The organism is Sphingomonas sp. ASV193 (genome assembly GCF_040203355.1).
GTDB lineage: Bacteria > Pseudomonadota > Alphaproteobacteria > Sphingomonadales > Sphingomonadaceae > Sphingomicrobium.
Genome location: NZ_JBEHBW010000001.1, coordinates 52,589 through 107,901, shown reverse-complemented (window position 1 = coordinate 107,901; position 55,313 = coordinate 52,589). Strand labels below are relative to the sequence as shown.

Here is a 55,313-nt window from a genome sequence, read left to right as displayed (position 1 = left end):
GGTCGCGGTGCTGGCACGGGCGAAGTCGGCCGAGACGGCGGACGGCACCGGGCTCGTCACGCTCCGGCTGCAGAAGAACCAGGCGCCCTACCCGGGCTGGGGCGAGCAGCCGATCCACCCGGCGCCGGGGTGGAAGCTGTTCCAGTGGCAGACCACCGCGCAGTTCGACCTGCCCGCGGGCGAGGGCGAGGTGGCGCTGCACAGCGGGACCGCGAAGCAGGCGATCGAGTTCGGCCCGGTCTACGTGATCCGGTTGAAATAGCCGCTTAGCCCTTTTTGGCGGGAGCCTTTTTCGTCGCCGCTTTTTTCGCGGGCGCCTTTTTGGCCGCCGCGGGCTTGCGCTTGCCCTTTTTCGCCGGCGGGCCCTTGGCGGCGCGCGCGTCGATCAGGGCGACCGCCTCGTCGAGCGTCACCGCCTTTGGGTCGGCCGACTTGGGCAGGGTCGCGTGGGTCGTGCCGTCGGTGACATAGGGGCCGTAGCGCCCGTCCATCACCTTGACCTCGACCCCGCTGGCCGGATGCGCGCCGAGCGTGGCGAGCGGCTCGCGTGCGCCGCCCCGCGCCCGGCCCGCGCCCGAGGCGGCCTCGGCCAGCCGGGCGACCGCGGCGTTCATCCCCGTTTCGAGCACCTCGGCGGTCGATTTCAGCCGGGCATATTTGCCGTCGTGCGCGAGATAGGGACCGTAGCGCCCGATCGAGGCGGTGATTGGCTTGCCCGTCTCGGGATGGTCGCCGATCGTCCGCGGCAGCGCGAGCAGCTGCTCGGCGAGCTCGGTGGTCAGCCCGTCCTGCGGCACGTCCTTGGGGATCGAGGCACGCTTGCCGTCGCGTTCGAGATAAGGGCCGAAGCGCCCGGTCTTGAGCTCGATGCCGTTGCCAAGTTCGGCCGGGGCCGGCGCCTCGCCCTCGCCGCCCTGTCCGAACGGGCGGGTATATTTGCAGTCGGGATAGTTGGAGCAGGCGATGAACGCGCCGAACTTGCCGCCGCGAAGCGACAGATGCCCGGTGCCGCACAGCGGGCAGAGGCGCGGGTCGCTGCCGTCGCCCTTGTCGGGGAACAGCCACGGCGAGAGGAACTCGTCGAGCGCGGCGGTGATGTCGGAGGGCTTCTGCTCCATCACCTCGCCCGCCTTGGGCTTGAAGTCGCGCCAGAAGGCCTCGAGCAGCTTCTGCCAGTCGAGGCGGCCGCCGCTGACGTCGTCGAGCTCTTCCTCGAGCTCGGCGGTATAATCGTAGCTGACGTAGCGCTCGAAGAAGCGCTCGAGGAAGGCCGTCACCAGCCGCCCGCTCTCCTCGGGAATGAAGCGGTTCTTGTCGACGCGGACATATTCGCGGTCCTTGAGCGTCTGTAGCGTCGAGGCGTAGGTCGAGGGGCGGCCGATGCCGAGCTCTTCGAGCCGCTTGACCAGCGAGGCTTCCGAAAAGCGCGGCGGCGGCTGAGTGAAATGCTGGGTCGCCTCGACCGCGGTCTTGGCCGGCGCGTCGCCCGACCGGAGCAGCGGCATCCGCCCGCCGTCTTCGTCCGCGCTGTCGTCGCGGCCTTCGTCGTAGAGCGCCATGAAGCCGGGGAACAGCACCACCTGCCCGGTCGCCCGGAGCGTCGCCCGCCCCGCCCCGTCGGTCAGCTCGACGGTGGTCCGCTCCAGCCGCGCCGACGCCATCTGGCTCGCCAGCGCGCGGTTGTAGATAAGCGAATAGAGCCGCGCATGGTCGCCGGAGCCGCCGAGGTCCTTCGAAAAGTCGGTCGGACGGATCGCCTCGTGCGCTTCCTGCGCGTTCTTGGCCTTGGTCGAATAATGGCGCGGCTTGTCGGGAAGATAGCCGGCATCGTAGCGGTCGGCGACGGCGCGGCGCGCGGCCGAGATCGCCTCGCCCGCCATCTGCACCCCGTCGGTCCGCATGTAGGTGATCAGGCCATCCTCGTAGAGCGACTGGGCGAGGCGCATCGTGTGGCTGGCGGAGAAACCGAGCTTGCGGGCCGCTTCCTGCTGGAGCGTCGAGGTGGTGAACGGCGGCGGCGGGTTCTTCGACAGCGGCTTGGTCTCGACCGAGCCGACGGTGAAGCGGCCCTCCTCGACGACTTTTTTCGCCGCCTCGGCGCTGCCCGCGTCACCGATGGTGAGCCGCTCGATCTTCTTGCCGTCGAGCCCGACCAGTCGCGCGGTGAACGAGGTGCCGTCGCTTTCAAAGGTCGCGGCGACCTGCCAATATTCCTGCGCGCGGAACGCCTCGATCTCGCGCTCGCGGTCGACGATCAGCCGCAGCGCGACCGACTGGACGCGGCCCGCCGACTTGGCACCGGGCAGCTTGCGCCACAGGATCGGCGAGAGGGTGAAGCCGACCAGATAGTCGAGCGCGCGGCGCGCCTTGTAAGCGTCGATCAGGTCCTCATCGAGCCCGCGCGGGTGCGCCATCGCCTCGGTCACCGCCGACTTGGTGATCGCGTTGAAGGTCACCCGCTGGGTGTCGGCGGGAAGCAGCTTCTTCTTGCGAAGCACTTCCTGGACGTGCCAGCTAATCGCCTCGCCCTCGCGGTCGGGGTCGGTGGCAAGGACGAGCGCGTCGGCCTTTTTCGCCTCGTCGGCGATGGCCTTCAACTGCTTCGCCTTGTCGGGATAGGTCTCCCAATCCATCGCGAAGCCGTCGTCGGGATCGACCGACCCGTCCTTGGCGGGCAGGTCGCGGACATGGCCGTAGCTGGCGAGCACGCGGTGCCCGGGGCCGAGGTATTTCTCGATGGTTTTCGCCTTGGCGGGCGATTCGACGATGACGAGCTTCAAGGGATTCGACCGTTCCTATACGTGTGTACGCGCGATTGTCGGGGCGGCGCGCCCTTCGTCAAGCGGTGCGGGTCACGCGGGTCTGAGCGACACCCTTCCCCCCGCGTGACGGTCGAGCCGCCCAGCAAGATCGAGTTCGAGCAGCACGAGTTGCACCGCCCCCGGCGCCGCGCCCGACAGGCGGACCAGCTCGTCGATCGGCGCGGGACTTGGTCCCAGAAGTTCGAGCACCCGGTCGCGGACTTCGCCTTCGGGTTCGACCGGCACGGCTTCGCCGCCATGGTCGAACGGATAGGTCGGACTGGCGACGCGACCGGCGTCCCCGATTCCGTCGCCAATGCCGCCCCCGATGCTGCTCAAACTCTCGACCACGTCGGCGGCGGTCTGCACCAGCGTCGCCCCGTCGCGGATCAGCAGGTTGCAGCCCTGCGCGCGCGGGTCGAGCGGCGAGCCGGGCACCGCCATCACCTCGCGCCCCGCCTCGGCCGCCAGCCGCGCGGTAATCAGCGATCCCGAGCGCGGCGCCGCCTCGACCACGATCGTTCCCGCCGCCAGCCCGGCGATGATCCGGTTGCGATAGGGGAAGTGCCGCGCCTGCGGCTCGGTGCCCGGGGGCATTTCGGCGACCAGCAGGCCGCGCGCGGCGATGTCGGCCTGCCGCGCCTCGTTCTCGCGCGGGTAGGCGATGTCGATCCCGCCGGCGATGACCGCGACCGTGCCGCCCTCCAGCGCGCCGTCGTGCGCCGCGCTGTCGATCCCGCGCGCCAGCCCCGAGACGACCACGAGCCCCTCGGCGGCAAGATCGTGCGCCAACCCGCGCGCGAAGCGGCAGGCGGCGGCGCTGGCGTTGCGCGCGCCGACCATCGCCACCAGCGGCCGGTCGAGCAGCCGCAGGTCGCCCTTGACGGTCAGCAGCGGCGGGGCGTTCTCGATCTCGGCGAGCGCGCGCGGGTAGCCCGCGGTGCCGATCGCCAGCCACGATGCGCCGAGCCTGGCGACGGCGGCGATCTCGCGCTCGGCGTCGGCGACCGGGGCGATCGCGGGCGCCCTGCCCCCGCCGCGCCGCGCGAGGTCGGGCAATGCCTCGAGCGCGCGCCCTGCGGAGCCGAAACGCAGCAGCAGCTGGCGATAGGCGATCGGGCCGATGCCGCGCGCGCGGATCAGCCGCAGCCGGTCGAGCAGGTCCTCGGGGTCGCTCACGCCTGGCGCTGCCCGACCTTCGGTTCGGTGCCGGCGAACAGCCGCCGGATATTCGCGCCGTGCCGCCAGATGACGAGCAGCGCGAGGAGCGCGAGCGGCAGCAACAGGTTGCGCTCGCCCGCGACGGCGGCGGTCAGCGGCGCGCTCGCCGCCGCGCTCATCCCCGCGACCGAGCTGATCCTAAGCACCAGCAACAGACCGATCCACACCAGCGCATAGACCAGCGCCGCGACCGGAAGCAGCGGGACGAGCACGCCGAGCAGCGTCGCGACCCCCTTCCCACCCTTGAACCGCAGCCAGACCGGGTAGAGGTGACCGATCAGCGCCCCCGCCGCCGCCGCCAGCTCGCCTTCGGGCCAGAAGCGCTGGGCGATCAGCACCGCCACCGCGCCCTTGAGCGCGTCGAGCAGGAGCGTCGCCGCCGCCAGCCCCTTCGATCCGGTGCGCAGCACGTTGGTCGCGCCGATGTTGCCCGATCCGATCGTGCGCAGGTCGCCCTTGCCGAACGAGCGGGTCAGCAGCAGACCGAACGGGATCGAGCCGAGCAGGTAGGCGACGAGGAAGGCGATCAGGACCGGCGGGTTCATGCGCGCTACGCCTAGCATAGCGTTGCCAGCGCGCAATCATCGGCTATGGCCGCGCGATGGACCGCGACGCGCCTCTGCTGTTCTTCGACTCCGGCGTCGGCGGGCTGTCGGTACTCGGCCCGACGCGGGCGCTGCTTCCAAACGCCCCGATCGTCTATGCCGCCGACAGCGCGGGCTTTCCCTACGGCACCAAGAGCGACGGCGAACTGGCCGAGCGGGTCCCCGCGATCCTCGGCCGGCTGGTCGAGCGCTATGCCCCGCGCCTCGCGGTGATCGCCTGCAACACCGCCAGCACGATCGCGCTCGACCATGCGCGCGCCGCGCTCGACCTGCCGATCGTCGGGACGGTGCCGGCGATCAAGCCCGCCGCCGAGCGTTCGCGAAGCCGGGTGATCGGGGTGCTGGGGACCGAGGCGACGGTCCGCCAGCCCTATGTCGACGACCTTGCCGCGCGCTTCGCGGCCGATTGCAGCGTCGTTCGCCACGGCAGCGCCGCGCTGGTCGAGCTGGCCGAGGCCAAGTTGGCGGGCGAGCGGGTCACGGTCGCCGACGTCCACGCCGCGATCCGCCCGATGGTCGAGGCGGGTCCGGGAATGGACGTGATGGTGCTCGCCTGCACCCACTTTCCGCTGCTCGCCGACGAGATCGCCGCCGCCGCGCCGGGGATCGCGCAGGTCGACGGCGGTTCCGGGATCGCGCGGCGGATCGCGCACCTCACCGCCGGGCAGCCCTGGCCGGAGACGCCGGCGCCGGGCCGAGCCGTCTTCACCAGCGCCCCGCCCACCCTGTTGGCGAGGGCGCTCGGAGCGTTCGGAATCGCGCACGTCGACACCATCTAGTTGCGAGTCGTTCTCAATGGCCTTCGAAGGCCCGCGGCGATATGGGCGCAGCCCATGAATTACGACGCCATTTTCAAGTCGGCGATCGACCGGCTCCACGACGAAGGCCGCTACCGGGTGTTCATCGACATCCTGCGGACCAAGGGGGCCTATCCCAACGCCCACTGCTTCCACGGCCACAACGGGCCCAAGCCGATCACCGTCTGGTGTTCGAACGATTATCTCGGCATGGGCCAGCACCCGGCGGTGATCGAGGCGATGGAAACCGCGCTGCACGAGGTCGGCGCGGGCTCGGGCGGCACCCGCAACATCGGCGGGAACACCCATTTCCATGTCAGGCTCGAGGCCGAGCTCGCCGACCTCCACGGCAAGGAAGCCGCGCTGCTGTTCACCTCGGGTTACGTCTCGAACGAGGCGACGCTCTCGACGCTCGGCAAGCTGCTGCCCGGCTGCGTGATCTTTTCCGACGAATTGAACCACGCCTCGATGATCGCCGGGATAAGAAATTCGGGCTGCGAAAAGCGGGTATTCAATCACAATGACCTCGAGCATCTCGAGCAGCTGCTGATGGAAGAAGCGCCCGGAACGCCGAAGCTGATCGCGTTCGAGAGCGTCTATTCGATGGACGGCGACGTCGCCCCGATCCACGCGCTGTGCGACCTCGCCGACAAATATGGCGCGCTGACCTATCTCGACGAGGTCCACGCGGTCGGCATGTACGGCGCGCGCGGGGGCGGCATTTCGGAACGCGACGACGCGGCCTCGCGGGTGACGATCATCGAGGGGACGCTGGGCAAGGCGTTCGGAGTGATGGGCGGCTATATCGCGGCCGATCGCAACATCGTCGATTGCATCAGGAGCTACGCGCCCGGCTTCATCTTCACCACCTCTCTGTCGCCGGTGCTTGCCGCCGGGGCGCTGGCGGCGGTCCGTCACCTCAAGGCCTCGTCCGAGGAACGCGAGGGGCAGCAGGCGGGGGCGGCGATGCTCAAGGCTAAGCTGCGCGATGCCGGGCTGCCGGTGATGGACAGCGTCACTCACATCGTTCCGCTGCTGGTCGGCTGCCCGGTCAAGGCCAAGCGGATCAGCGACATCCTGCTGGCCGAATACGGACTCTACGTCCAGCCGATCAACTTCCCCACCGTCCCGCGCGGGACCGAGCGGCTGCGCTTCACCCCCGGCCCGGTCCACAGCGAGGCGATGATGGACGAGCTGGTCGGCGCGCTGGTCGAGATCTGGGGCCGGCTCGAAATGGAGCGGGTCGAGGCCGCCTGACACTGGCGAATCCCGCGGCGTTCGCCTAGAGGACCGCCATGCGCATCGCCCTTTCCGCCGACCACGCCGGCTACGACCTCAAGACGCTGCTGCTCGAATGGCTGACCGAGCAGGGGCACGAGATCGTCGATCTCGGCACCAACAGCCATGAGAGCGTCGATTATCCCAAATATGGCGCGGCGCTCGCTGCCGCTCTGGCCGACGGGCGGGCCGAGCGCGGGATCACCGTATGCGGGTCGGGAATCGGGGTCGCCATCGCCGCCAACCGCAACCCCGCCTGCCGCTGCGCGCAGGTCGCCGAGCCGGTCAGCGCGAGTTTCGCCCGGCTGCACAACGACGCCAATGCGATCGCGCTCGGCGCGCGGCTGATCGGGCCCGAGATGGCCAAGGCCTGCGTCACCGCCTTCCTCACCACCGATTTCCTCGGCGGCCGCCACGAGCGGCGCGTCGAGCAGCTTGGAGAATGCTGACCATGGCGACCCTCGCCGAACGTCCCGCCACCGCCGCCAACAGGACCCACGGCTTTTTCACCGCCCGCCTTGCCACAAGCGACCGCGACATCGCCGAGGCGATCGGGCTCGAGCTCGGGCGCCAGCGCGACAAGATCGAGCTGATCGCGTCGGAGAACATCGTGTCGCGCGCGGTGCTCGAGGCGCAGGGCTCGGTGCTGACCAACAAATATGCCGAGGGTTATCCGGGCAAACGCTATTATGGCGGCTGCGAATATGTCGACGTGGTCGAGACGCTTGCGATCGAGCGCGCCAAGCAATTGTTCGGCTGCAACTTCGCCAACGTCCAGCCGAACAGCGGCAGCCAGATGAACCAGGCGGTGTTCCTCGCGTTGCTCCAGCCCGGCGACAAGTTCATGGGGCTCGACCTCAATTCGGGCGGTCACCTGACCCACGGCTCGCCGGTCAACATGAGCGGCAAGTGGTTCCACCCCATCCCCTACGGCGTGCGCGCCGACGACCATCGCATCGACCTCGACGAGGTCGCCGCGATCGCCCGCCGCGAAAAGCCGAAGCTGATCATTGCCGGCGGCACTGCCTATTCGCGCGAATGGGACTTCGAAGGCTACCGCCGGATCGCCGACGAGGTCGGTGCCTACCTGATGGTCGACATGGCGCACTTCTCCGGGCTGGTCGCGGGCGGCGCGCATAGCTCGCCGATCCCCCACGCCCATGTCGTCACCACCACCACCCACAAGAGCCTGCGCGGCCCGCGCGGGGGCATGATCCTGTGGAACGACGACCAGTTCACCAAGCCGCTCAACATGGCGGTATTCCCGGGGCTGCAGGGCGGCCCGCTGATGCACGTCATCGCGGCCAAGGCGGTCGCGTTCAAGGAAGCGCTGACGCCCGAGTTCAAGGCCTATGCCGCGCAGATCGTCGCCAACGCCCGCGCGCTCGCCGCCTCGCTGCAGGACACCGGTCTCGACATCGTCTCGGGCGGGACCGACAACCACCTGATGCTGGTCGACCTCCGTCCCAAGGGCGCGAAGGGCAAGCATGCCGAGCATGCGCTCGACCGCGCGTCGATCACCTGCAACAAGAACGGCATCCCGTTCGACCCCGAAAAGCCGTTCGTTACTTCGGGCATCCGGCTCGGCACCCCGGCGGGGACGACCCGCGGGTTCGGCGAGGCCGAGTTCCGCGAGATCGGCGCGATGATCGCCGAAGTGGTCGACGCGCTGGGCAAGAACGGCCCCGACGGCGATGCGCAGGTCGAACAGTCGGTCGGCCGCCGCGTCGGCGAACTGTGCGCGCGCTTCCCGATCTACCCGGACCTGTAGTCGTTGCGCTGCCCGTTCTGCGCCCACGACAATAGCCAGGTAAAGGACAGCCGCCCGAGCGAGGACGGCACCTCGATCCGCCGCCGGCGCGAATGCGCGGGCTGCGGGGCGCGTTTCACCACCTTCGAGCGGGTTCAGCTGCGCGAGCTGACCGTGGTCAAGCGCGACGGCAAGCGCGAGCCGTTCGACCGCGAGAAGCTGCAGCGCGCGATCGGCCATTCGACCCGCAAGCGCGACATCAGCCCCGACCGGATCGACCAGTTCGTCAGCGGGGTGCAGCGCCAGCTCGAGACCAGCGGCGACGAGGTGACCAGCGCGCAGATCGGCGAGGCGGTGATGGCAGGGCTGAAGGCACTTGACCATGTCGCCTACATCCGCTTCGCGAGCATCTACCGCGATTTCTCCGACCCCGCCGACTTCGCCGAGTTCGCCGAGAAGGTCGAGCGCGAGAGCGTGCCGAGCGGGCAGGACAAGCTGTTGTGAGCGTGAGCGCGTCACATCCGGTCATCGTCCTCGTCCGTCCGCAGCTCGGCCAGAACATCGGCAAGGCGGCGCGGGCGATGCTCAATTTCGGACTCACCGAGATGCGCCTCGTCGCCCCGCGCGACGGCTGGCCCAATCCCGAGGCGGGGCCGGCGGCGAGCGGGGCCGACGTCGTGCTCGAGCGCGCGGCGCTGTTCGACACGGTCGAGGCGGCGATCGCAGACTGTTCGCAGGTCTATGCCTCCACCGTGCGTCGCCGCGACCTCGTCATGCCGGTCGTCGGGCCGGAGGCGATGGCGGGCGAGATCCATGGCTCGGCCGGGCGCTCGGCGATCCTGTTCGGGCCCGAGCGCTCGGGGCTTGAAAGCGAGGACGTCGCGCTGGCGAGCAAGATCGTCACCGTTCCGATAAATCCCGAATTCGGCAGCCTCAATCTCGCGCAGGCGGTGATCCTGCTCGCCTACGAATGGTCGCGCGGGCAACCGCTCGCCCAGCCGACGGTCAAGGAGATCGAGCCGCCCGCGCCGATGGCCGAGCTCGACGGGCTGATCGGCCAGTGGAACGAGCAGCTCGACGCGGCGGGCTATTTCTACCCGCCCGAGCGGACCGAGGCGACCAAGGCGACGATCCGCACCATCCTGACCAAGCCGTCATGGTCGAGCCGCGAACTGAAGGCCGTGCGCGGGATGATCCGCCAGATGGCCAACCCGCGCCCGCGCCGGGCCTAGCCGCGCGCCGAGTCGAACGCCTCATATTCGTAGGCGATCGACTGTTCCATCAGCTCTTCCCACACCGCGCGGAGGCGGTCGGCGGGAAGGCCGAGCCGCTCGGCCTCGGCGCGGACCTTGGCGTGGACGTCGTCCTTTCGGGCCTGGTCGCGAACCGTCTCGCGGCTCGGCTTGATCCGCGCGGCGGCGTCCATGTAGCCGAACCGCCGGGCGAGCAGCGCGACCAGCGCGCGGTCGACCGCGTCGACCCCGGCGCGAACGTCGGTCATCGTCTGGCAATCGGCGGGGTCGCGAACGTCGGTCATGCCACGCGCCATGCCCGAGAGCGCGGCGGCTTGCAAAACTTGACCTCCGCGGGCGCAGCGGCTAGGCGCGCGCTTCGCAATTGGCTCCGCACGTCCGGTGAAGCGGTGGCCCTGCCCGATCCCTCGATCGGCGCAGCGCGGGTCCGGGCAGCCATCGACCTTCCCCGGGAAGTGGGATCCGGTTTTCGGACAAGGAGGGTCGACCACAGAACGTAACGCAATTGGAGTGCCATCATGTCGAAGCGCAGCAGCGCCAAGTATAAACTCGATCGCCGCATGGGCGAGAACGTCTTCGGTCGTCCGAAGAGCCCGGTCAATCGCCGCGAATACGGCCCCGGCCAGCATGGCCAGCGCCGCAAGAGCAAGATGAGCGACTTCGGCATCCAGCTTCGCGCCAAGCAGAAGCTGAAGGGCTATTACGGCGACGTTACCGAGAAGCAGTTCAAGGCGACTTACGTCGAAGCCGCGCGGCTGAAGGGCGACACCGGGCAGAAGCTGATCGGCCTGCTCGAGCGCCGGCTCGACGCGGTGGTCTACCGCGCCAAGTTCGCGCCGACGATCTGGGCCGCGCGCCAGCTGGTTAGCCACGGCCACATTCGCGTCAACGGCACCAAGTGCAACATCGCCAGCCGCCGCGTCGCGGTCGGCGACGTGATCGAGCTAGGCCCCAAGGCGCAGGAAATGGCGCTGGTGCTCGAGGCGCAGAGCCTCGCCGAGCGCGACATCCCCGACTATATCGCGGTCGACGGCAACGCGAAGGTCAGCTTCCAGCGCGTCCCGACGCTCGACGAGGTGCCCTATCCGGTGAAGATGGAGCCGAACCTCGTCGTCGAATTCTACTCGCGCTGAGCCTCGCTCGGTTCGAAAATAACGGAAAGGGCGGTCCGCAAGGGCCGCCCTTTTCGATTCGGCCCTTACCTCCGGCCTCGTTTCAGTGGTTGATCGTCCTGTCGAGCAGCGCGCCGATCTTCGTCAGCATCGCCGCACGCGCGTCGCTGTCCTCGAGCTGGTGGTCGAGGTCCTTGAACTCAAGGAAGTCGACCGTCCCGCCCGCCTTTTGCAGCGCGCGATTCATTCGCTGGCTGTGCGCGACCCGCACGTTCGAATCGAGGTCGCCGTGGACCAGCAGCACCGGAGCCTTGATCGCGTCGACATGGGCGATCGGCGATCCTTCGCGGAGCCCGGGGCCGCGCCCGATCTCGGCCTTTGCCAGTTCGGCGTCGGTGAAGCCTTCGGCGTCGCGGCGGAGCGCGCCGAGGTCGGTCACCGGAGCGATCGCCACCACCGCCTTGTAACGCGGGTCGAGCGCTGCCGACTGGAGCGCGGCGTAGCCGCCGTAGGACCAGCCGACGATCGCCATCCGGTCGGGGTCGGCCAGCCCCGACTTGACCGCCCAGTCGGCCGAATCGCGGATGTCGCTCATCGCCAGCTTCCAGTTGCGGAGCGCATTGTCGCCGAGGAACTCCTCGCCATAGCCCGCGGAGCCGCGATAATTGGGCTGGATCACCGTATAGCCCCGCTCGGCGAGGAACTGCGCGAGCCAGTCGAAGCCCCATTCGTCGCGCGAGCTCGGCCCGCCGTGGGGCAGGATCACCACCGGCTGCTTCGCGCTGCCCGCCCCCTTCGATGCCGTGATGTAGGCAGGGATTTGGCGACCGTCGCGCGCCGGGAAGCTGATCGCGCGTTCGGGCGCCAGCGGCACGCCTTCGAGCTCGTCGCGCGCGACCGACAGCATCTTCATCGCGCGGGTGGTGCGGTCGAGCAGGTAATAAGCGCCCGGATCGGTCGCGCTCGACGCGAAGACCAGCAGCCGCTGCCGGTCGCGCGACGCGCCGGCGATGTCGATCAACGGCGCGTCGGGTACCGCCCTGGCCAGCGCCGAGGCCAGCTTCGCCGTATCAGGATCGGTGTAGACGGTGTGCGTCCGGTCGTCGGTATAACGATAGCCGACCACCGGATCGCACGGCCCGAGCGACACCGGGCCGTCGATGTCGACCGCGTCGTTACGCGCGACCAGTTCGCGCTTGTTCGACCCGTCGAGCGGCATCCTGAACAGCGCCGCGCGGCCATCGAGGTGATCGAGGAAATAGAGCGAGTTTGTGCTCCGGTCGATCAATTGCGGCGCGAAATCGTCGTCCTGCGCGGGCAGGTCGAGCCACTGGCGAGAGCCGACGGTGCGATAACGATAGCGGTTCTTTCCGGTAAAATTGCCCTCGCTGTCGGTCAGCCGCTGGATCGTGAAGCGAACGTTGCCGTGACCGTCGGTGAGGTAGTTGTCGATATCGCCGCTGGGCGCCTCGACCTGCCGCGCCTTGAACGGGTCGACCTCGATCCGATCGACGCCGAGCGCATTATGCTCGTCGGCGTAGTTGCGCTCCATCAGCACCGCGCCCGGCGCGTCGGGAAGCCAGTCGATCACCCGCCCGTTTAACTGGTTGAGCGACTGGCTGTCGGGATCGTCGCGGACCGTGAGCGGACGGATCTTGCCCGTCTGCGTGTCGATCAGGACGGTCCGCGACATGGTGATGATCAGCCGATCGTAGTGGATGTTGCCGTCGTACCGGCACAGGATGTGGCGGTTCGTGACGAAGTCGCAGCGGCGGATCGACTCGGGCTTGCCGCTCGACTTGACCAGCATCGTCTGCTTGCCGCTGTCGATATCGAGCAGCGTGGCGACGGTCATGCTGCCGGGGGCGGCGGACAGGAACACCATCCGCTTTCCGTCGGGCGATAGGTCGGCGCTGTAGACCCCTTCGCGCGCCGCGAAACGCGCCGCGGCGTCGGCCAGCGGCATCGGCGCGGACCGGGCCGGCACCCCCGCCAGCGCCGTGAACGCCAGCCACGTCGCGACGAGGCCGAAGGTCGATCTATTCACGCAACGCCTCCCCCGGCCCGACGCCGACCGCGCTCTTAGCGTCAGCGGCCGATTGTGCGTTCGAGCAGCTGGCCGATCTTGGTCAGCATCTCAGCGCGGACGTCGTTGTCCTCGAGCTGGTGGTTGAGCCCCTTGATCTGGAAGAAGTCCGAGGTCCCGCCCGCCGCCTTGATCGCCCGGTCCATGCGGATCGAGTGCGAGATGCGGACATTAGTGTCCATGTCGGCGTGGACCAGCAGCACCGGCGCCTTGATCAGCGAGGCGTGCTGGAGCGGCGAGCCGTCACGCATGTTCTGCCCCTTGCCGATGAAGTCCTTGACGAGGTCGCCGTTGGTGAAGTCGTCCGAATCGTCGCGCAGCCGCGACAGGTCGGTCACCGGGGCGATCGCGACCACCGCCTTGTACTTCTGCGGGGTCGTCACCGCCGACTGGAGCGCGGCATAGCCGCCGTACGACCAGCCGACGATCGCGAGCCGGTTCGGATCGGCGATGCCCTGCTTGACCAGGTAGTCGGCCGACGCGCCGATATCGGAAATGGCGAGCTTCCAGTTCTTGAACGCGTTCTCGCCGAGGAACTGGTCGCCGTAGCCCGCCGACCCGCGGTAGTTCGGCTGGATTACCGCATAGCCCTGCGAGGCGAGGAACTGGCTCAGCCAGTCGAAGCCGAGCTGGTCGCGGGCGCTGGGACCGCCGTGGGGGAGCACGATCGCCGGTCCGTTCGGCGCGCGCCCGGCCGGGAGCGTCAGATAGCCCGGGATCACGTGACCGTCGGCGGTCGGGATGTCGACCCGCTTCATGGTCGCCAGCGGAACGTTGTTCAGCGCATCGTCGTATCCGAGGACGAAGTCGAGCTTCTTGGCCTGCCGGTCGAAGATATAGTAGCCGCCGGGATCGTCGGTCGCCCCGGCATAGACGAGGAACTTGCTGCCGTCGCGCGACTTCGACGACAGGTCGATCATCGGCTCGTCGGGTAACGCGCGCCCGAGCATTGCGCGAAGGTCGGTGTAATCCTTGTCGAAATAGACCGCCTGGCCGGCGTCAGAGGTGTAGGAATAGCCGATCACCGGCTCGCCGCGCTTGAGCCGGATGACCCCGTCGATGTCGTAGTTGGGATTGCTGGCGATCGTCACCGGTTGCGACGACCCGTCCATCGTCTGCCGCAGCAGGATGTCGCGGCCGTCCTTCTTGGTCATCAGGTAGACCTGGTTGCCGTCGACCGCGACCGGATAGCTGCCGGTCTCCTGCGCCGGGTCGTAGGTCGCCAGCGGGCGCCAGTCGCTCGCGCCGCTCGGGCGATATTCGAAGGCCGTCGCGCCCATGATCTTGCCGGTGTTCGTATATTGGGTGCGGCCCCGGACGCGAGGAACGCCATCCTTATCCGTCATGACATCGTCCAGCTGCGGATCGGCAGCGACAAGGGTCGATACTTTCATCGAATCGAGCATGATGCGGTCGATACCGACCGCTACTGCCGAGGTGTTCCCTTGGACGAGCAGAGCCCGATTCTTGTCGAGCTCGTAATTGCGCGCCATCAAAACGGAGGCCGGCCCGGTCTGGCCGTAGGCGATCACCTGGCCGTCGTTGGAACGCGGCGTTGCGGCCGTATCCATGTTGTAAGGCGCGCCGAGCTGACGAACCGTCTTGCTCCGGATGTTAATCGCAACGACCCGGTGCGGGGTGAATATCGCGTTATAGAACTTCACTTCGCCATAGACGTCGCAGACGATCCAGTCCTCGCTGGCGAATTCGCAATAGCGAATCTGATCGGGGTTGGCGTTCGTCGCGATGATGTCGGTGATCTGCTTCGACTTGACGTCGAGCACCCGCACGACATTCGCGCGGCCGGTCCCGGCGGCGATGAACACGACCTTGTCCCCGTCGGGCGACAGATCGGGCGACGAAGTCGAAGGCCGCGCGCCGAACAGCTTTGCAGCAAGGGGCAGCGGGAGCGGCGCGGCGATCGCCGACATGGCGGTCGTCACCGCCAGCGCAGCGACGGTCAAACGGCACGCGCGCGCAATTCGGCCTGAACGGCCGGCCAACATCTCGGTCATCGAAAAAAATCCCCCACTCAAAGCCATCTACATTCGGCAGCGCCATGCTCGTCAAAATGCGTGAAAATGCAAGCCCTACTTGGCGCGGCAAATCGAGGCTGTTAGCGCGCCCAGGATGACGACGCCCCCGCTTCCCGAATGGTCGCCGCACGAGGCGGTGTGGATCGGCTTTCCGAGCCATGCCGAGCTGTGGGAGGACGACCTCGTCCCCGCGCAGCGCGAAGTCGCCGCGTTCGCCACCGCGGTCCATGCCGACGGGGCGGGCGAGGAGGTGCGGCTGGTCGCGGCGAGCGAGGAGGCGGCCGAGGCGGCGCGGACGCTCGCCCCCTTCGCGACGGTGATCGTCGAGCGGTTCGGCGACATCTGGTTCCGCGATACCGGGCCGATCGTGGTCGGCGGCGCGGCCGAGCGACGCGCGCAGGGGTTCGGCTTCAACGGCTGGGGCGGCAAGTACGACCTCGACGGCGACGACGGCATCGGCGCGCGGCTCGCCGCCTCGGCCGACCTGCCCTATGCCAGGGCCGACTGGATCCTCGAGGGCGGCGCGATCGACGGCGACGGCAGCGGCACCTTCGTGACGACCGAGCAATGCCTGCTCAACCCCAATCGCAACCCGGGGTTCGACAAGGAGGAGGTCGAGGAACGGCTCGCCCGCGACCTCGGCGCCGCCCGCGTCGTGTGGCTCGGCGACGGGCTCGAGAACGACCATACCGACGGCCACGTCGACAATCTCGCCCGGTTCGTCGCGCCCGGGGTCGTCGCGATCCCCGAGGCCGAGCCCGACGATCCCAACGCCGAGGTCTATGCCGACGCCGCCGAGAAGCTGCTCGACGCCGAGTTCGAAGTCGTCGCCATACCCTCCCCCGGCCGGGTCGAGCGCGACGGCGAGGTCATTCCCGCGAGCTATATGAACTTCTACATCGGCAACGCCGCGGTGGTCGTGCCGCAATATGGCGCGGCCAACGATGCCGCGGCGGTCGAGCGGCTGCAGGAGCTGTTTCCCGGCCGCCGCGTGATCGGGCTTCGCGCCGACCATGTACTGACCGGCGGCGGGAGTTTCCATTGCATCAGCCAGCAGGTACCAGCATGACCGGACAAAGCGCATGAGCAAGATCACCGTCGCCGCGCTCCAGCTCGCCTTCGGCGAGGACACCGCCGCCAACATCGCCGCCGTGTCCGACCTCGTCCGCGAGGCGGCGGGCAAGGGCGCTGAAGTCATCCTGCCGCCCGAGCTGTTCGAAGGCCCCTATTTCTGCCGGGTCGAGGACGAGGGCCTGTTCGCGACTGCCCGTCCGACCGCCGAGCATCCGAGCGTGCTGGCGATGCAGGCGCTCGCCGCCGAGCTTAAGGTCACCATCCCGACCAGCTATTTCGAGGTCGATGGCCCTCATTATTACAACAGCCTGGCGATGATCGGGCCCGACGGCCGGCTGATGGGCACGTATCGCAAGAGCCACATTCCCGACGGCCCGGGGTATGAGGAGAAATTCTATTTCCGCCCCGGCAACACCGGCTTCAAGGTGTGGCCCGGCCCCAACCGCACCACGCTCGGCGTCGGGGTGTGCTGGGACCAATGGTATCCGGAGGTCGCGCGCGCGCTGATGCTGATGGGCTCGGACATCCTGTTCTACCCGACCGCGATCGGGACCGAGCCGCACGACCCCGATCTCGACACGTCGCGGCTGTGGCGGCGGGCGATGATCGGCCACGCGGTCAGCAACGTCGTCCCGGTCGTCGCCGCCAACCGCATCGGCACCGAGGGCGGGCAGCGCTTTTACGGCCACAGTTTCATCTGCGACGAGCGCGGGGACCTGCTCGCGGAATTCGGTGCGGACGAGACCGGCGTGCTGGTGGCGACGCTCGACCTCGCCGCCTCGACCCGCCACCGCGCTGCCTTCGGCTTCTTTCGCGATCGCCGGCCCGAGCTATACGGGCGGCTGGTTCAGGACGTCTGATCGATCCAGCCCGGCACTGGCATCGCCGAGGCCTCGGCAAGGTCGATCCGGCGGCGGACCAGCGCCCATTTGTCGCCGTCGACCAGAACTTCGGGTGTCAGCGGGCGGCTGTTGTAGCCGCTCGACATCGCCGCGCCATAGGCGCCCGCGGTGCGGAAGATCATCAGCTCACCGGGTGCCATCCGGTCAGTTTCGCGCGCGGTCGCGAAGGTGTCGCCGCTCTCGCACACCGGGCCGACGAGATTGATCGTCTCGCGCGCGCCGCTCGGCCGAACCGCCTCGACATGGTGGTAGGCGTCGTAGAGCGCGGGGCGCATCAGGTCGTTCATCGCCGCGTCGACGATCACCCACGGGTGGTGCTCGCCCGGCTTGACCCGCACCACGCGCGACAGCAGCACCCCGGCGTTGCCGCTGATCAGCCGCCCCGGCTCGAACGCCAGCCGGATGTTCCAATCCCGGGTCACCCGCGCCACCATCGCGCCATAGGCCTCGGGGCTCGGCGGCTCGGGCTGTCCCGGGCCGTAGGGCACGCCGAGCCCGCCACCCAGATCGGCGAGCTTGAGGTCGAACCCGTCGCCGCGCAGCGCCGCGACCAGTTCGCCCAATCGCACGAACGCCTTTTCGAGCGGGTCGAGCCGGGTCAGCTGGCTGCCGATGTGGACCGTCACCCCGGTCATCTCGATCCCCGGCAGGTCGCGCGCGGCGCGGAACGCCTCGATCGCCTGCGCGGCGGGGATGCCGAACTTGTTGTCGGCATTGCCGGTGGTGATCTTGGCATGGGTCCCGGCATCGACGTCGGGGTTGAGCCGGAAGGCGGCGCGCGCGGTGCGCCCGGCGGCGACCGCGACCGCCGAGAGCATCCGGGCCTCCTCGACCGATTCCATGTTGAACTGGAGCACGTCGCCGGCCAGCGCCTCGGCCATCTCGTCGGCGTCCTTGCCGACGCCAGAAAAGAGGATCGACGAGGGCGGCATCCCCGCCTCGCGCGCGCGGCGATATTCGCCGATCGACACGATGTCGCCGCCAAGCCCCTCGCGCGCCAGCGTCGCCAGCACCGCCGGGTTGGGATTGGCCTTGACTGCGAAGGCGATCAGCGGGTCGTCGAGCGCCGCCAGCGCCTCCTTCATCACCCGCGCGTGGCGGCGCAGAGTCGCGGCCGAATAGACGTAGACCGGGGTGCCGACTTCCTCGGCGATCGTTTCGAGCGCCACCTGCTCGCACGCGAGCGCCCCGTCTTTCAGGTTGAAATAGTCCATCAGTCCTCGCGGGTCGCCATCGCGGCGTGAAACACGGCTTCGAACATCGCGGCGTCGAGCCGCCTGGTGTTCTGGTTGTAGCGGCTGCAGTGATAGCTATCGAACAATCGCCGACCGTCGGGCAAGCTATGCACCGCGCCATGCGCGAACTTGGCGCGCGACAGCGGCATCCCGAACGCGCGGCACAGGCTGTCGTGCGCGACCTTGCCGAGCGCGACGAAGCTGGTCAGCCGCTCCAAGCCGGCGATCGCCTCCATCAGGAAAGGGCGGCAATTGGCTTCTTCGGCGGGCAGCGTCTTGTTCTGCGGCGGCAGGCACTTGACCGCGTTGAGGATGACTGCGCCGCGAAGCCGCAGCCCGTCGCCCGGATCGGCGCCATATTCGCCCTCCGACAGCCCGAACTTGCCAAGCGTCGCATAGAGCAGGTCGCCCGCATAGTCGCCGGTGAACGGCCGCCCGGTGCGATTGGCACCATGCTTGCCCGGGGCCAGCCCGACGATCGCCAGCCACGCCTGCGGGTCGCCGAACGCGGGCACCGGCGCGTTCCACCAGTCGGGATGCTCGGCGCGGCACGCCATGCGGAAATCGACCAGCCGCGGGCAAAGCGGGCAATCGCGCGGGGCTTCCGCCGAGGGCACGGGACTGGCGGTCAGCATGCCGCTGCTCTAGTCGACGCAGCGTGAACGCCGCAATCCATGTCTACGCCGTCGCGCTCGGGTCGAACCGGCCCGATGGGCGTCACGGGTCGCCGGCGCAGGTGGTCGCCGCCGCGATCGCGCGGCTCGATGCAAAGTTCACCCTGTTCGACGCTTCCGCGATCATCGCCACCCCCGCCGAGGGCGGCGCGGGGCGCGAATTCGCCAATGCCGTCGCGCTGGTCGAAAGCGACCTTGCACCCCCGGCGATGCTCGCGGCGCTGAAGGCGATCGAGCGCGAATTCGGGCGGCGCCCCGGCAGGCGGTGGGGGCCGCGTGTGCTCGATCTCGACCTCGCGCTGTGGAGCGGCGGTCGGTTCGCCTCGCGCCGCCTGGCGATTCCGCACCCGCGGCTCGCCGAGCGCGGCTTCGTGCTGGCGCCGCTGGCGACGATCGCCCCGAACTGGAGGACCGGCGCCCACGCCGTCCGCCACCTCGCGGCGCGGCTTGGCAAGGCGCGGCCGCTTCGGTAACGGGGCGCATCCCGTGCCACGGGGGCCGTTAGCTCAGTCGGTAGAGCAACTGACTTTTAATCAGTAGGTCGCTGGTTCGAACCCAGCACGGCTCACCATCCCGCCGGTTCGCAACCGGATCGGCCCCGCCGTCAACCTTCCGGTTACATTCGCCGCCTAGATTGACGAGCGTGGACCATCCTGAACGGGAATCTGGCGTGAACGAGCAACAGGTCGAAACGACGATCTACTCCTTTTCGCAAGAGCCGCCCGCGCCCGACAACCGGCGCGAGAGCGAGCGTCACCTGACCCTGTTCCGGGTCGGGTCGATGACCGTCGGCGGGCATCGCGAGCTATGCCTGATCAAGAATATCTCGGCCGGGGGCATGAAATTGCGAGTCTACAGCCCGGTCGACCCCGGCGAGACGCTGACCATCGAGCTCAAGTGCGGCCAGCCGATCGCGGGCAAGGTGATCTGGGCCGATTCCGACAGTGTCGGCGTTGCCTTCGACGAGCCGATCGACGTCATCGAGCTGCTGTCCGCCTCGATGAACGGACCCAAGCCGCGGATGCCGCGAATCGCGACCTCGACCTTCGCCACGGTGCGCGAGGGCGCCAGCGTCTACCGCTTCAGGGCGTGCGACATCTCGCAGGGCGGGATGAAGCTCCAGTCCGAGACGGTGCTGCCGCCGAACAGCGACATCGTCGTCACCATGAGCGGGCTCGAGCCGCTTCCGGGCGTGGTTCGCTGGTGCGCCGACGGCTTCGTCGGGATTACCTTCAACCGGCTGATTCCGCTCGCCGAACTGGTCGACTGGTTGCAGGCGCAGCGCGCATCGCAGGCGGCCTGACCCTTCAGTCTTCGGGGACGATCGGCTGGTGGCGCATCACGCTGTTGGCCCACTGGCGCTCGTCGGGCGACAGCTTGGCGACGTGGAGGCCGGGCCGGCGGAAGCTCGGCTGGACCCGCGATCGTGGTGCGGGGACATGCCGGAGCAGCGTGGCGGGCGAGAGCGATCGTTCGAACGCGAGCCCCGCGCGCTTGCCCTCGGTCCACACCACCGTCCCCGGCATTTCGAGGTCGCCGCGCCGAAACACGACGGCGGCGCCTTCGACCGGCAGCTTGTCGCCCTCGACCAGCGCGCCTTCGGCCGACAGGTTGCGCAGCTTGACCGGATGCCGGACGCTCGACGCCTCGACCGTCGCCTGCATCAACACGTTCGACCGCCGATCGCGGCGATTCTGACAGGAAGGGCTTTCGTCCATCATGGGGGATGTAGACGAACCGGGTTAAGCATCGTTTAAGGGGGCGATGCGCCTGTCCGTCCTGCTCCGCCCCGCGTCGATCTTCGCGGTGCTCGTCGTGATCGTCCTCGCGGGCTTGCTCGGGGGACCGGGCACCCCGGTCGACACGGCGTTGGTGCGCGGGTTCGAACATTGGCGGCTCGCGCACCCGGGGCCGACCCAGGCGATGATCTGGCTGACCCTCGTCGGCGGCGCCCCGCTGAGTCTCTCCGCGCTGGCGATCGGGGCGATGGCGCTGTGGTTCCGGGCCAAGCCGCGCTGGGCGGGCGCGCTGGTCGCCGCCGGGCTCGGCGAGCGGGTGGCGGTCGAGATATTGAAGCGAATCGTCAACCGCCCGCGCCCGCAGTTCGACCCGCACCCGGTGGCGACCTACAGCCAGAGCTTTCCCAGCGCCCACGCCGCCAATTCGATGACTGCGCTGCTGTTGGTCGCGCTATTGGTCGTCGCACCGTCGAAGCGAGGTCCGGCGGTCGTGGCGGCGGTCGCGACATCGTTGCTGATCGGGCTCAGCCGGATCTACCTCGGCGTCCACTGGCCGAGCGACGTGCTCGCCGGCTGGGCGATCGGGATCCTCGTCGCCACGCTTGCGGTCGTCGTCGGTGCGCGCGCGTCAGCCGCGGCGGAAGAGGAGCATGAGGTTGTGGGCGGGCATCGCGCGCCGCTCGACCAGCGCTAGGCCCCGCTCGGCGGCGAGGCCGGCGAACCACTCGACCTCGCGCAGCCCCCAGCGCGAATCGCGTTCCCTGAGCGACTGGTCGAACGCGCGGTTGGACGCAGCCGGTGCGACGTCGCGTTCGAGCCACGGTCCGTAGAGGATGAGCGGCGCGCCCGCCGGCAGGGCTCGCGCCGCGCCGCCCACTAGCGCGAACGACGCCTCGACCGGGCTGATGTGGACCATGTTGACGTTGAGCACCGCGTCGGCCCGCTCGACCGGCCATGCTTCGGTCACGTCGAGCGCGAGCGGCGGGCGGAGGTTGGCCGGGCCGCCCGTCGCCCACGCCGCGATCGAGGCGAGCGCGAGCGGGTCAGGATCGCTCGGTTGCCAGTCGAGGGCCGGGAAGCGGCGCGCGAACGCCAGCGCATGCTCGCCCGTCCCGCTCGCGATTTCTAGCACCACCCCGCTTGGCGGCAGCCACTGCGCGAGGGTGTCGCCGATCGGCGCGACGTTCCGCGCCGCCGCGGGGGCCGCGCGTCGTTCGCCCGGCGCCAAGTCGCCGACGTTATAGGGTGGAAAGCTCGGTTCGCTCACCGCGCCGCCGGACCGGCGGGAAGCGTCTCGGCTTGTTCCTCGCCGGCGTCGATCCGGCGGATTCGCAGCGCCATCTCGATCCGCGTCCCCGACACCAGCCCGATCGCGAAGCAGAGCAGCGCGTCGGCGACCAGTAGTGCGTGGCCGCTGAGATGGCCCGCCGCATCGGGTGACACGCCCGAATATTGGCGCACCAGCGCGCGCACGAAGATGATTCCGAGCAACAGCAGCATCGCCGCGGGCGACATCCGCTGCATCAGTCGGCCCGTCCCCGGGGCGCGCCAGATGTGGATCATCCGTCCGCGCTGCCACCCGACCGCCCCGCCGACGAGGACCGCGAGCGCGCAGGCCAGCCCGCCGACGAGCCCCGGCGGATTGGCGACCAGGCTGGCGATGCCGACCGCGACGAGGATCGCCGGGACGACCCACAGCGCGCCCGATCGAAGGGGGCGGGCGCGGTTCATCGTCCGCAGCCGAAGCGCCATGACGAGCACGAAGATGGCGAACGGGAGGACCGTCGGGAGGATCGACTTGTCCATGCCTCAGCCCCCGCCGACGTTCGCCCCCGCCCCGCTGTCGGCCCCGTCGGGCGCGGGCGTCCGGTAGGCGAGGATCGGCTTGCGCGCCGCCAGCGTCTCGTCGAGGCGGCGGCGCGGCGCATGGACCGGAGCGGCCTTGAGCGTCTCGTCTCCCGCCCGTGCGCGCGTCGCGATCGAACGGAGCGCGGCGATGAACTGGTCGAGGTTGGCCTTCGACTCGGTCTCGGTCGGCTCGATCAGCATCGCGCCGTGGACGACCAGCGGGAAATACATGGTCATCGGGTGAAAGCCCTCGTCGATCAGCGCCTTGGCGACGTCGAGCGTGGAGAAGCCCTCGGCGAATCCCTTATCGCTGAAGATCGCCTCGTGCATGCACGGCCCGCTGAACACGAACGGCGCGTCGAGCACGCCGTCGAGGCTGCGCAGGATATAGTTGGCGTTGAGCACCGCGTCCTCGGCGACCTGCTTGAGGCCGTCGGCGCCGTGGCTGAGGATATAGGTCAGCGCGCGGGTGAACATGCCCATCTGACCGTGGAAGGCGGTCATCCGCCCGAAGCTTTGCATTTTTCCGCCGAAATGCTCGGCGGAGAAGGCGTCGGCATCCTCCTCCTCGACCAGGTGAACGACCCCGTCGGCGGTGCGCGCGGTGTAGGGCAACGGGCCGAACGGGCTCAGCGCCTCGGACAGCACCACCGGCCCCGACCCCGGCCCGCCGCCGCCGTGCGGGGTGGAAAAGGTCTTATGCAGGTTGATGTGCATCGCGTCGACGCCGAGGTCGCCGGGGCGGACCTTGCCGACGATCGCGTTGAAGTTCGCGCCGTCGCAATAGACGAAGCCGCCGGCGGCGTGGACCGCGTCGCTGATCGCCTTCATCTCGGGCTCGAACAGCCCGCAGGTGTTGGGGTTGGTGATCATTACCGCCGCGATGTCGGGGCCGAGCCGCGCCTTAAGCGCGTCGAGATCGACCCGGCCTTCCTTCGTCGCCGGGATATTCTCGACCCGGTAGCCGGCGAAGGCGGCGGTGGCGGGGTTGGTGCCGTGCGCGCTTTCGGGCACCAGCACGACCTGCCGCGCGTCGCCCCGCGCCTCGAGCGCGGCGCGGATGCAGAGGATTCCGCATAGCTCGCCATGCGCGCCCGCCTTCGGGCTCATCGCGACGCCATGCATCCCGGTCAGCGCGATCAGCCAGTGGGCGAGTTCGTTGATGACCTCGAGCGCGCCCTGGATCGTCTCGCGCGGGGCGAGCGGGTGGACGTCGGCGAAGCCCGGCATCCGCGCGACCTTCTCGTTGAGGCGCGGGTTGTGCTTCATCGTGCACGAGCCGAGCGGGAACAGCCCGAGGTCGATCGCGTAATTCTGCCGCGACAGCCGGGTGTAATGCCGCACGGTTTCGGGTTCGGTCAGCCCGGGGAGGTCGATGCCGCCACGCTCCAGCCCGCCTAGGCGGCTCGAACCGTCCTTGGGCTCGGGCAGGTCGACCCCGCTCCGCTCGCGGCTGCCGATCTCGAACAGCAGCCTCTCCTCGAGCATCAGCGCGCGATTGCCGGTGACGGTCGCCGCCCCGGCGCTCCCCTGCCCCTCGCCCATGCTGGGCTTCCAGCCCGACGCGTTGATCTCATTCATCGAACCGCCTCCGCCAGCGCGCCCTCGAGCGCGTCGATATCCTCGTCGCCGACCGTCTCGGTCACCGCGACCACCAGCCCGTTCTTGAGCGATTCGACCCCGGGGTAGAGCCGCCCGAGCGACACCCCGCCGAGCACGCCCTTCGCGACCATCGCGTGGACCGCGGGCCGCGCCTCGACCGGAAGCTCGAGCGTGAATTCGTTGAAGAAAGCGTCGTTGACCAGCCGCACGTCGGGGATCGCCGCCAGCCGCTCGGCCACCTCGACCGCGCGCGCGTGATTGAGCTTCGCCAGCCGGGTCAGCCCCGCCTCGCCGAGCAGCGTCAAGTGCACCGAGAAGGCGAGCGCGCACAGCCCGCTGTTGGTGCAGATGTTGCTGGTCGCCTTTTCGCGGCGGATATGCTGCTCGCGGGTCGACAGCGTCAGCACGAAGCCGCGCTTGCCCTCGGTATCGACCGTCTCGCCCGCAAGCCGCCCGGGCATCTGCCGGACATATTTTTCGCGGGTCGCGAACAGGCCCACGTAAGGTCCACCGAACTGCAGCCCGACGCCGATCGACTGGCCCTCGCCGACGACGATGTCGGCGCCCATCTCGCCCGGCGCCTTAATGAGCCCGAGCGCGACCGGCTCGGTCACCACCGCGACCAGCAGCGCGCCCTTGGCATGCGCCGCCTCGGCGATCGGGGCGAGGTCGCCAATCCGGCCGAGGATGTCGGGATACTGGACGACGACGCAACTCGTCTCGCCGTCGATCGCCGCGATCAGCGTCTCGGCGTCGGTCGCCGCGTCGAGCGTCGGCAGCCGCGTGTCGAGCACATCGCCGGTGAATTTCGCCATCGTCTCGCAGACGCGGACGTAGTGGGGGTGGAGTCCACCCGACAGGATCGCCTTTTTGCGCCGCGTCACGCGTCCGGCCATGCCGATCGCTTCCCAGCAGGCGGTCGAGCCGTCGTACATCGACGCGTTGGCGACGTCGCACCCCAGCAGCCGCGCGACCTGCGTCTGGAACTCGAACAGCATCTGCAGCGTGCCCTGCGCGATCTCGGGCTGGTAGGGCGTGTAGGCAGTCAGGAACTCGCCGCGCTGGATCAGGTGATCGACGCTCGCCGGGACATGGTGGCGATAGGCGCCGCAGCCGAGGAAGAAGGGCGCGTCGGCGGCGGCGAGATTCTTCTTCGACAGCCGCCGCATGTGCCGCTCGACCGCCATCTCGGTCGCGTGGAGCGGCAGCCCGCGCACCGGGCCGTCGAGCCGCGCCTCGGCGGGAACGTCGCGGAACAGCTCGTCGATCGAGCCGGCCCCGATCGTCTCGAGCATCGCCGAGCGGTCGGCATCGGACAGCGGCAGGTAACGCATCAGTCGGCTTTCCTCATCCAGAAGCGCAGGCGGACATAGTCCGCGATGGTGGTGCCGACGCGGTCGGCGACCTGTTCGGCGATGGCCTGCCGCTCGTCCGCCGGGACCCCCGCGCGGTCGAGCCAGCCGGCCCGGAACGTGGTGACCCAGGCGGCTACACCATGGTCGAGCCGGGTCGGGCGCTCGATCAGCCGCGCGTCGACATCGCGAAAGCCCGCCGCCTCGTAGGTCTCGACGAAGTCCTCGACCGACGGATACCAGTTGGCGGCATAGGTCGGCGGACCGTAGCCGCGCGCGACCAGCACGTCGTCGAGCGCCTCGCGCAACCGGGCGAGGTTGCCCTCCCCGCCCATCTCGCCCGCGAACCGCGCCCCGGGCTTGAGCGCGAACCAGATCGCGCGCGCGGCGCGGTCCTTGGCGAGGATCCAGTGAAGCGTGGCATTGCTGAACGCCGCGTCGAACGCCTCGGAAAATTTGAGCTCGGCGGCGTCCATCAGCCGCGCGTCGAGCCCCTTGGCGCGCGCGGCGCCGATCATCGACACGCTGCTGTCGATGCCGACGACCTCGGCCCCGGCCTCGCGGATCTTGAGCGTCAGCGTGCCGTCGCCGCAGCCGATGTCGAGGATATGCTCGCCCGGCCGCGGGTCGAGCAGGTCGAGCGCCGCCTGCCCGAGCGCGGGAACGAACCCGCCGACCCTGGCATAGTCGGCGGCGTCCCACGCGCTGGTCGAGGCGACCGTCTCGATCAAAGCGTCGCGATCCATTCGCGATAGGCGGGCTCGTCCATCAGCCCGTCGAGCTCGGTCGGGTCGGACAGCGTCATCTTGAAGAACCAGCCCTGCCCCTCGGGATCGGTGTTGATCAGCGACGGGTCGTCGCCGAGCGCGGCATTGCCTTCGATCACCTCGCCGCTGGCGGGCGCATAGACGTCGCTCGCCGCCTTGACCGACTCGACCACCGCCGCGTCGCCGCCCTTGGTCAGCGCGCGCCCCGCCTCGGGCACTTCGGCGAAGACGATGTCGCCGAGCGCGTGCTGGGCATGGTCGGAAATGCCGACCGTCGCCTGGTCGCCCTCGACCCTGATCCATTCATGGTCCTTGGTGAAATAGACGCTCATCGGGTCAGACTCCCTTGGGTTTGCGGTGGTAGCGGTGGGGGACGAAGGGCATCGCGGTCACCTCGGCGGTGAACAACCTGCCGCGCTGGCTGAGCTTGAGCTGGCTGCCCGGCGCGGCCATCGCGGCGGGGACATAGGCCATCGCGATCGGCCGGCCGAGCGTCGGCGAATGGCCGCCGCTGGTGACCGTGCCGACGTCGTTCGCCTCGCGGTCGAGCACCGTCGCGCCCTCGCGCACCGGCTGCTTGCCGTCGACCAGCAGACCGACGCGCTTGCTGACCGGCCCGTCCTCGAGTTCCTTCAGGATCCGCGCCGACCCGGCGAAACCGAGCTCGGCGCGCCGACGTTTGCCGATCGCGAAGCCGAGGTCGGCCATCACCGGTGTCGTGTGGGGGTCGAGGTCGTGGCCGTACAGCGGCAAGCCCGCCTCGAGCCGGAGCGAGTCGCGCGCGCCGAGCCCGATCGGCTTGACCCGCGCATCGGCGGCGATCGCGTCGGCGACCGCCGCGACCCGGCTGGCGGGGACCGAGATTTCATAGCCGTCCTCGCCGGTATAACCCGAGCGGCTGATCCACGCGGTCTGGCCGGCGAGTTCGAAGCTGCCACCCTGCATGAAGGCGAGGTCGCCGACACCCGGCGCGAGCGATTCGAGCACCGCCGCCGCCTCGGGTCCCTGAAGCGCCAGCAGCGCCTGTTCCTTCATATGGTCCATCACCACCTCGCGGGGCAGGCGGCGGGCAAACTGGTCGATGTCGGCGGTCTTGGTGGCGCCGTTGACGACGACGTAGAAATGGTCGCCGCGCCGGGTCGCCATCAGATCGTCGAGGATCCCGCCATTCTCGTCGAGCAGCATCGAATAGCGCAGCCGGCCGTCGCCGAGCGCCTTGAAGTCGCCGGGCATCAGCGCCTCGAGCGCCTCGTCGACCCGCGCGCCGTGGAAGGTCAGCTGGCCCATGTGGCTGACGTCGAATAAGCCGGCATGCTCGCGCACCCACAAATGCTCGGCCATGATGCCCTCGTACTGGACCGGCATTTCATAGCCCGCGAACGGCACCATCCGCCCGCCCCTGGCACGGTGCCAGGCGTCGAGCGGGAGCAGCTGGGTGGTCTCGTCAGTCATGGCCGCGCGTCCTCAAAGGGTCCGCCGCTAGCGGGAGCGCCGCCAGCGGATCAATCCGGACCCCCTTCTGTCACGGCGACCTGAGAGCTTTCGCGGGCGAACGACCCGCTTACCCCTTCGGTGGTCCCGGCGGTGAGGCCGGAACGCTTTCCAGAACGTCCACCGGCCCGCGCGGTCCATGTGCCTGAGAGATTCCGGGGGCGGTTGCTCCTTCGGCGCCCCATCGAAGGAGCTCTCCCGCGCGGCCGTCCGGCACCGCCTTGCGGGCGGCGTCGGAGACAGGAGCCGCTGTGGCGGCGCCCGCGATTCGAGTCAACGCGAAGTGTTGGCGGTCGGGGGCTTAACGCGTGGCGTTATATTTGAGCTGGTCCTGCGTCAGCTGGAAGCCGACCAGCTGCTCGAAGGTCGCGCGGGCGACCGCTTCGCGGGTCGTCGGGTCGGCCAGCGGGTCGACCGCGGCATCGGCATCGCCCGCCTTGCGCGGCTGGGCGAGCCGGCGCTGGATGTCGGCGGGCAGCGTCGCGGCGCTGCGCGAGACCCGGCCGGTGGTCTGGAGGTGGACCGAGGCGCGGTCGGCCCCGGCGGGGAATTCGAGCACCGCCTGGCCGACATGCTTGGCCGCGACCGACTCGCCGCCCTGCAGGATGACGTCGAAATAGGGCAGCGCCACGGTGCGCGCGGCGGCACGGTCGCGGCGGTTGGCGACCACGTCGAAGTCGACCGTCGAGACCCAGTCGTTGCCCGACGCGACGCAGCTGGCGCGCAGGTTGGTGATCGTCGCGCTCACGTCGATGGCGCTCGAATCGGTGCTTCCGGCGGGATCGAACAGCGTCACGTCGCCGGTCCCGGCGGGGATTCCGGCCTGCGGGCAGCCGGTGCGGGTGATGATCACGCCGCCGTCGACCAGTTCGCGGCGGTGCGCGCAGGCACTCGAGGCAAGGGCGAGGGCGGCGGCGAGGGCGAGACGAGCGTTCACGAAACGGCAGTTCCTTCTTGCGGGGCGCGCCGTTCATAGGAAGCGCCTTCACTCGCTGCAAGCAATCGCTTACATGGCCGCCATGCTCTCCCCCACCGCCGACGCCCGTCCCCCGCTCAAGCTGCTGATCGCCGCCCCACGCGGGTTCTGCGCCGGGGTCGACCGGGCGATCAAGATCGTCGAGCTCGCGCTCCACCGCTTCGGCCCCCCGGTCTATGTGCGGCACGAGATCGTCCACAACAAATTCGTGGTCGACCGGCTGCGCGGCATGGGCGCGGTGTTCGTCGAGGAACTCGATCAAGTCCCCGACGGGCGCCCGGTGGTGTTTTCCGCCCACGGCGTGCCCAAGGTCGTTCCCGCCGCCGCGCAGGCGCGCGGGCTCGACTATGTCGACGCCACCTGCCCGCTGGTCAGCAAAGTCCATCGCCAGGCGCAGCGGTTGATCGAGGATGGGCGGCATATCGTCTTTATCGGCCACGCCGGCCATCCCGAGGTGGTGGGGACGATGGGGCAGGTCGAGCCGGGGACGATCAGCCTGGTCGAGACGGTCGACGACGTCGCCGCGTTCGACCCGGCGGGCAAGGCGCGACTGGCCTACCTCACCCAGACGACGCTGTCGGTCGACGACACGCGCGAGGTGATCGACGCCCTGAAGGCTCGCTTTCCCGACATCCGCGGGCCCAAGGCCGAGGACATCTGCTACGCCACCTCGAACCGGCAGGCAGCGGTCAAGGCGATCGCCACCGACGCCGACAAGCTGCTGGTGATCGGCGCGCCGAACAGCTCGAACTCGCTTCGCCTTGCCGAGGTCGCCGAGCGGATGAACGTCCCCGCGCGGCTGATCCAGCGCGCCGCCGAGATCGACTGGGACTGGCTCGGCCAGCCCGCGACGCTCGGGCTGACCGCGGGCGCTTCGGCCCCCGAGCTGCTGGTGCGCGAGGTGGTCGACGCGCTGAGCGAGCGGTTCGAGGTCACCGAGGAAGAGACCGAGCACGTCACCGAGGGAATGGTGTTCAAGCTCCCGCGCGAATTGGTCGCCTGACCCCATGGACCTGCCTGAGGTCGAGATTTTCACTGACGGCGCGTGCAAGGGCAATCCCGGCCCGGGCGGCTGGGGCGCGATCCTGCGCGCCGCCGACGGGCGCGAGCGCGAATTGTCGGGGGGCGAATCGCCGACCACCAACAACCGCATGGAACTGATGGCGGCGATCGAGGCGCTCGGCGCGCTGAAGAAGCCGTGCCGCGTCCAGCTCCACACCGACAGCAATTATGTGAAGGACGGGATCACCCGCTGGATTCACGGCTGGCGCAAGAACGGCTGGCGGACCGCCGACAGAAAGCCGGTCAAGAATGCCGAGCTGTGGCAGGCGCTGCTCGCCGCAACCGAACCGCACCGGGTCGAGTGGCACTGGGTCAAGGGCCATAGCGGCCACCCCGAGAACGAGCGCGCCGACGCGCTCGCCTGCGCCGAGGCCGAGCGCCGCCGCTAGCGAAGAGAGGCGCTACGCGCGGGTCGAGCGCGGGGCGAAGTCGGCCGGGTCGATGCCGGCGAGTTCGTCGCCGAGCGGCCGGCCGAGGATTAGCCGCGCCGAGAGCAACGAGGCGGCCGGGGCGGTCTGGATGCCCATTCCCCCCTGCCCCACGCACCAGAAGAAAGCGGGATCGTCGGGGTCGAAACCGAACTTCATGCCCCTGTCGGGCGCGAAGGTCCTGAGGCCCGACCATTTGCGCTCGACCGCCTCGACCGGCCAGTCGAGCGCCTGTTCGAACCGGTCGATCGCGATCGCCACGTCGATTTCCTCGGGCGCCGAGTCGCAAGGGTCGCTGTCGGTCTCGTCGAGCGGGCAGACCCAGACCGAGCGGTCGCCTTCGCCCTTGAAATAGAAGCTCTGGTGAAGGTCGGTGACGAACGGCAGGTCCTTCAGCCCGTCGCGCCCGACGCGGAGCTGAACCACCGTTCGCCGCTTCGGCTGGAGCCCGAGCGGGGCGACCCCGGCGAGCGCGGCGACCGAATCGCCCCACGCCCCCGCGGCATCGACCAGCAGCCGTGCCTCGACCGGCCCGGCGGCAGTCTCGGCCCGCCAGCCGCCCGGGGTCCGCGCGAGCGAGAAGAGCGCGGCGTCGGTCCGCACCGTCCCGCCCTGCCGCCGGACCGCGGCGAGGCAGGCCCCGTGGAGCGCGGCGACCTCGATATCGGCGCAGCTGCGCTCGAGCCACGCGCCGGTCCATTGCGCTCGCATCCCGGGGATGAGCGAGTCGAGGCCGGCGCGGTCGAGGTGGACCGGGCGGTCGTCGCCCGCGAGGTCGCCCGCCTCTTCGAAAGATTCGCCGCTCGGCCCGGTGAGGTGGACCGCGCCGCGCGGACGGAGCAGCGGCACGTCGCTTCCCGGCCAGCGCGAATCGAAAAAGGGCTTCGACAACAGGCTCAGCCGCCGCTCCGGCGTGTCGCCGCCGAGACTCGCCTGCCAGAAGGCGACCGAGCGCCCGGTCGAATGCCGGCCGCACTGCGCCTCGGCCTCGATGATCGCGACCGACCTTTCGCCCGCGAGCCGCGCGCCGAGCGAGGCCCCGGCGATCCCGCCGCCGACAATCAGGACATCATGAAGATCCGCGCTTGCCATGGGCCCCGGTTACGGTTTGCTAAGCGCGGTCGTCTAGGGGCGGATTCATGATGAATCTCACATTATCCGATGCGTTGCTCGCAATATTGTCCGGGCTGCTGCTGTTCGCCGCCTATTGGGACGTCAAGACGCGCACCATCCCCAACTGGCTGACCGCCACCGTCGCGATCGGCGCGCCCTTGTTCTGGGTGCTCGCCGGGGTGCCCTTCTGGCCCGACGCGGCCGAGCGGTTCGCCGCCGCGCTGGTCGTCTTCGGCCTGTTCGCGGCGCTGTTCTACATGGGCGGGATGGGCGGCGGCGACGTCAAGCTGGCCGGGGCGCTGGCGCTGTGGTTCGGGGTGCAGACGACGATCAAGTTCCTCGTCCTCACCTCGCTGGCCGGCGGGGTGGTCAGCATCGCGACGATCGTCTGGCACCGCCGAACCAAGCGCGATGGCGCGCCCGAGGTGCCTTACGGGGTCGCCATCGCGTTCGGCGCCTTGTGGTTACTCGCCCAACGCTTTCTTAACCATTTTGCCTGATCAAGGTCCCATTCGAAGGGGACCCTGAAGGGGAGGCGTAATCGCCATGGACGTCAAGAAAGTCGCGCTTCTGGTTGGAGCGCTGGTCATTGCCATCGTCACGGGTGTGATGGCCAAGAACATGTTCGCGGGAGCCGGGGCCAATTCGGCCGCCGCCGCGCCGGCGGTACCGATGGGACCCAAGGTCCTCGTCGCCCGCAAGCCGCTTCCGGTCGGGACGATCATCGACGCGAGCAGCCTCGCCTTCCAGGAATGGCCCAAGGAACTCGTCCAGGGTGCCTACTACATGGAGGGCAAACCCGATTCGAAGATGGAGCTGCTGGTCGGCACCGTCGTTCGCAACGCCATCACCGCCGGCCAGCCGGTCACGCGGGGATCGCTGGTCGGGCCGAAGGATCGCGGCTTCCTCGCCGCGGCGCTGGGGCCGGGGATGCGCGCCGTCACCGTGCCGGTGACCAAGGTCAGCGGCGTCAGCGGCTTCGTCTTCCCGGGCGACCGGGTCGACCTGGTCTTGACCCAGACCGTCACCGGCAGCGACGGCGGCCAGCCACTCAAGGTGTCCGAGACGATCATCCGCAACCTTCGCGTGCTGGCGACCGACCAGCGTCTCGACGGCAAGGGCGACAGCGGCAAGATGGAAGCCAAGTACAGCGACAACATCACGGTCGAGGCGACTCCGCGGATCGCCGAGAAGATCGAGGTTGCGCAGGCGATGGGTTCGCTCTCGCTCTCGCTGCGCTCGATCGCCGACAACACCACCGACCTGCAGCGCGCCATCGCCTCGGGCGACGTCAAGCTGCCCAAGAACGCCACGCCCGAACAGGAGCGCCAGATGATGCTCCAGTACGCCACGCAGCCGCAGGACAATGGCACCAGCTTTGTCACCGGCGGGGACGTGTCGCGGTTCGGTCGTCGCAGTGCGCCGAGCAACAAGGAGGATCTGATCAAGACCGCCGCCGGTGCGCTCAACAACTTCAGTTCCGCGATCAGCGGCGGCCGCGTCGGCGGTGGCTCGAACGCGGGGGGAATGCCCTCGGGGCCGACGGTTCGCGTCGCCCGCGGCAATGACGTCACTTACGTCCCGGTGGGAGGCCGTTAAGATGAAGCGCAGTCACATGATCCGCCAGGCGACGATCGCCCTGGCGCTGGGCACCGCGAGCGTCACGCTCGTCGCCGCCCCCGCCGTCGCCGCCGGCCAGGCCGCGCGCCCGTCGGAAACGCTCAACATTTCGCAGAGCACCGGCACGATGGTCCGGCTGGCGTCCCCGATGAGCGACGTGTTCGTCGCCAACGACAAGATCGCCGATGTCCAGGTCCGCTCGTCGCGCCAGCTGTACATCTTCGGCAAGTCGTCGGGGGAGACCACGGTCTATGCGACCGACAAGGCCGGGCGGGTGGTCTACGCCGCCAACGTCCGGGTCGGGAACAACCTCGGGTCGGTCGGTGAGATGCTCCATCTCGCGATGCCGGACGCGGCGATCACCGCGACGCCGATGAACGACCTGATGTTGCTGACCGGGACGGTCGCCTCGCCCGACGACGCCGCCGAGGCGGAACGGCTGGTCAAGGCGTACGTCGGCCAGTCGACCAGCGTCGTCAGCCGGCTTCGCACCGCGACCCCGCTGCAAGTGATGCTCAAGGTTCGCGTCGCCGAGGTCAGCCGCTCGATCGGCAAGCAGATCGGCGTCAACCTGCTCAGCCGCGACACCACAGGCGGGTTCAATTTCGGGATCGGCCAGGGTAACCCGGGCACCATCTCGACGACCGGGGCCAAGACCTTCAACGTCGCGGCGGCCGGGACGACGCTGGGCGCGGCGGGCAAGCTTCTCGGGCTCGACATCCTCGGCACGCTCGACCTTGCCGAGCAGGACGGGCTGGTCAGCACGCTGGCCGAGCCGACCCTGACCGCGCTGTCGGGCGAAACCGCCAGCTTCCTCGCCGGCGGCGAATTCCCGATCCCGATCTCGCAGGGCCTCGGCGATGCGATCACCGTCGAGTATAAGCAGTACGGTGTCGGCCTCGCCTTCACCCCGATCGTGCTGGCCGACGGCCACATCTCGATGCGCATCCGCCCCGAGGTGAGCGAACTGTCGTCGTCGGGCGCGATCAAGCTCAACGGCTACGAGGTTCCCGCAATCACCACGCGGCGCACCGAGACGACCGTCGAGCTGGGTTCGGGCCAGAGCATGATGATCTCGGGCCTGCTCAAGAACAGCAACAACAACAACGTCAGCAAGGCGCCGTTCCTCGGCGACCTGCCGGTGCTTGGCGCGCTGTTCCGCTCGACCAAGTATCAGCGCGATGAGACCGAGCTGGTGGTCGTGGTAACCCCCTACCTGGTCCGCCCGGTGTCGGGTCAAATCGCGCTTCCGACCAACGGCTATCGCGCGCCGAGCGACACCCAGCTGACGCTCGAGGGCAAGACCTTCGCCACCAACCCCGGCGGCGTCGCGGCCCGGCCGGCTGCGCCGGTCCCGGTCGCCGCCCTGCCCGCCCCCGGCTTCAGCCAGTGATCCGCGGCTCGAGAAAGGATAAGCCCATGAACCGTCATCTCGTCCTGCTCGCGCTCGCCACCGGCATCGCCGGCTGCACCGCGAGCCCGCACAACCCGCAGCTCGGCGTCGAAAGCGTCAACGTCCCGGTGGTGACCCGCCAGGACTATGCACTCGATCTCGCCGCGCCCGACGGCAACCTGACCCCGACCGCCGCCGCGCAACTCGACGGCTGGTTCCGCTCGATGCAGCTCGGTTACGGCGACAGCGTGTTCGTCGACGGCACCTACGCCGACGGCGCGCGGCTCGACGTCGCGCGGATCGCGGGCAATTACGGCATCCTCGTCGCGCGCGGCGCGCCGGTCACCGCCGGCACGGTCGCGCCCGGCGCGGTCCGCGTGGTCGTCTCGCGCACCCAGGCGTCGGTGCCCGGCTGCCCCAACTGGCGCGAGGCGGCGACGCCGACGTGGCAGAACAAGCAGACCAGCAATTACGGCTGCGCGGTCAACAGCAACCTGGCGATGATGGTCGCCGATCCGAACGACCTCGTCCACGGCCGCGAAGGCAATGATCTTGGCAACAACGTCGCCGGCAACAAGGCGATCGACCTGTACCGCGCCACGCCGCCCAGCGGCACCAAGGGGCTGCAGGACATCTCCACGAAAGGGAAGTGACGATGAACGCTCCGTTTCAAGCGCGTGCTGGCCTGCGCGATCCGTTCACGGCCTTCGTGTGTGACGATGCCACCGCCGACATGCTCCGGCCGGTCGCGGTCGAGCATGGCTGGTCGCCGGAAAAGGTCAACAAGGGCGGGCTGCGCAACGCGGTCCAGTCGCTGTCGGTCTCGGCCAGCCCGAACATCCTGTTCGTCGACCTGAGCGAAAGCGCCGACCCGCTGAACGACATCAACGCGCTCGCCGAGGTGTGCGAGCCGGGGACGATCGTGATCGCCGCCGGCCAGGTCAACGACGTCCGCCTCTACCGCGACCTCGTCGCCAGCGGCATCCACGACTATCTGCTGAAGCCCTTCACGGTCGACCAGCTGCGCGACACGTTCGCGCATGCCCAGGCGATCCTGTCGGGGCCGCGCGGCGAGGCGGCGGCCGACAAGCCGCACGTGATGACCACGGTGATCGGGGTTCGCGGCGGGGTCGGCGCGTCGACCATCGCCACCAGCCTCGCCTGGCTGCTCGGCGAAAAGGCGCATCGCTCGACCGCGCTGCTCGACCTCGACGTCCACTTCGGGACCGGCGCGCTCGCGCTCGACCTCGAGCCGGGCCGCGGGCTGACCGACGCGATCGAGAACCCGAGCCGCATCGACGGGCTGTTCATCGAGCGCGCGATGGTTCGCGCCAACGAGCGCCTCAGCGTGCTGTCGGCCGAAGCGCCGATCCACCAGCCGCTGATCACCGACGGCACCGCCTTCTTCCAGCTCCAGGAAGAGATGAAGAACGCGTTCGAATCGACCGTGATCGACCTGCCGCGCCACATGCTGATCCAGTATCCGCACATGGTCCACGACGCGCATGTCGCGGTAGTGGTGAGCGAGCTGACGCTGGCCGCGACCCGCGACACGATCCGGGTGCTGGCGTGGCTCAAGTCGAACGCGCCGCAGACCAAGGTGCTGGTGCTCGCCAATCGCCTGCCCTCGGGCGGGGCGCTGGAGATCAGCCGCAAGGACTTCGAGCAGTCGATCGAGCGCGGGGTCGACATCGTCTTCCCCGACGACGGCAAGAGCGCGGCGCAGGCCGCCAAGCTCGGCAAGCCGCTGGCCGAAGTCGCCACCGGCAAGCTCGCCCAGCCGTTTACCCAGCTGACCAACATGGTGCTCAGTCATGCCAGCGAGGACGGGTCCGAGGTCGAGACCAAGGGCGCGGCGGCAAGCAAGTCGGTGATGAGCGGGCTCAAGTCGATGCTCGCCAAGAAGGCGGCGTAACCAAGCCGGAAAGGCCGGGCGCGCGAAACGCGCGTCCGCGCCCGACCCGGGATCGAGGGACGAGACGATGCTATTGATGCTGATGGTGGTCGGCGGCCTTGGAACGCTGGCGCTGCTGTTCTTCGCGATGAGCGGGCCGAGCGCGTCGAAAGCGCTCAAGCGGCGTATGGAAAGCGTCAAGGAACGCCATGCCGACGGCGTGCTCGCCGCCTCTGCCCAAGCGCAGATCCGCAAGCTGATGGCCGCGCGCAACAGCCGGGTCGAAGGCTTCGCCTCGACGATCATGCCCAACCCGGCGCTGATGCGCAAACGGCTCGAGCAGACCGGCAAGGACATCACGCTCGGCAAGTACATGGGCATCTCGCTCGGCGTCGCGGGCTTCGTCATGGCGCTGCTGATGTTCAAGGGCGCGCCGCTGTTGCTCGGGCTGTTCGCCGGCCTGTTCGCGGGGATCGGCCTGCCGCATTTCGTCGTCGGCAAGATGATCGCCAAGCGGATCAAGCTGTTCAACGCCAACTTCCCCGACGCGATCGACCTGATGGTTCGCGGGCTCCGTTCGGGCCTTCCGATCTCGGAGACGATGACCATCGTCGCGACCGAGATCCCCGACCCGGTCGGCGGTGAATTCCGCGCCGTGTCGGACAAGATGAAGATCGGCCGGACGATGGAAGCCGCGCTCCAGGAAACCTCGGACCGGCTCGGCACCGCCGAATTCCAGTTCTTCGTCATCACGCTGGCGATCCAGCGCGAAACCGGCGGCAACCTGGCCGAGACGCTGTCGAACCTGTCCGACGTGCTTCGCAAGCGCGCGCAGATGAAGCTGAAGATCCGCGCGATGAGCTCGGAAGCCAAGGCCTCGGCGATGATCGTCGGCGCTCTGCCCTTCATCGTCTTCACGCTCGTCTACCTGATGAACCCGACCTACATGGGCAAATTCTTCATCGACCAGCGGCTGATCGTCGCCGGCCTTGGCGGGCTGTGCTGGATGAGCATCGGCGTGTTCATCATGGCCAAGATGGTCAACTTCGAGATCTAGGGGCGATTGGGACCATGGAAAATCATCCGACCCTGCTCGGTTTCGACGTCATCTGGATCGCGACCATGCTGTCGGCGATGGCGACCTTCGCGGTGATGATCGCGATCTATGCCGCGACGACCGTCAAGGACCCGATGGCGCGCCGCGTGAAGGCGCTCAACGACCGGCGCGAACAGCTCAAGGCGGGGATCGTCGCCTCGACCAACAAGCGCAAGAAGCTGACCAACAAGAACGTCGCCGCCGACCGGGTGCGCGGCATCCTGTCCAGCTTCAAGATGCTTCAGGACGACCAGATCAAGAAGACGCAGATCCGCCTGATGCAGGCGGGCGTGCGGTCCAAGGACCTGGCCTTCTTCGTCATCTTCGCGCGCTTCGTCACGCCGATCGTGCTCGGTACCGCGGCGATCGTGCTGATCTACGTCGTCGACTATTTCCCGGCGTGGGGCTGGTTCAAGAAATATGCCTTCGTCGCCGGCACGCTGGTGCTGAGCTACAAGGCGCCCGACATCTGGCTGAAGAACAAGATCCAGAAGCGCAGCAACGCGCTCCGCAAGGGACTTCCCGACGCGCTCGACCTGCTCGTGATCTGCGCCGAGGCGGGGCTTACCGTCGACGCCGCCTTCGGCCGCGTGTCGAAGGAACTGGGCAAGGCCTATCCCGAACTGGGCGACGAGTTCGGCCTGACCGCGATCGAGCTCGGCTTTCTCGCCGAACGGCGACAGGCGTTCGAGAATTTGGCGACGCGCGTCGACCTCGACTCGATCCGCGGCGTGGTCACGACCATGATCCAGACCGAGAAATACGGCACGCCGCTCGCCTCGGCGCTGCGCGTGCTGTCGGCCGAGTTCCGCAACGAGCGGATGATGCGTGCCGAGGAAAAGGCGGCGCGCCTGCCGGCGATCATGACCGTCCCGCTGATCCTGTTCATCCTACCGACCCTGTTCATCGTCATCCTCGGTCCGGCGGCCTGCGCGATCAGCGACAACTTCCTCGGCAAATAGCCGAAGGAAAACCGACCCGGCGACAACCGCCGCCGTCCCCCCAACGGGAAGGCGGCGGTTTCGCGTTGGGAACGCTGCGCGCGGCTCGCGCATTGTGAGGCCGTAACGGTTTTCGAGGAGAGCAAGTCGTGCTTGGCTATGACCCCAACCAGTGGATCATCATTGGCCTGATCTTCGTCCTCGGCCTGCTGGTCGGCGGCTTCCTTTTCTCGGGCGGCGGGCGCAAGTGGAAACATCGCTACAACGCCGAGGTCGACCGGCGGCGCGAGATCGAGGCGAGCCATGCCGAGGCGCAAAAGGAATGGCGCGAAAAGGAATCGCTCCATGCCGCCGCGCTGCGCGATGCCCAGCGCAACCGCGCAGCTCCGGTCGCCGCCGGGGCCGCGACCGCGGCGGCGGTCGAGGCCGAGCGCAAGCCGGGGCTGATCGACCGGCTGACCGGGCGCGACCGCGACCATGATGGAATCCCGGACCGCGACGAGCGGCCGGTGGTTCGCGACGGCGATGATGGTCGTCCGGGCTTCATCGATCGCGTGACCGGGCGCGACCGCGACCATGACGGCATCCCCGACCGCGACGAGGGCTTCATCGACCGCGACCGCGACGGCATCGACGATCGCCGGGAACGCTAGGCACCGAGCGTAGCGACGCCGATGCAAAGCGTCGCCGGCATTGCGCGAAGAGATGCAGAGCGTCGGCCAGCCTGCCGCGCAGCGGTCAGGACTGACGGAGCGACTTTATTTCCCGCCGGCGTTCAAGCGCTTATCCCTCGATCTTCGAGAAATCTGCGACCTGGTGAACCGCGTCGCGGAAGCGGGCGAGAAGCGACAGGCGGCGGGCGCGGATCGACGGGTCGTCGGCATTGACCGTGACCCGTTCGAAAAAGGCGTCGATCGGCTGTCGAAGCGACGCCAGCGCCGCCATCGCCCCGGTGAAATCCTCCCGCTCGACCGCGTCGCCGACGGTCGTGTCCGCGCCGTCGAGCGCGGCGTTCAGCGCGGCCTCCTCGGGCTCCATGCCGTCCCCGGTCACAACCTCCGTCGCAGTCCAGCTCCCCTCCTCCTTGCGAAGGATGTTCGCGGCGCGCTTGTAGCCGGCGAGGAGGTTGGTCCCCTCCCCCGTCTCGACGAACGCCTGAAGCGCCTTAACGCGCGCGAGCAGCCGAACGAATAGGGTCTCGTTGCCTGTCGCCACGGCGGCGTCGATGATGTCGTGACGGACCCCCGCCTCGCGTTGCTGAACCTTCAGCCGGTCGGCCAGGAAATCGAATAGCCCGCTTTCGTTCGTGACCGGGCAACGAAGGTCGTTGTCGATCATCAGCGCCAGTGCGCCGAGCGCCGAGCGCCGGAGCGCGAAGGGATCCTTCGACCCGGTGGGCTGCATCTTGGCGGCGAAGAATTGCTGCAGGCTGTCGAGCTTGTCAGCGAGGCTCACCGCCACGGTGACCGGCTCGGTCGGGACGGCGTCACCCTGCCCGACCGGCTTATAATGGTCGCGGATCGCGTCGGCGACCGCGTCGCTCTCGCCTTGCGCGCGGGCGAGGTAGCCGCCGATCACGCCCTGCAGTTCGGGGAATTCGCCGACCATGCCGGTGACGAGGTCGGCCTTCGCGAGCCGCGCGGCGCGCTCGGCGTCGTCGGCGTTCGCGCCCTCGACGATTCCTTGTTCGACCAGCCAGCGCGCGAGCTTGGCGACGCGCTCGACCTTCTCGGCGAGCGTGCCGAGCTTTTCGTGAAACACGATTTGGCCGAGCTTCTTCGCTTGCTCGTCGAGCGGCACCTTGAGGTCCTGCTCCCAGAAGAAGCGCGCGTCGCTAAGCCGCGCGGCGAGCACGCGCGCATTGCCCGCGACGATCGCCGTCCCGCCGTCGCTCGCGGCGATGTTGGCGGTGCAGACGAACAGCGGGGCGAGCTTTCCCGACATCGGGTCGCGCATCACGAAATATTTCTGGTTGAGCCGCGCGGTGAGCTGGATCACCTCCTCGGGCACGTCGAGGAAGGCGGGGTCGAATTCGCCGAGCAGCGGGACCGGCCACTCGGTCAGCCCGGCATTCTCGATGACAAGCCCCTCGTCCTCGACCAGCGCGACCCCCGCGGTGTCGGCAAGCTCGCGCGCGCCGTCGCGGACGATCGCCTCGCGCTCGTCCTGGTCGACGATGACGTGGACCGCGCGAAGCTTTTCGACATAGTCGTGCGCGCCGCCGATGGTGATCGGCCCCGGGTGGTGGAAGCGGTGGCCGAGCGTCGTCGCGCCGCAGGCGACCCCGTCGATCGCCACGGGGACTATGTCTTCGCCGAGCAGGGCGACAATCGAATGCAGCGGCCGCACCCAGCGCAGCGAAGCGGTCGAGGCGGAGGGCGCACCCCAGCGCATCGACTTGGGCCAGGGAAAGTCGCGCACGATCCGCGCGACGAGCTCGGCGAGCACCTCGGCGGTCGGGCGGCCGGGCTTGTTGATCACCGCGAACCACACCCCGTCGCGGTCCTGCAACTGATGCTGGGCAAGCCCGGTCTTGCGAAGGAACCCCTCGAGCGCCTGCGGCGGCGCCGAGGTGCGCGGCCCCTTGAGTTCCTCTCTCACCGCCTCGGTCGCCTCGGGCAGTGCCCTGCCGATCAGCGCGAGACGGCGCGGGGTCGAAAAGGTCGTGACCCCGTCGGTGCGAAGTCCCGCCGCCTCGATCCCCTCGACGAACATCCGCGCGAGATCGGCGCGCGCCCGCGCCTGCATCCGCGCCGGGATTTCCTCGCTGAGCAGCTCGAGCAAAAAGTCCGCGCTCATGCCGCGTACCCCATGTGATCCATCCACGCCGCGCAGGCGCCCTTGGCGAGGTCGCGGACGCGGCCGATATAGGCCTGCCGTTCGGCGACCGAGATGACCCCGCGCGCCTGCAGCGTGTTGAACACGTGGCTCGCCTTGATCGCCTGTTCGTAAGCCGCGATCGGAACGCCCGCTTTAAGGCTGTTCTCGCTCTCGGCGACCGCCTTCTTGAACAGGTCGAACAGCGCGTCGGTGTTCGCCACCTCGAAATGCCACTTCGACATCTCGCGCTCGTTTTCGAGGAAGACGTCGCCGTAGGTGACCGCGGGCGAGCCGTCGCTGCCGCCGTCGTTGAACTTCAGGTCGAAGACATTGTCGACGCCCTGGATGTACATCGCCAGCCGTTCGAGCCCGTAGGTCAGCTCGCCCGCGACCGGCTTGCAGTCGAACCCGCCGACCTGCTGAAAATAGGTGAACTGGGTCACTTCCATCCCGTCGCACCACACTTCCCAGCCGAGCCCCCACGCGCCGAGCGTCGGGCTTTCCCAGTCGTCCTCGACGAAGCGGATGTCGTGCTTGAGCGGGTCGATGCCGATGGCGTCGAGACTGCCGAGATAGAGCGCCTGGAGGTCGGGCGGGCTCGGCTTGAGGATTACCTGATACTGGTAATAATGGCCGAGCCGGTTGGGGTTCTCGCCATAGCGCCCGTCGGTCGGGCGGCGGCACGGCTGGACGAACGCCGCCTTCCACGCATCGGGGCCGAGCGCTCGGAGCACCGTCGCGGGGTGAAACGTCCCCGCCCCCATTTCCATGTCGTAGGGCTGGAGAATGACGCAGCCCTGCCGCCCCCAATAGGCGTGGAGCGTGAGGATCAGGTCCTGGAAGGAAAGCGGCGCAGTCATCGTGGCGGCTTTGGCGCATCGGACGGCGTCGGGCAAGTTGTCAGGTAATGATAGCATTATGTCAGCACAACTTGACAGTCATCGAATCGTGACTTAATGTCAGGTTTAGATGACATGAGGCAGCGATGATGGAAGTTTCGAAAACGGGCAGGATCATTGGCAATATCATCGCCGCAATCTCGGTCGCCTTCGGTTTCGCGGCGCTGTTCGGGTGGGTACGCTGATCGTGAACAACCGCCTTCGGGTGCTTCGCGCCGAGCGCAACTGGAGCCAGGCAGAACTCGGCGGAAGGATCGGCGTGTCACGCCAGGCGGTCAACGCGATCGAGACCGGCAAGCACGACCCCTCGCTGCCTCTCGCCTTCCGGATGGCGCGATTATTCGGGATGACGATCGAGGAAATCTTCGACGATGGAGCAAACCATGATTGACGCCGAAAATCCCGGTGAAATTGCGGAACGCGCGCGGCGATCGCGCACTTGGCGCGCGCTTATGACGGTGGCCGCGATCGCCATGCCGGTCGGGCTGATTGCCGGCGCGATGACCGGCTATTCGGTAGGTCGCGGCGCCGGCCTTGCCGAAGCGACCGGCGCCCTGCCCCCGACCCTCTTCATCGCCGCCGCGATTCTCTATCCGCTCGCGATCGTGATCGGCACGTGGCGCTTCGTGAAAACGATCGACGAGGTCGAACTGGCCGATAATCTGTGGGCTTCGGCCGCGGGCTTTTACTTCTACTCAGTCGCCTTTCCGTGCTGGTGGGCGTTATCGATGGCCGGGGTCGCCGCCGCACCGGGCGGCTGGATTCTCTACATCGCCTCGCTGATCGCCGGAACCGCGGTTTATGCGCTTCGCAAGTTGCGCAATTGAACGACCGATCCGACATCAACCCTCCATTCACCTGTTTCTTTCTAGGAAATGTCGCATGCCACCGCTGAAGTCCGTCTGCCGCCGCCTGGGCCTTGCGCTCGTGACCCTGTTCCTCGCCCAACGCGCGCCGGCCGAGATCCCCCAGCCCGCGCCCCGGCCCGATCTCAACCCCGCGATCTGGGTGGCGAAGGACAAGGACACGACCGTCTACCTGTTCGGGTCGGTCCACGCGCTCGACGGCAAGGCCGAGTGGTTCAACGACGAGGTCAGGCGTTCGTTCGACAAGTCGCAGGAGCTGGTGCTCGAGGTGATCGTCCCCGACGATCCGGCGAAGGTCGCGCCGCTAGCGCAGAAATATGGCATCGACACCCAGCGCACCCTGTCCTCGAAGCTGTCGCCCGAGGGCCGCAAGCTGCTCGCCGAGCGGTTCAAGGCCGAGGGGCTTCCGCCGCAGATGTACGAGCGGCTGAAGCCTTTTTACGCGGCGATTGTGCTGGCCGGCTTCGACATGAAGCGGCTCGGGCTCGATGCCTCGACCGGGGTCGAGCATGTGCTGACCGAAGAGGCCAAGCGCGAGGGCAAGTCGATCGGGTCGGTCGAGACGCTCGACTTCCAGATGTCGCTGTTCGATGCGCTGCCCGAGGCCGAGCAGGTCCGGCTGCTCGAGTCCGCGTTGAAGGACGACAAGGATTCGAAGGCCGAACTGGCGCAGCTGGTCAAGGACTGGGGCGCGGGCCGCGCCGACAAGGTCGCCAAGGAGGAAAGCGAGACCGAGCGCGAGAGCGCGGCGCTGTACAAGATGCTGCTGGTCGATCGGAACCGGCGCTGGGCCGACTGGATCGCCGACCGGATGAAGCAGCCGGGAACGGTGTTCATGGCGGTCGGCGCGGGCCACCTCGCCGGCCCCGACAGCGTCCAGCATTTCCTCGCCGCCAAGGGGATCGTCGCGAGGCGGATGCCGCACGTCCCCGACCGGGTAACCCGCCACTAGCCGCCGCCTTGCCAAGGCGGGGTCTGCGGCCTATAGGCGCGCGCTTGCTTCTCCTGGTCATCCCTGGAGGCGGGGGAGGCAGTATCTAGAACCAATAATTGGAGACGAGCGATGAGCGAACAGCTGACGCTGCCCGCCGAAACGCGCGACCGGGCTGGCAAGGGAGCCTCCCGTGCACTCCGCCGCGATGGGCGGGTGCCGTGCGTGATCTACGGCGACAAGAAGGACGCGGTTTCGGTCCATGTCGAGGAAAAGGCGCTGATCAAGGCGCTGTCGACCGGCCACTTCATGAACACCGTGGTGATGATCGACGTCGGCGGCAAGACCAGCCGGACACTGCCCAAGGACGTGCAGTTCCACCCGGTCAACAGCAAGCCGATCCACGTCGACTTCCTGCGCATCGGCGCGCACTCGACCGTGACGGTTGCGGTGCCGGTCCGGTTCGACAATGAAGAGGAAGCCCCGGGCCTGAAGCGCGGCGGCGTGCTCAACATCGTCCAGCACGAGATCGAGCTCATCTGCGACGCGTCGGAAATCCCCGACGAGATCCACGTCGACCTCGCCGGCTACGAGATCGGCGATTCGATCCACATCAGCAACGTCAAGCTGCCCAAGGGCGCCAAGCCGGCGATCGACGACCGCGACTTCACCGTCGCGACGCTGGTCGCCCCGTCGGCGATGAAGTCCGAGGAAGGCGACAACGAAACCGAGGCGGGCGAGGTCCCGACCATCGGCGACGAGGAAGCCGAAGGCGAAACTGCCGAGGGCGGCGACGAGGCCTGAGCCTCGCGCATCCGCGAGCAACGACGCCCATCCCTTGCGGGGTGGGCGTTTTTGTATCTAGGGCGGGCGCCTAACCGCGGCGCCGGCAGGAAAGGTGGGCCATGCAGATCTGGGCCGGGCTCGGCAATCCGGGCGCGCAATATGCGATGCATCGCCACAATGTCGGCTTCATGGCGGTCGACCTGATTGCCGAAACCCACGGCTTCGGCCCGTGGACGAAGAAATTCCGCAGCCTTGTCAGCGAGGGCCGGATCGGGCGGAACCGGGTGCTGCTGATGAAGCCGCAGACCTATATGAACGACAGCGGCGACGCGGTTCAGCAGGCGCTGCGCTTCTACAAGCTCGACGTCGAGGCGCTGACCGCGCTCCACGACGAGCTCGACCTTGCCCCGTTCAAGGTCAAGGTGCGGACCGGGGGCGGGCTGGCCGGGCATAACGGGCTGCGCTCGATCGACGCCAGCCTCGGTCCCGACTTTCGCCGGGTTCGCCTCGGCATCGGGCATCCGGGGCACAAGGACCGGGTCACCGGGTACGTGCTCGGCAATTTCGCCAAGAGCGAGATCGAGCCCTTGAGCGACATGCTCGCGGCGATCGCGTCGGAAGCCGAATGGCTCGCCGATGGGGACGACGTGCGCTTCATGAGCGACGTCGCGAGCCGCCAGCAGCCATGAGCCGCCTGCTCTTCGCGACCCCGCTCTACGAGGCCGAGCTGGCCGGGCCGGCGCTGCTCGCCGAACTTGCCGGCTCGATCCGCGCGCTTGCCGCCGACGATCGCGCAGGGGTGCGGTGGAGCCGCGAGCATGGCTACAAGGGCTATACCAGCTACGCCTCGCTCGACGACCTGCCGCGTCGCGACCCCGCCTTCGCCGAGCTGAAGCGGCTGCTGACTCGCCACGCCGCCGCCTTCGCCAAGGAGCTGGCGTGGCACGTCAAGCCGCGGCTCGACAGCCTGTGGGTCAATCTGCTGAGGGGCGGCGGCCATCATGCGGCGCATCTCCACCCCCATTCGATCCTGTCGGGAACGCTCTACGTCGAGACCCCGCCGGGCAGCGGGGCGATCCGGTTCGAGGACCCGCGCCTGCCGATGATGATGGCCGCGCCGCTGCGCGACGAGAGGGCGAACGAGGCGCTGCGCCCGTTCGTCGACGTCGCGCCGAGCCCCGGCTTGCTGCTGCTGTGGGAAAGCTGGCTTCGCCACGAAGTGCGGCCCGGCACCGGGCGCGGCGAGCGGCTAAGCATCAGCTTCAACTTCGCCTGAGCGGTCAGGCCGCCAACATCAGCTGGTCGCGCCCGCCCGACTTGGCCTCGTACAGCGCGACGTCGGCGGCCTTGAGCGCCACGTCGAGCCCGTTCGCCCCGAGCGGCGCGACCCCGCCGCTGACGGTCAGCCGGACGACGAGCTGCCCGCTGATCAGCGGGGTCAGCGCGAGTTCGCGCCGGAGCCGGTCGCAGATCTGGAGCGCGCGCGAAATGTCGGTGTCGGGCAGCAGCATGACGAATTCCTCGCCGCCGAGCCGGGCGAACAGGTCGCTCTCGCGCACATGATCGCGCGACAGGCGGGCGACGTGACGAAGCGCCTCGTCGCCGATGTCATGGCCGTAGACGTCGTTGACCCGCTTGAAATGGTCGAGATCGAACAGCGCGATGCAGTCGCCCCTGCCCTGCCCCGCGACGGCGAGCCGCCGCCCCACCGCCTCGTCGAACGCGCGGCGGTTGGGCAGGCCGGTCATCGGGTCGGTGAAGGCGGCGCGGTGGAGCGTCGCCTCCGCCGCCTTGCGCGCATCGACGTCGCGCAGGAAGGAGATCGTCCCCTCGACCGTTCCGTCGGGCGCGAGAAGCGCGCGGACCGCGCTTTCGTACCACACCGCTCTGCCGTCGGCGCGAAGCCCGCGGAATTCATATTTCTGTTCGGTCGCGGGGTCGGCGAGGATCGCCGCGTGATGGGCGGCGACCGCATCGCGGTCATCGGGCAGGACGAGCCCGAGCGCGTTGCGGCCGAGGACGTTGCCGGGATCGAACCCCGAGTTGCGCGCCATCGACGGCGAGCAGTAGAGGATCGAGCCGTCGGGGCGGACGTGGAGGATGATGTCGCTCGCCTGTTCGGCGATCAGCCGGAACCTTTGCTCGCTAAGCGCCGCCTCGCTGGCGAGGCGCTGCCTGGCGCGGCGGTCGGCGGCGATCGGGAGGATGGTGAGCACCGATACCGCGAGGTAGAGCTGGTAGAACAGCATTCGGTGAAGCATCGACCCGGGTACGAGGTGGACCGGACCGTGCCCCATCAGCGTGAGGCCGCCGCCGATCGCCGCGAGCAGGACCACGCTGAGCGCCGCCGTCTCGCGCCCGCAGCGCACCGCCGCCAGCACCATCGGCAGGATCGGCAGGAACAGCAGCGACAGCCGGTCGTGCGCGAACACCGGGACGGTGGCCCCCGCGACGAGCAGCAGATGGCCGAGCTTCTTCGGCCAGTGGCGGCGGATCGCCTCGAGGCTTTCCTCGCGCGACTGGCGATGCGCGACGACCATCACTAGCGGCATGACCGTGAGATTTCCCAGCGCATGGCCGGTGAAATAGAGCAGGGCCGACTGGGCGAACGGCTGGCCGAGCGCATAGGCGGCGAGCCCCGCGAAGGGCGCGACGCACATCGGTGCGAGGAGGCCCATCGACAGGCACAGGTGCCCGACCCAGCGAAGCGAGTCGAACGGTTCCCACTGGCGCGCCTCGAGACGGCCGGCGATCCGCGCGCCGATCGTCGCTTCGGCCATGTTGACGAACGCGAACGGGATGGCGCCCGCGGGTCCAAAGCCGAACAGGCTGGTCGCGGCCATGCTCGCGATTCCCGCCGCGGCGACAATCGGCGGCCAGTCGCGGCGCGGACGATAGACGAGGATCCCGCCAAGTACCCCGGTCGCGATCCACAGTGTCGAGACGCCCCCGGTCACCCGCGTGAACGCGAGGGTCAGCGAAGCCGCCGCGAAATAGGCGAGCCCTATCGGCCATTGGCGGCCCATCGCGGCGATCCGGAACATCGCGCATCGGATGCGCCGAACCGGGTAACGACCGGCTTGCAAATCCCTTCGAAACGGACCGAGTTGCCGCCCGAACGGCACACGCTCTGGCCATGACGCGCGGCAACCGATAGGGGGGCGCGACCATTTCACTACCGAGAGCATCATGGGCTTCAAATGCGGGATCGTCGGCCTGCCCAACGTCGGCAAGTCGACCCTTTTCAATGCGCTGACCGAAACGCAGGCAGCGCAGGCGGCGAACTATCCGTTCTGCACGATCGAACCCAACGTCGGGCAGGTCGCGGTCCCCGACCCGCGGCTCGACACGCTGGCCAGGATCGCCGGCTCGGCCAAGATCATCCCGACCCAGCTCGCTTTCGTCGACATCGCCGGGCTGGTGAAGGGCGCTTCGCAGGGCGAGGGGCTGGGCAACCAGTTTCTCGGCAACATCCGCGAGGTCGATGCGATCGTCCACGTGCTGCGCTGTTTTGAGAATGACGACATCCAGCACGTCGACAACCATGTGAACCCGATCGCCGATGCTGAGGTGGTCGAGACCGAGCTTTTGCTGTCAGACCTCGAAAGCCTCGAGAAGCGCGTCCCCAATCTCATCAAGCGCGGGCAGCAGGGCGACAAGGAATCGAAGATCGCCGCGAGCGTGCTTGGCCAGGCGCTCGACCTGCTGCGCGAGGGCAAGCCGGCGCGGCTCACCCAGCCCAAGGACGACGAGGAAGCGCGGGTGTTTTCGCAGGCGCAGCTGATCACCGCCAAGCCGGTGCTCTACGTCTGCAACGTCAACGAGGACGAGGCGGCCGAGGGCAATGCGCACAGCGCGGCAGTTTTCGAAAAGGCCAAGGCCGAGGGGGCGAACGCGGTGATCGTCTCGGCGGCAATCGAGAGCGACCTCGTCGGCATGGAGATGGACGAGCGGATCGCCTTTCTCGAGGAGATGGGGCTTCACGAAACCGGCCTCGCGCGGGTGATCCGCTCGGGCTACGACCTGCTCCACCTCATCACCTTTTTCACCGTCGGGCCGAAGGAAGCGCGCGCCTGGACGGTCGAGAAGGGCAGCAAGGCGCCGCAGGCGGCGGGCGAGATCCACACCGACTTCGAACGCGGCTTCATCCGCGCCGAGACGATCGCCTATGACGACTATGTCGCGCTGAACGGCGAGGCCGGCGCGCGCGACGCGGGCAAGCTTCGCCAGGAAGGCAAGGAATATGTCGTCAAGGACGGCGACGTGCTCCATTTCAAGTTCAATGTCTGACCCGGCGGGTCGCTAAGGCCGTGGACCGCGAACAGGCGATCCTTCGCGGTTACGGCGAACTGGCGACCCCTGCCCGCGCGCTGGCGACCGCCAACGAACTGCTTCGCCGCGACCCCGCCGACAGCGCGGCGCTGCGCCTGCTTGGCGCGGCCAGGCGGCGGACGGGCGCGCTCGAGGAGGCGATCGACGCCGAACGGCGGAGCATCGCGGCGTCGCGCGGCGATGCCGGGCTGATCGCGGCGGCGCGCACGATCGAGGCGCGCAAGGTGCCGGCGGCCGAGCGGATGCTGAAGGAGCGGCTGGCGCGCGACCCGTTCGATGTCGTCGCGATCCGCCTGCTCGCGACGCTGGCGATGCTGGTCGAGGAAGAGGCCAAGGCGGCCGAATGGCTCCGCCGCGCGCTCGAGATCATGCCGAGCTATGCCGAGGCGCGCGCCGATCTCGCGCTCGCGCTCGCCGCGACCGGCGATGCCGAGGGCGCGCTGCGCTGCTACGACGAGCTCGTCGAGGCGGGGGAGCTGACGTCGGCGCGGCGGCTGGCGCGGGCGAACCTGCTGATGAACGTCGGGCAGCACGAGGCGGCGATCGCCGATTATGAGGCGGTGCTCGCCGACGACGGCGAGAACGTGCTCGCGTGGAACGCGATCGGGCTGGCGCGAGGCACGATCGGTGAGCGCGAGGGCGCGATCGCCGCCTATCGCCGCGCCGCCGCGCTGTTCCCGGCGGCGGGCGAAGCGTGGTGGAACCTGTCGAACCTCAAGACTGTCCGCTTCACCGACGACGACGTCGCGGCGATGGAGCGCGCGCTGGCGGGCGGCGAGACCGACCCGATGGACCGGATCCAGCTCTACTTTGCGCTGGGCAAGGCCCATGAGGACCGGGGCGATGCCGACGCCGCGTGGCGGCATCTGGCCGCGGGCAACCGGCTACGGCTCAAGCAGACGCCGTACAGCGCGACCGCCGAGACCCGGCTGGTCGATCGCACCATCGCGCTGGCAACCCCCGCCTTTTTCGCCGACCGCGCCGGAGCCGGCGCGGAGTCAGGCGCCCCGATCTTCATCGTCGGCATGCCGCGGTCTGGATCGACCCTGCTCGAACAGATCCTCGCCAGCCACAGCATGGTCGAGGGCACCCGCGAACTGCACGAGATCATCGACATCGCGCGGGGAATCGGCGACCGCGCAGGCGCGCGCGCTGACGACAATTATCCCGCCAACATCGCGGGGCTCGCCCTCGAGCGGCTGCGCGAGCTCGGCGAGCGCTACCTCGACGCCACTCGCATCCACCGGCTCGAGGGCCGCGCGCGGTTCATCGACAAGATGCCCAACAACTGGCAGCATGTCGCGCTGATCCGGCTGATCCTGCCGAACGCGAAGATCGTCGATGCGCGCCGCGACCCGCTCGATTGCGGCTGGTCGAACTTCAAGCAGCATTTCGCGCGCGGGCAGGACTTCACCTACAACCTCGCCGACTTCGGCCGCTACTATCGCGACTATGTCCGGCTGATGGACCATATTGACACGGTCCAGCCGGGCCGCGTCCACCGGTTCCTCCACGAACGGCTGCTCGACGAGCCCGAGCGCGAGGTCCGCGCGGTGCTGGAATACCTTGGCCTGCCGTTCGAGCCGGGCTGCCTCGACTTCCACGCCAACCGGCGAGCGGTGCGCACGCCGAGCGCCGAGCAAGTGCGCCGCCCGCTCAACCGCGACGCGGTCGGGCGCTGGCGCGCCTACGAGCCGTGGCTCGCGCCGCTGAAGCAGGCGCTCGGCCCCGCGCTCGAGACGTGGGACAGGCTTCAGCCGTGGCAGGTCGGGGCGACCGGCTGACCGGCTGACCCGAGGGCCCTTAGAACTTCGCGCCGAACCGGATGCCGAAGGTGCGCGGACGACCGACGACGATGTGGGTGCGGCTGCAGATGCTGCACGACACGAAGCGGGTCAGCTCGTTGCGCTCGTCGGTGACGTTCGCGACATAGACTTCGACGTTATATTTCGCCCAGTCGAGCCCGGTGGCGAGGTCGAACAGCGTCGATGCCTTGACCCGCCCGAGGAACTGGTTCGGGTCGTTGACCGTGCTGAGGTAATCGCCCGGGGCGAAGTCGTTGTAGACGTTCGAGCGGATGTCGGCCGCCGCCGAGCTCTGGTGCGAGACGCTGGCCTGGACATGGGCGTTGGCGCTGCCGAGCGACTGGAGCGGCCAGCTGTAACGCGCGTTGGCGCTGACCTTGAACCGCGGCGTCACCGGGAGCCGCGTCCCGCCGGGCGCGACGACATAGTCGTCGGCGGCCGAGCAGTCGGGCGACGGGTCCTGCGACGACTTGCAGATGTTCTGGCGTGTCCTGGCGTCGGTGTAGGCCGCCGCCGCGCTGAGCGAGAGGCCGTCGTAGCTGTAGTTGGCGTCGGTCTCGATCCCGTTGATCCGCGCGTCGCGGCCGTTCTGGATGATCGTCAGGCTGTTGGCGCCGAGGAAGCTGAATTGGAAACTGCGCCAGATCTGGTGATAGACCGCCGCGTTCCAGTGCGCCCGCCCGCCGAGGAGGGTCGTCTTGAGGCCGAGTTCGACGTTGGTGAGATAGTCGGGCTGGTAGGCGGGCGCGCTCGGGGCGCGGTTGATCCCGCCAGGGCGGAAGCCGCGCGACCAGGTGGCGTAGAGCATCACCGCCTTCGACGGCTTCCACTGCGCGTTGAGCCGGTGGATGAAGCCGTGGCCGCGGCTTTCGCGCGGGACGACCTTGCCGTCGACGACGTTGCCGACGTTGGTGCACGGGGTGCCGTCGACCCCGCCGGTGGTGATCAGCGCCGCGCCGGTGCCCTGGCGAAGCTGGCTGCCGTCGGCGGTCAGGCAGCGGTTGTAGCCGCTGCTGAAGCCGCCCGGGTTGTCGGGGCCGAAGCCGGCGAACCCGAACAGCGTGTTGCGATATTTGAACAATCGCCCGCCCGCGGTCAGCGTCACCGTCGGCGTGACGTCGTAGGTCGCCTCGCCGAACAGCGCCCAGTCGCGGTCGACGCGCTTCTGCTTGGTCAGCCAGATCGTCCCCGGATAGCCGGGCACCGACAGCGAATCGGCGAGATTGTCGACGATATAGTTCTGGAAAATGTCGTTCGACTGACGCTGGAGGAAGGCGCCGGCGATGACCCGGAACGGATTGTCCTTGGGCGAGGCGATCCGCAGCTCGTGGCTCATCTTGCGGAAATGGTTGGTCCCGGTGATGTGCTGGCGCGGGTCGATCACGTTTCCGGCGTTGTCGACATAATGCTGATAGTCGAGGATGCCGAGGTAGCCGAAGCCCTGGTAATAGGCGTTATAGGCGTCGGTATAGTCGGTGTAGTCGCTGGTCGAATAGGTCGGCCGGTCGAGATAGGCCCCGGCATAGGTGATGTCGAAATTGGCGATCTTGCCCTCGACCGTCAGCGCGGCCTGGGTGAAATGCTCGCGCGAGACCTCGGGGAAGAAGCGCTGAGTCTGCAGCGGCGCGAGATCGGCATCCTCGAAGAACACGCCTTTGTTCGATTGGTGCTGGTACATCAGCGTCGGGGTCGCGGTCCAATTGTCGTCGAGGTCGATCTTCAGCGCCGCGCGCCCGCCATAGGTGGTGTTCGGGTTGAAGTTCTTCCGCACCAGTCCGGCGTTGCTGACGTTGATCGCCTGCGGGTCGCCGTTGCCGTCGGTGTAGGCGTAGCTGCGCGTTCCCGCGACATTGTCGATATAACCCGCGTCGCGCTGCCAGAAGGCCGAGCCGCGGAAGGCGATGTTGGGGCTGACCGGAAGGTTGATCATCCCCTCGATGTTGCCGCCGGTCGCGCCATGGTCGACCTTGTTGAGATCGACGTCAAGGCGGCCCGAGGTTCGGCCGAGCTCGGGCTTATTGGTGATGATGCGGATCGTGCCCGCCTCGCTCGACGCGCCGAACAGCGTGCCCTGCGGCCCGGCGAGGCTTTCGATCCGCGCGACGTCGTAGATGTGGACGTCGAGCGTGCCGCCGATCGTCGTGATCGGCTGTTCGTCGAGGTAGGAACCGACCGAGGGCAGCGAGCCCGAGTGGTTGCCGTCGCCGCCGGTAGCGACGCCGCGCATGTAGACCACGGTCGAACCCGGCGCCGAGGTCTGGAAGCTGACCGAGGGGAGCTGCTTGGTATATTGTTCGAAATTGGTAATGTTGAGCTGGTCGAGCTTCTTGGTGCCGAGCGCCTGGACGCTGATCGGCACGTTCTGGAGGCTTTCCTCGCGCTTGGTCGCGGTGACCACGATTTCCTGTTCGTCCGACTTGGCGGCCTGCGACGGCTGATTGGCCGGGTCGACCGGCGGCGGCGCGGTCTGCGCGGTCGCGGGCAAGGCGAGCGCGGTGCTGAGCAGGGCGAGCGTGTAGAGACGAACCGGGCGCGTAATGGTCATCGAGTCCCCCTTGTTGGACCTTTTGCCCGGCCATGCTGCGCGCTCGTTGCGGCAAGTCAACGGTTCATGCTGCGGTGCGGCGCGGGACGCCCATTTTGTGTCAGCGATGTTGCAGCAATGTCGCGGGCGCGTCGGGGTAAGCGTCGAGTACGTCGCCCAGCGCCGCCTCAAGCGGGGCGAGGTGTCGCGCATAGGCGCGCCATTCCTCCGTCCCGTCGCGGTAGATCGGCCGGCGCACCTGCTCGCTGCTCGCGGTCCGCACCGCGCGATCGGTCTTCCAATACTCGAGGCAGGCAGGATCGAACGGCACCCCGACATGGTCGAGCAGCCGGCGCACCTCGGCCTCGGTATCGTCGACCATCCGTTCGTAGATGACGCGGTGGACCTTGCCCGGCATGACCCGGTCGAGGTGCGCCATCAGCGTCACATAGGCGCGGTAATAGCGACCGAGATCGGCGAGGTCGTAGGCGAATTCCTGCCCCTGCGCGAAATGCTGTCGGAAGTTGGAGAAGCAGCAGCCGAGCGGGTGGCGGCGCGCGTCGATGATCGTCGCATTGGGCAACACCAGCCGGATGAACGGCACGTAGAGCCAGTTGTTGGGGAGCTTGTCGATGAACAGCGGGCGCTCGGTCCGCCGCTGGACGCTGGCGCGCCGCAGATATTCCGTTCCAGCGGCCGCGCGTTCGTCCGGCGTCATGGCGGCGAGGCGCTCGGGATAACCCGCCGTCCGCGCTACCGCGGGTAGGTCGGGAAGCTCGCTCGTTCCCTCGATCAGCGGGTGCGAGGCGAGGATCTGTTCGACCAGCGTCGAGCCCGCGCGCGGCATGCCGACGACGAAGATCGGGTCGCGCGCCGCGTTGCCCCCGGCGGCCCTGATGAGCTCGCCGGTGAAGCTCGACACGAGCCGCTCGACCATCTTTTCCATCTCGTCGATCCGCGGCGGGTGGAAGCGGCGGCGGCGCGCGTTGGCGGCCTCGTAATGGGCGAAGGCGTCGTCGGGCTGCTTCGCGTCGTGGAGCGCCTTGCCGAGCGCGAAGTCGAGGTGCCAGCGGTCCTCCTCGCGCAGATCGTCGCGCGCCAGCGCCGCGCGCATCGCGTCGATGTCGTCGGCGTCGAAGCGCACGGTCTTAAGATTGGCGAGGCTCCACCAGGCTTCGCCGAGCGTCGGTTGCCGCGCGATCGCCTCGCGATAGGCGGCGATCCCCTCCTCCTGCCGCCCGATCGTCTTGAGCATATGCCCGTAGCTGGTCCACAGCCGCGGCTGCGCCGGGGCACGGGCGAGCACCTCTTCGTAAAGCGCGATCGCCGCCTCGAAATCGCCCAGCCGGGCCAGCGTCGCCGCCTTGAGGTTCTTGTGCCCGAGATTGTCGGGCTCGCGCTCGAACAGCGGCTCGAGCAGCTCGAACGCCTCGGCGGGACGGCCGAGCCGCCCGAGCACCATCGCGAGGTTGGAGCGCGCCGCGTCGAACCCGGGTGCGATCTCGAGCGCGCGGCGGAGCAGCGCCTCGCTGTCCCTCAGCCGTCCGATCCGCGCCGCCAGCTCGGCGAGCATGCGGATCGCGAACACGTCGAACGGGTCGTCCTTCAGGTGCGGCTTGAGCAGCCGCTCAGCGACGTCGAGCCGGTTCTCGTTCATCGCGCGCGCCGCCTCGATCAGGCGCGGGTGATAGCGGGAGGCGGCGGACGGCGCGGTCATGCCGCGACGCTAGCGGCTCGACCGCCCTTCCCGCAATCGGGCTGGACAGCCACGATCGGTTGTCCGATGAAACCGAGATGATCTATTTCGAAGATCTCGAGGTCGGCGCCGAGACTGAGTTCGGCCATTACGACGTGACCCGCGAGGAAGTGCTCGAATTCGCGCGCAAATATGACCCGCAGCCGTTCCACCTCAGCGACGAGGCGGCGGCGAAGACTCATTTCGGCCGAATCGCCGCGTCGGGCTGGCACAGCTGCGCGATGACCATGGCGGTGATCGCCCGCCACGTCGTCGCCGACGAGCAGGCGGGGCTCGGCTCGCCGGGCATCGACGAGTTGCGCTGGCTCAAGCCGGTCTATCCCGGCGACCGGCTGACCGTCAGCGGGCGGATCGTCGACAAGACCCCGTCGCGATCCAAGCCCGAGATCGGCAGCGTGCGGACCGCGACGACGGTCCGCAACCAGGATGGGGTCCCGGTGCTGACCTT

General features: G+C 68.6%; 55 protein-coding genes, 1 tRNA gene and 2 riboswitches (2 of these 58 running past the window's edge). Of the genes, 33 read left to right on the top strand and 23 right to left on the bottom strand.

Annotated features, from left to right (window positions below; all coding sequences use genetic code 11):
* Positions 1-262, top strand: partial view of a carbohydrate binding domain-containing protein gene (locus ABDK56_RS00610; RefSeq protein WP_349806139.1) — the 3' end only. It extends 779 nt beyond the left edge of the window; 262 of the gene's 1,041 nt are visible here — the last part of the coding sequence; its start codon lies off the left edge, out of view; the stop codon is at positions 260-262.
* A 4-nt stretch (positions 263-266) separates the two neighbouring features.
* On the opposite strand, the gene topA is transcribed toward ABDK56_RS00610, so the two are convergent.
* The 3 genes from topA to plsY form a co-directional block, all read right to left on the bottom strand.
* A complete protein-coding gene (gene topA / locus ABDK56_RS00605) occupies positions 267-2,780 on the bottom strand; it encodes a type I DNA topoisomerase (RefSeq protein ID WP_349806138.1) in 2,514 nt (837 codons plus the stop codon).
* Between the two features lie 72 nt (positions 2,781-2,852).
* The gene (gene dprA, locus ABDK56_RS00600; protein ID WP_349806137.1) at positions 2,853-3,980 is read right to left on the bottom strand and encodes a DNA-processing protein DprA; all 1,128 of its coding nucleotides are present in this window, start codon (positions 3,978-3,980) and stop codon (positions 2,853-2,855) included.
* A complete protein-coding gene (plsY, locus tag ABDK56_RS00595; RefSeq protein ID WP_349806136.1) occupies positions 3,977-4,567 on the bottom strand; it encodes a glycerol-3-phosphate 1-O-acyltransferase PlsY in 591 nt (196 codons plus the stop codon). The genes dprA and plsY overlap by 4 nt, the downstream gene beginning before the upstream one ends.
* A 56-nt stretch (positions 4,568-4,623) precedes the next feature.
* Between plsY and murI the strand changes: the two genes are divergently transcribed.
* From murI to ABDK56_RS00565, 6 genes are read left to right on the top strand one after another with little or no spacing between them, the layout of a single operon-like run.
* Entirely contained in the window at positions 4,624-5,406 is a 783-nt protein-coding gene (gene murI, locus ABDK56_RS00590; protein WP_349806135.1) for a glutamate racemase, read from the top strand.
* Positions 5,407-5,460: 54 nt separating this feature from the next.
* Positions 5,461-6,681, top strand: coding sequence for a 5-aminolevulinate synthase (hemA, locus tag ABDK56_RS00585; RefSeq protein WP_349806134.1), 1,221 nt, complete (start codon positions 5,461-5,463; stop codon positions 6,679-6,681).
* Between the two features lie 38 nt (positions 6,682-6,719).
* Entirely contained in the window at positions 6,720-7,151 is a 432-nt protein-coding gene (gene rpiB, locus ABDK56_RS00580; RefSeq protein WP_349806133.1) for a ribose 5-phosphate isomerase B, read from the top strand.
* A complete protein-coding gene (glyA, locus tag ABDK56_RS00575; RefSeq protein WP_349806132.1) occupies positions 7,145-8,473 on the top strand; it encodes a serine hydroxymethyltransferase in 1,329 nt (442 codons plus the stop codon). The genes rpiB and glyA overlap by 7 nt, the downstream gene beginning before the upstream one ends.
* Positions 8,474-8,476: 3 nt before the next feature.
* Positions 8,477-8,956 carry a transcriptional regulator NrdR gene (gene nrdR / locus ABDK56_RS00570; protein WP_349806131.1) on the top strand — a complete coding sequence of 160 codons (480 nt, stop codon included), beginning with the start codon at positions 8,477-8,479 and terminating at the stop codon, positions 8,954-8,956.
* A 2-nt stretch (positions 8,957-8,958) separates the two neighbouring features.
* Entirely contained in the window at positions 8,959-9,684 is a 726-nt protein-coding gene (locus tag ABDK56_RS00565; protein WP_349806130.1) for an RNA methyltransferase, read from the top strand.
* Here ABDK56_RS00565 and ABDK56_RS00560 read toward each other — a convergent pair.
* Positions 9,681-9,989, bottom strand: a complete 309-nt coding sequence (locus ABDK56_RS00560; protein WP_349806129.1) for a chorismate mutase — start codon at positions 9,987-9,989, stop codon at positions 9,681-9,683. The two genes, ABDK56_RS00565 and ABDK56_RS00560, sit on opposite strands and share 4 nt — an antisense overlap.
* 234 nt (positions 9,990-10,223) lie before the next feature.
* Between ABDK56_RS00560 and rpsD the strand changes: the two genes are divergently transcribed.
* Entirely contained in the window at positions 10,224-10,838 is a 615-nt protein-coding gene (rpsD, locus tag ABDK56_RS00555) for a 30S ribosomal protein S4 (RefSeq protein WP_349806128.1), read from the top strand.
* A gap of 82 nt (positions 10,839-10,920) precedes the next feature.
* Here rpsD and ABDK56_RS00550 read toward each other — a convergent pair whose 3' ends face one another.
* Both ABDK56_RS00550 and ABDK56_RS00545 read right to left on the bottom strand, forming a co-directional pair.
* On the bottom strand, positions 10,921-12,864 hold the full coding sequence (locus ABDK56_RS00550) for an alpha/beta hydrolase family protein (protein WP_349806127.1): 1,944 nt from the start codon (positions 12,862-12,864) through the stop codon (positions 10,921-10,923).
* A 41-nt stretch (positions 12,865-12,905) separates the two neighbouring features.
* A complete protein-coding gene (locus tag ABDK56_RS00545) occupies positions 12,906-14,918 on the bottom strand; it encodes a S9 family peptidase (protein WP_349806126.1) in 2,013 nt (670 codons plus the stop codon).
* A gap of 115 nt (positions 14,919-15,033) precedes the next feature.
* Between ABDK56_RS00545 and ABDK56_RS00540 the strand changes: the two genes are divergently transcribed.
* Together ABDK56_RS00540 and aguB are read left to right on the top strand one after the other, a co-directional pair.
* Positions 15,034-16,008, top strand: a complete 975-nt coding sequence (locus tag ABDK56_RS00540; RefSeq protein ID WP_349806125.1) for an agmatine deiminase family protein — start codon at positions 15,034-15,036, stop codon at positions 16,006-16,008.
* A gap of 13 nt (positions 16,009-16,021) precedes the next feature.
* A complete protein-coding gene (gene aguB / locus ABDK56_RS00535) occupies positions 16,022-16,873 on the top strand; it encodes an N-carbamoylputrescine amidase (RefSeq protein WP_349806124.1) in 852 nt (283 codons plus the stop codon).
* Here aguB and lysA read toward each other — a convergent pair.
* Complete coding sequence (gene lysA, locus ABDK56_RS00530) at positions 16,861-18,129, bottom strand: diaminopimelate decarboxylase (RefSeq protein ID WP_349806123.1); 1,269 nt, start codon at positions 18,127-18,129, stop codon at positions 16,861-16,863. The two genes, aguB and lysA, sit on opposite strands and share 13 nt — an antisense overlap.
* Entirely contained in the window at positions 18,129-18,785 is a 657-nt protein-coding gene (locus ABDK56_RS00525; protein WP_349806122.1) for a uracil-DNA glycosylase, read from the bottom strand. Before ABDK56_RS00525 ends, lysA begins: the two co-directional genes overlap by 1 nt.
* A gap of 23 nt (positions 18,786-18,808) precedes the next feature.
* Between ABDK56_RS00525 and folK the strand changes: the two genes are divergently transcribed.
* The 3 genes from folK to ABDK56_RS00510 all read left to right on the top strand — a co-directional run bounded on the left by folK (position 18,809) and on the right by ABDK56_RS00510 (position 20,127).
* Entirely contained in the window at positions 18,809-19,297 is a 489-nt protein-coding gene (gene folK / locus ABDK56_RS00520) for a 2-amino-4-hydroxy-6-hydroxymethyldihydropteridine diphosphokinase (RefSeq protein WP_349806121.1), read from the top strand.
* 22 nt (positions 19,298-19,319) lie between these two features.
* Positions 19,320-19,395: transfer RNA gene (locus ABDK56_RS00515), tRNA-Lys, on the top strand.
* 99 nt (positions 19,396-19,494) lie between these two features.
* A complete protein-coding gene (locus ABDK56_RS00510; protein ID WP_349806120.1) occupies positions 19,495-20,127 on the top strand; it encodes a PilZ domain-containing protein in 633 nt (210 codons plus the stop codon).
* Positions 20,128-20,131: 4 nt separating this feature from the next.
* Here ABDK56_RS00510 and ABDK56_RS00505 read toward each other — a convergent pair whose 3' ends face one another.
* A complete protein-coding gene (locus tag ABDK56_RS00505) occupies positions 20,132-20,542 on the bottom strand; it encodes a PilZ domain-containing protein (protein ID WP_349806119.1) in 411 nt (136 codons plus the stop codon).
* Positions 20,543-20,588: 46 nt separating this feature from the next.
* Here ABDK56_RS00505 and ABDK56_RS00500 point away from each other — a divergent pair, with 46 nt between their 5' ends.
* On the top strand, positions 20,589-21,257 hold the full coding sequence (locus ABDK56_RS00500; protein WP_349806118.1) for a phosphatase PAP2 family protein: 669 nt from the start codon (positions 20,589-20,591) through the stop codon (positions 21,255-21,257).
* Here ABDK56_RS00500 and ABDK56_RS00495 read toward each other — a convergent pair.
* From ABDK56_RS00495 to ABDK56_RS00460, 8 genes are all read right to left on the bottom strand, one after another.
* Positions 21,192-21,830, bottom strand: a complete 639-nt coding sequence (locus ABDK56_RS00495) for a DUF938 domain-containing protein (RefSeq protein ID WP_349806117.1) — start codon at positions 21,828-21,830, stop codon at positions 21,192-21,194. The two genes, ABDK56_RS00500 and ABDK56_RS00495, sit on opposite strands and share 66 nt — an antisense overlap.
* Positions 21,827-22,369 (bottom strand): CcdC protein domain-containing protein, encoded by a 543-nt coding sequence (locus ABDK56_RS00490; RefSeq protein ID WP_349806116.1) that lies wholly within the window; start codon positions 22,367-22,369, stop codon positions 21,827-21,829. Before ABDK56_RS00490 ends, ABDK56_RS00495 begins: the two co-directional genes overlap by 4 nt.
* 3 nt (positions 22,370-22,372) lie before the next feature.
* The gene (gcvPB, locus tag ABDK56_RS00485; protein WP_349806115.1) at positions 22,373-23,992 is read right to left on the bottom strand and encodes an aminomethyl-transferring glycine dehydrogenase subunit GcvPB; all 1,620 of its coding nucleotides are present in this window, start codon (positions 23,990-23,992) and stop codon (positions 22,373-22,375) included.
* On the bottom strand, positions 23,989-25,347 hold the full coding sequence (gcvPA, locus tag ABDK56_RS00480; RefSeq protein ID WP_349806114.1) for an aminomethyl-transferring glycine dehydrogenase subunit GcvPA: 1,359 nt from the start codon (positions 25,345-25,347) through the stop codon (positions 23,989-23,991). The genes gcvPB and gcvPA overlap by 4 nt, the downstream gene beginning before the upstream one ends.
* On the bottom strand, positions 25,347-26,111 hold the full coding sequence (locus ABDK56_RS00475; RefSeq protein ID WP_349806113.1) for a class I SAM-dependent methyltransferase: 765 nt from the start codon (positions 26,109-26,111) through the stop codon (positions 25,347-25,349). Before ABDK56_RS00475 ends, gcvPA begins: the two co-directional genes overlap by 1 nt.
* Positions 26,093-26,464 (bottom strand): glycine cleavage system protein GcvH, encoded by a 372-nt coding sequence (gene gcvH, locus ABDK56_RS00470; RefSeq protein WP_349806112.1) that lies wholly within the window; start codon positions 26,462-26,464, stop codon positions 26,093-26,095. The genes ABDK56_RS00475 and gcvH overlap by 19 nt, the downstream gene beginning before the upstream one ends.
* A 4-nt stretch (positions 26,465-26,468) precedes the next feature.
* Complete coding sequence (gene gcvT, locus ABDK56_RS00465; protein WP_349806111.1) at positions 26,469-27,584, bottom strand: glycine cleavage system aminomethyltransferase GcvT; 1,116 nt, start codon at positions 27,582-27,584, stop codon at positions 26,469-26,471.
* 57 nt (positions 27,585-27,641) lie between these two features.
* A riboswitch (glycine riboswitch) is annotated at positions 27,642-27,746 on the bottom strand.
* Positions 27,747-27,834, bottom strand: a riboswitch (glycine riboswitch).
* A 90-nt stretch (positions 27,835-27,924) separates the two neighbouring features.
* Positions 27,925-28,560 carry a hypothetical protein gene (locus ABDK56_RS00460; protein ID WP_349806110.1) on the bottom strand — a complete coding sequence of 212 codons (636 nt, stop codon included), beginning with the start codon at positions 28,558-28,560 and terminating at the stop codon, positions 27,925-27,927.
* 73 nt (positions 28,561-28,633) lie between these two features.
* On the opposite strand from ABDK56_RS00460, the gene ispH reads away from it, so the two are divergent.
* Both ispH and rnhA read left to right on the top strand, forming a co-directional pair.
* Positions 28,634-29,602: a 4-hydroxy-3-methylbut-2-enyl diphosphate reductase gene (gene ispH, locus ABDK56_RS00455; RefSeq protein ID WP_349806109.1), complete on the top strand. Its 969-nt coding sequence runs from the start codon at positions 28,634-28,636 to the stop codon at positions 29,600-29,602.
* Between the two features lie 4 nt (positions 29,603-29,606).
* Positions 29,607-30,050, top strand: a complete 444-nt coding sequence (rnhA, locus tag ABDK56_RS00450) for a ribonuclease HI (RefSeq protein WP_349806108.1) — start codon at positions 29,607-29,609, stop codon at positions 30,048-30,050.
* Between the two features lie 12 nt (positions 30,051-30,062).
* Here rnhA and ABDK56_RS00445 read toward each other — a convergent pair whose 3' ends face one another.
* Positions 30,063-31,181: an NAD(P)/FAD-dependent oxidoreductase gene (locus tag ABDK56_RS00445; protein ID WP_349806107.1), complete on the bottom strand. Its 1,119-nt coding sequence runs from the start codon at positions 31,179-31,181 to the stop codon at positions 30,063-30,065.
* A 47-nt stretch (positions 31,182-31,228) separates the two neighbouring features.
* Here ABDK56_RS00445 and ABDK56_RS00440 point away from each other — a divergent pair, with 47 nt between their 5' ends.
* From ABDK56_RS00440 to ABDK56_RS00405, 8 genes are all read left to right on the top strand, one after another.
* A complete protein-coding gene (locus ABDK56_RS00440; protein ID WP_349806106.1) occupies positions 31,229-31,702 on the top strand; it encodes an A24 family peptidase in 474 nt (157 codons plus the stop codon).
* Positions 31,703-31,748: 46 nt separating this feature from the next.
* The gene (gene cpaB / locus ABDK56_RS00435; RefSeq protein WP_349806105.1) at positions 31,749-32,801 is read left to right on the top strand and encodes a Flp pilus assembly protein CpaB; all 1,053 of its coding nucleotides are present in this window, start codon (positions 31,749-31,751) and stop codon (positions 32,799-32,801) included.
* Between the two features lies 1 nt (position 32,802).
* The gene (locus ABDK56_RS00430; RefSeq protein WP_502959237.1) at positions 32,803-34,215 is read left to right on the top strand and encodes a type II and III secretion system protein family protein; all 1,413 of its coding nucleotides are present in this window, start codon (positions 32,803-32,805) and stop codon (positions 34,213-34,215) included.
* A gap of 26 nt (positions 34,216-34,241) precedes the next feature.
* Complete coding sequence (locus ABDK56_RS00425) at positions 34,242-34,868, top strand: CpaD family pilus assembly protein (RefSeq protein ID WP_349806104.1); 627 nt, start codon at positions 34,242-34,244, stop codon at positions 34,866-34,868.
* 2 nt (positions 34,869-34,870) lie between these two features.
* Entirely contained in the window at positions 34,871-36,130 is a 1,260-nt protein-coding gene (locus tag ABDK56_RS00420; RefSeq protein WP_349806103.1) for a pilus assembly protein CpaE, read from the top strand.
* A gap of 67 nt (positions 36,131-36,197) precedes the next feature.
* Positions 36,198-37,166, top strand: coding sequence for a type II secretion system F family protein (locus tag ABDK56_RS00415; RefSeq protein WP_349806102.1), 969 nt, complete (start codon positions 36,198-36,200; stop codon positions 37,164-37,166).
* A gap of 14 nt (positions 37,167-37,180) precedes the next feature.
* Positions 37,181-38,167 (top strand): type II secretion system F family protein, encoded by a 987-nt coding sequence (locus ABDK56_RS00410; protein ID WP_349806101.1) that lies wholly within the window; start codon positions 37,181-37,183, stop codon positions 38,165-38,167.
* A gap of 128 nt (positions 38,168-38,295) precedes the next feature.
* Positions 38,296-38,799: a hypothetical protein gene (locus ABDK56_RS00405; RefSeq protein ID WP_349806100.1), complete on the top strand. Its 504-nt coding sequence runs from the start codon at positions 38,296-38,298 to the stop codon at positions 38,797-38,799.
* A gap of 130 nt (positions 38,800-38,929) precedes the next feature.
* On the opposite strand, the gene glyS is transcribed toward ABDK56_RS00405, so the two are convergent.
* Positions 38,930-40,945, bottom strand: coding sequence for a glycine--tRNA ligase subunit beta (gene glyS, locus ABDK56_RS00400; RefSeq protein WP_349806099.1), 2,016 nt, complete (start codon positions 40,943-40,945; stop codon positions 38,930-38,932).
* Positions 40,942-41,826, bottom strand: coding sequence for a glycine--tRNA ligase subunit alpha (locus ABDK56_RS00395; protein ID WP_349806098.1), 885 nt, complete (start codon positions 41,824-41,826; stop codon positions 40,942-40,944). The genes glyS and ABDK56_RS00395 overlap by 4 nt, the downstream gene beginning before the upstream one ends.
* Before the next feature lie 226 nt (positions 41,827-42,052).
* Here ABDK56_RS00395 and ABDK56_RS00390 point away from each other — a divergent pair, with 226 nt between their 5' ends.
* The 6 genes from ABDK56_RS00390 to ABDK56_RS00365 all read left to right on the top strand — a co-directional run bounded on the left by ABDK56_RS00390 (position 42,053) and on the right by ABDK56_RS00365 (position 45,724).
* Positions 42,053-42,256, top strand: coding sequence for a helix-turn-helix transcriptional regulator (locus tag ABDK56_RS00390; RefSeq protein WP_349806097.1), 204 nt, complete (start codon positions 42,053-42,055; stop codon positions 42,254-42,256).
* Positions 42,249-42,692 carry a hypothetical protein gene (locus ABDK56_RS00385; protein WP_349806096.1) on the top strand — a complete coding sequence of 148 codons (444 nt, stop codon included), beginning with the start codon at positions 42,249-42,251 and terminating at the stop codon, positions 42,690-42,692. Before ABDK56_RS00390 ends, ABDK56_RS00385 begins: the two co-directional genes overlap by 8 nt.
* 55 nt (positions 42,693-42,747) lie before the next feature.
* Entirely contained in the window at positions 42,748-43,683 is a 936-nt protein-coding gene (locus ABDK56_RS00380; RefSeq protein ID WP_349806095.1) for a TraB/GumN family protein, read from the top strand.
* Positions 43,684-43,794: 111 nt separating this feature from the next.
* A complete protein-coding gene (locus ABDK56_RS00375; RefSeq protein ID WP_349806094.1) occupies positions 43,795-44,466 on the top strand; it encodes a 50S ribosomal protein L25/general stress protein Ctc in 672 nt (223 codons plus the stop codon).
* A 101-nt stretch (positions 44,467-44,567) separates the two neighbouring features.
* Positions 44,568-45,137, top strand: coding sequence for an aminoacyl-tRNA hydrolase (gene pth, locus ABDK56_RS00370; protein ID WP_349806092.1), 570 nt, complete (start codon positions 44,568-44,570; stop codon positions 45,135-45,137).
* Positions 45,134-45,724, top strand: a complete 591-nt coding sequence (locus ABDK56_RS00365; RefSeq protein ID WP_349806090.1) for a TIGR02466 family protein — start codon at positions 45,134-45,136, stop codon at positions 45,722-45,724. Before pth ends, ABDK56_RS00365 begins: the two co-directional genes overlap by 4 nt.
* Before the next feature lie 4 nt (positions 45,725-45,728).
* Here the strand turns inward: ABDK56_RS00365 and ABDK56_RS00360 are convergent, their stop codons facing one another.
* Positions 45,729-47,492 (bottom strand): sensor domain-containing diguanylate cyclase, encoded by a 1,764-nt coding sequence (locus ABDK56_RS00360; protein WP_349806088.1) that lies wholly within the window; start codon positions 47,490-47,492, stop codon positions 45,729-45,731.
* 145 nt (positions 47,493-47,637) lie between these two features.
* Between ABDK56_RS00360 and ychF the strand changes: the two genes are divergently transcribed.
* Together ychF and ABDK56_RS00350 are read left to right on the top strand one after the other, a co-directional pair.
* Positions 47,638-48,738 carry a redox-regulated ATPase YchF gene (gene ychF / locus ABDK56_RS00355; RefSeq protein ID WP_349806086.1) on the top strand — a complete coding sequence of 367 codons (1,101 nt, stop codon included), beginning with the start codon at positions 47,638-47,640 and terminating at the stop codon, positions 48,736-48,738.
* 20 nt (positions 48,739-48,758) lie between these two features.
* A complete protein-coding gene (locus ABDK56_RS00350) occupies positions 48,759-50,564 on the top strand; it encodes a tetratricopeptide repeat-containing sulfotransferase family protein (protein ID WP_349806084.1) in 1,806 nt (601 codons plus the stop codon).
* A 19-nt stretch (positions 50,565-50,583) separates the two neighbouring features.
* Here ABDK56_RS00350 and ABDK56_RS00345 read toward each other — a convergent pair whose 3' ends face one another.
* Positions 50,584-53,130: a TonB-dependent receptor gene (locus ABDK56_RS00345; protein WP_349806083.1), complete on the bottom strand. Its 2,547-nt coding sequence runs from the start codon at positions 53,128-53,130 to the stop codon at positions 50,584-50,586.
* Between the two features lie 100 nt (positions 53,131-53,230).
* Positions 53,231-54,826, bottom strand: coding sequence for a tetratricopeptide repeat-containing sulfotransferase family protein (locus tag ABDK56_RS00340; RefSeq protein ID WP_349806081.1), 1,596 nt, complete (start codon positions 54,824-54,826; stop codon positions 53,231-53,233).
* A 77-nt stretch (positions 54,827-54,903) separates the two neighbouring features.
* Between ABDK56_RS00340 and ABDK56_RS00335 the strand changes: the two genes are divergently transcribed.
* Positions 54,904-55,313: the 5' portion of a MaoC family dehydratase gene (locus ABDK56_RS00335; RefSeq protein WP_349806079.1), read on the top strand. 52 nt of this gene lie beyond the right edge of the window; the window shows 410 of its 462 coding nt (coding positions 1-410); the start codon lies at positions 54,904-54,906; its stop codon lies off the right edge, out of view.

Bases quoted from the DNA above. Each gene is read 5' to 3' on its own strand.
- ABDK56_RS00445 (WP_349806107.1), bottom strand. From the start codon at position 31,181: ATGGCAAGCGCGGATCTTCATGATGTCCTGATTGTCGGCGGCGGGATC.
- pth (WP_349806092.1), top strand. From the start codon at position 44,568: ATGCAGATCTGGGCCGGGCTCGGCAATCCGGGCGCGCAATATGCGATG.
- ABDK56_RS00360 (WP_349806088.1), bottom strand. From the start codon at position 47,492: ATGTTCCGGATCGCCGCGATGGGCCGCCAATGGCCGATAGGGCTCGCC.
- ispH (WP_349806109.1), top strand. From the start codon at position 28,634: ATGGCCGCCATGCTCTCCCCCACCGCCGACGCCCGTCCCCCGCTCAAG.
- gcvT (WP_349806111.1), bottom strand. From the start codon at position 27,584: ATGACTGACGAGACCACCCAGCTGCTCCCGCTCGACGCCTGGCACCGT.
- glyS (WP_349806099.1), bottom strand. From the start codon at position 40,945: ATGAGCGCGGACTTTTTGCTCGAGCTGCTCAGCGAGGAAATCCCGGCG.
- ABDK56_RS00440 (WP_349806106.1), top strand. From the start codon at position 31,229: ATGATGAATCTCACATTATCCGATGCGTTGCTCGCAATATTGTCCGGG.
- ABDK56_RS00410 (WP_349806101.1), top strand. From the start codon at position 37,181: ATGGAAAATCATCCGACCCTGCTCGGTTTCGACGTCATCTGGATCGCG.
- murI (WP_349806135.1), top strand. From the start codon at position 4,624: ATGGACCGCGACGCGCCTCTGCTGTTCTTCGACTCCGGCGTCGGCGGG.
- rpsD (WP_349806128.1), top strand. From the start codon at position 10,224: ATGTCGAAGCGCAGCAGCGCCAAGTATAAACTCGATCGCCGCATGGGC.
- ychF (WP_349806086.1), top strand. From the start codon at position 47,638: ATGGGCTTCAAATGCGGGATCGTCGGCCTGCCCAACGTCGGCAAGTCG.
- ABDK56_RS00380 (WP_349806095.1), top strand. From the start codon at position 42,748: ATGCCACCGCTGAAGTCCGTCTGCCGCCGCCTGGGCCTTGCGCTCGTG.
- lysA (WP_349806123.1), bottom strand. From the start codon at position 18,129: ATGGACTATTTCAACCTGAAAGACGGGGCGCTCGCGTGCGAGCAGGTG.
- aguB (WP_349806124.1), top strand. From the start codon at position 16,022: ATGAGCAAGATCACCGTCGCCGCGCTCCAGCTCGCCTTCGGCGAGGAC.
- plsY (WP_349806136.1), bottom strand. From the start codon at position 4,567: ATGAACCCGCCGGTCCTGATCGCCTTCCTCGTCGCCTACCTGCTCGGC.
- ABDK56_RS00415 (WP_349806102.1), top strand. From the start codon at position 36,198: ATGCTATTGATGCTGATGGTGGTCGGCGGCCTTGGAACGCTGGCGCTG.
- glyA (WP_349806132.1), top strand. From the start codon at position 7,145: ATGCTGACCATGGCGACCCTCGCCGAACGTCCCGCCACCGCCGCCAAC.
- rpiB (WP_349806133.1), top strand. From the start codon at position 6,720: ATGCGCATCGCCCTTTCCGCCGACCACGCCGGCTACGACCTCAAGACG.
- ABDK56_RS00545 (WP_349806126.1), bottom strand. From the start codon at position 14,918: ATGACCGAGATGTTGGCCGGCCGTTCAGGCCGAATTGCGCGCGCGTGC.
- ABDK56_RS00560 (WP_349806129.1), bottom strand. From the start codon at position 9,989: ATGACCGACGTTCGCGACCCCGCCGATTGCCAGACGATGACCGACGTT.
- ABDK56_RS00505 (WP_349806119.1), bottom strand. From the start codon at position 20,542: ATGGACGAAAGCCCTTCCTGTCAGAATCGCCGCGATCGGCGGTCGAAC.
- gcvPA (WP_349806114.1), bottom strand. From the start codon at position 25,347: ATGCGTTACCTGCCGCTGTCCGATGCCGACCGCTCGGCGATGCTCGAG.
- ABDK56_RS00425 (WP_349806104.1), top strand. From the start codon at position 34,242: ATGAACCGTCATCTCGTCCTGCTCGCGCTCGCCACCGGCATCGCCGGC.
- ABDK56_RS00375 (WP_349806094.1), top strand. From the start codon at position 43,795: ATGAGCGAACAGCTGACGCTGCCCGCCGAAACGCGCGACCGGGCTGGC.
- ABDK56_RS00340 (WP_349806081.1), bottom strand. From the start codon at position 54,826: ATGACCGCGCCGTCCGCCGCCTCCCGCTATCACCCGCGCCTGATCGAG.
- hemA (WP_349806134.1), top strand. From the start codon at position 5,461: ATGAATTACGACGCCATTTTCAAGTCGGCGATCGACCGGCTCCACGAC.
- ABDK56_RS00430 (WP_502959237.1), top strand. From the start codon at position 32,803: ATGAAGCGCAGTCACATGATCCGCCAGGCGACGATCGCCCTGGCGCTG.
- ABDK56_RS00490 (WP_349806116.1), bottom strand. From the start codon at position 22,369: ATGGACAAGTCGATCCTCCCGACGGTCCTCCCGTTCGCCATCTTCGTG.
- ABDK56_RS00385 (WP_349806096.1), top strand. From the start codon at position 42,249: ATGATTGACGCCGAAAATCCCGGTGAAATTGCGGAACGCGCGCGGCGA.
- gcvPB (WP_349806115.1), bottom strand. From the start codon at position 23,992: ATGAATGAGATCAACGCGTCGGGCTGGAAGCCCAGCATGGGCGAGGGG.
- rnhA (WP_349806108.1), top strand. From the start codon at position 29,607: ATGGACCTGCCTGAGGTCGAGATTTTCACTGACGGCGCGTGCAAGGGC.
- ABDK56_RS00420 (WP_349806103.1), top strand. From the start codon at position 34,871: ATGAACGCTCCGTTTCAAGCGCGTGCTGGCCTGCGCGATCCGTTCACG.
- ABDK56_RS00525 (WP_349806122.1), bottom strand. From the start codon at position 18,785: ATGCTGACCGCCAGTCCCGTGCCCTCGGCGGAAGCCCCGCGCGATTGC.
- ABDK56_RS00500 (WP_349806118.1), top strand. From the start codon at position 20,589: ATGCGCCTGTCCGTCCTGCTCCGCCCCGCGTCGATCTTCGCGGTGCTC.
- ABDK56_RS00540 (WP_349806125.1), top strand. From the start codon at position 15,034: ATGACGACGCCCCCGCTTCCCGAATGGTCGCCGCACGAGGCGGTGTGG.
- ABDK56_RS00345 (WP_349806083.1), bottom strand. From the start codon at position 53,130: ATGACCATTACGCGCCCGGTTCGTCTCTACACGCTCGCCCTGCTCAGC.
- ABDK56_RS00475 (WP_349806113.1), bottom strand. From the start codon at position 26,111: ATGGATCGCGACGCTTTGATCGAGACGGTCGCCTCGACCAGCGCGTGG.
- ABDK56_RS00395 (WP_349806098.1), bottom strand. From the start codon at position 41,826: ATGACTGCGCCGCTTTCCTTCCAGGACCTGATCCTCACGCTCCACGCC.
- gcvH (WP_349806112.1), bottom strand. From the start codon at position 26,464: ATGAGCGTCTATTTCACCAAGGACCATGAATGGATCAGGGTCGAGGGC.
- ABDK56_RS00365 (WP_349806090.1), top strand. From the start codon at position 45,134: ATGAGCCGCCTGCTCTTCGCGACCCCGCTCTACGAGGCCGAGCTGGCC.
- cpaB (WP_349806105.1), top strand. From the start codon at position 31,749: ATGGACGTCAAGAAAGTCGCGCTTCTGGTTGGAGCGCTGGTCATTGCC.